Raw genomic sequence first — 51,894 nt, 5'->3', positions numbered from 1 at the left:
AGCACGCCGCCAGCGTTCGTCCTGAGCCAGGATCAAACTCTCCAACAATGTCAAATTTGATCGAGGCATGTTTAATGCTCTCAAAGGAACCTCAATACGAGGTTCAAATACATAAGCTCTACTGGCTTAGTTCACTAGCACACTGTTGAGTTCTCAAGCAACACGCTTTGTTTCAAAGCGATATTCACAAGCTTTTTGGTCGAGCATGCCGAATCCTACGGTCTTAGTCGTAGGGGGTCGGCGGCCGCTCGTGGGCCGACGCTGAACGTTACCTGGTCCGGTTCGCGGTGTCAACCCGCTCGGCCCTGGCGCCTGACCTCGGGGCTTTCGGCCCCGGCGGCCCGGTGTTCCTGGCGACGAAGAGAAGATTACATGCCCCGGAACCCCCCGAAAACAGGGGGGTCACTTAACGACATCGCCGCAGGTCAGCCCGTACAAATCCCCGTCATCCGAGGGTCTTCAGGTAGCGAGGCGGTTCGCGTGCGGGGACGACGCGTTCGAAGTCGGCCGCGTAGGCGAGCACTCGGGCGTCCGTCCACTGCCCCGCCATGAACGAAACCCCGACCGGGAGCTCGCCGACGAAACCGGCGGGCACGGTCACCGCCGGGTAGCCCGAGACCGCGGCCGGCGTCGACGACGGGATCACGTCGTTGTCGCCGGTCTTGCAGTCGGTCTTCCAGGCGGGTGGGTTCGTGGGCGCGGCGATCGAGTCGAGTCGGTACTTCGCGAGGGTCTCGTCGATCGAGCGTTTCGCCAGGTCGGTGAGTTCGCGGCGGTTGGCCTGGTAGGTGGGGTCGGACGGGCTGGGCGCGGCGAGCGCCTGTTCGAAGAGTTCCTGTCCGGCGAAGCAGGTCTGCTCCAGCGGGTCGGACCGGTTGTAGGCGATCAGCGCGGCGAGGTCGCGCGGGCCTTCGGGGCGCGTGGCCAGGTAGCGATCGATGTCGCGGTGGAACTCGGTGAGCAGGGCCGGGAACTCCAGTTCGCCGAGCCTCGCCTGGTACGGCGGAGTCACCTCGACGACCTCGGCTCCTGCCTTGACCAGCGAGTTCTTGGTCTTCGTCATCACCGCGTCGACGTCCGGGCCGAGGATCGGCAGGCGCCAGAGCCCGATCCGGGCGCCCTTGAGGACGCCGGGCCGGAGGTGCGCGGCGTAGTCGGTCGGCTGATTCGGCGGGTACGTGCCGGTGGCGGGGTCGCTCGGGTCGCGGCCTTGGAGCGCGGACAGGGTAAGCGCGACGTCGACGACGTGCCTGGCCATCGGGCCGACGGTGTCCTGTTCGGCCGAAATCGGCACCACGCCGGTGCGGCTGACCAGGCCGAGGCTCGGTTTGTGGCCCACCGTCGCGGTCATCCCCGCCGGGCAGACGATCGAGCCGTCGGTCTCACTGCCGATCGCCACCTGGGCGAGTGACGCGGCGACCCCCGCGGCGGATCCGGCGGACGACCCGCACGGGTTGCGATCGAGCACGTACGGGTTGTTCGTCTGCCCACCGACGCCCGACCACCCGGAAGTGGGTTTGGCGGCGCGGAAGTTCGCCCATTCGGACAGGTTCGCCTTGCCGAGGACGACCGCGCCCGCGTCGCGCAGGCGGCGGATCAGAGTCGCGTCCTTCGCGGGCTTGCTGCGCAGGGCGCGCGACCCTGCCGTCGTCTGCTGGGAGCGGGTGTCGACGTTGTCCTTCACCAGGATCGGGATGCCGTCCAGCGGTCCCCGCGTCTTGCCGGCACGGCGCCGGATGTCGCTCTCCGCGGCCTGCGCGAGCGCGGCCGGGTTGACCGCGATGACCGCGTTCACCTTCCGGTCGACCTTGTGGATGCGGTCGAGATAAGCCGAGGCCAGGCCGACCGCGGTCAGCCGTCCGGAGGACATCCGGGCCTGGAGCGCGGGGATGTCGGCGACGTCGAGATCGAGTGGTTTTCCCGCGGCGGAGGCCGCTGGTGCGGCACTCGCCGCGATCGTCGCGGCGACCAGCGCCGTCAGAACTCCGAACACCGGCCGCCGCACCATCAGGTCTCCTTCGTCTAGAGAACCGGAAGCAGGGTCCGCAGCTCGTACGGGGTCACCGCGCTGCGGTAGTTATCCCATTCAACACGTTTGTTGCGAAGGAAGAAGTCGTAAACGTGCTCTCCGAGCGCTTCGGGCAGAAGTTCCGATTTCTCCATCTCCGCCAGCGCCTCCCCGAGGTTCTGCGGGAGCTGGGCGTACCCGGCCGCGCGGCGCTCGGCGTCCGAGAGCTGCCAGATGTTGTCCTCGGCGGGAGGCGGGAGCTCGTAGCCCTTCTCGATGCCCTTGAGACCGGCGGCCAGGATGACCGAGTACGCCAGATAGGGGTTGCACGCGGAGTCGAGCGTGCGGATCTCCACGCGGCGTGACGACGCCTTGCCAGGCGAGTACATCGGCACCCGGACCAAGGCGGAGCGGTTGGCGCGGCCCCACGAAACGGTCGTCGGGGCCTCGCTGCCGCTGATCAGCCTCTTGTAGGAGTTCACCCATTGGTTGGTGACCGCCGAGATCTCCTTCGCGTGGTGCAGCAGCCCCGCCACGAAGGCCTTGCCCGTCGCGGACAACTCGTACGGGTCTTCCGCGTCGTAGAAGGCGTTGCGATCACCTTCGAACAGGCTCACGTGGGTGTGCATCCCGGAACCCGGCTGATCGGTGAACGGTTTCGGCATGAAGGTCGCTCGGACGCCCTGGGTGAGTGCGACCTCCTTGACCACGTAACGGAAGGTCATCACGTTGTCGGCCATGGTCAGCGCGTCGGCGTACCGGAGGTCGATCTCCTGCTGACCGGGCGCGCCCTCGTGGTGGCTGAACTCGACCGAGATCCCCATCGCCTCGAGCGTCTCGATGGCGTGACGGCGGAAGTGCGTCGCGGTCGCGTGGCTGGCCTGGTCGAAGTAGCCGCCGTTGTCCGCGGGCTCGGGCTCGCTGCCGTCGTCCGGCAGGTTGGAGAGCAGGAAGAACTCGATCTCGGGGTGGACGTAGCAGGTGAAACCCGCTTCGCCCGCCTTCGAGAGCTGCCTGCGCAGCACGTGCCGGGGGTCCGCCCAGGACGGGGAGCCGTCCGGCATCGCGATGTCGCAGAACATGCGCGCCGAGTACGGGCCGCCGTCCGGGGTCTCCCAGGGGAGGACCTGGAAGGTGGCCGGGTCGGGCTTCGCGACCATGTCCGACTCGTAGACGCGCGCGAAACCTTCGATGGCCGATCCGTCGAAGCCGATCCCCTCGCTGAAGGCGCCCTCGAGCTCGGCGGGCGCCACCGCGACGGACTTGAGGAACCCCAGCACATCCGTGAACCAGAGCCTGACGAAACGGATGTCGCGCTCTTCCAAGGTACGGAGCACGAACTCCTGCTGGCGATCCATGGCCGCACCCTAACGAGAACGTGTTAACGACATGTTTCGCGACGCGCCGATCGACCGGAAGTGGTGGATCACGCCACGAGAACCGGCTCGGGCTTGGCCGCCTTGGTGATCGACAGCGAAGCGACCGAAGCGATCACTGCGAGGCTCGCGGCGATGTACCAAGCGAGCGCGTAGCTGCCCGACGCGTCGCGGATCGCGCCTGCGCCGAAGGCCGCGAGACCCGCTCCGAGCTGGTGGCTGGCGAAGACCCAGCCGAAGACGATCGGTCCCGCGGCGCCGTATTGCCGGACACAGAGCGCGACCGTGGGCGGAACGGTCGCCACCCAGTCGAGTCCGTAGAAGACGATGAACGCCCACATGCTCGGTTCCACCGTTCCGCTCAACAGTTGCGGGAGCAGAGCGAGCGAAACGCCACGAAGGGCGTAGTAGACGCCGAGCAGGATTCGCGGATCGACGCGGTCGGTGAGCCAGCCCGAGGCGATCGTGCCGGCGACGTCGAAGATGCCGACGAGGGCGAGCAGGCCGGCGGCGGTCGTCTGCGGCATGCCGTGGTCGTGCGCCGCGGGCACGAAGTGAGTGCTGACCAGGCCGTTCGTCGTGGCGCCGCAGATCGCGAAGCCGACGGCGAGCAGCCAGAACGTCCTCGTGCGCGCCGCCGAGCCGAGGACCGAAAGCGCGCGGCGGGCGGAACCACCCGTGCGAGCGACGGGAGCGGCTTCGCCTGGCTCCGCACCGTAAGCGGTCGTTCCGACGTCGGACGGGTGATCGCGGACCACCAGGAGAACGACGGGGACGACGGCCAGTGCGGCGATGGCGATGACGAGCGACGCCGTCCGCCAGCCTTCGTCGACGGCGAGGTTCGCCACGATCGGCAGGAAGATCAGCTGGCCGGTGGCACCCGCCGCGGTGAGGACGCCGGTGACGACGCCACGGCTGCGCACGAACCAGCGGGCGGCGACCGTGGCGGCGAAACTCATCGCCATCGAGCCGGTGCCGACGCCGACCAGCACGCCCCAGCAGAGGATGAGCTGCCAGCTCGCGTTCATGAACACCGTGCCGCCCGCGCCGATCGCGACGACGAACAACGCCGTCGAGGCGACGCGTCGCATGCCGAAGCGCTCCATGAGAGCCGCCGCGAAGGGCGAGAAGAGTCCGTAGAGGACGAGGTTCACAGAGACTGCCGACGCGATCGTCGCGCGCGACCAGCCGAACTCGTTGTGAAGCGGGTCGATGAGCACGCCTGGGGCCGCGCGGAAACCGGCGGCGGCGAGCAGGGCGATGAACGCGGCGGCGGCGACGAACCACGCGCGATGGAGACGGGTCTGAGGTTGCACGGGTACAGCGTCATCGGCGACGGCTTCCGGCGGAAGCGGCTGGAAGGACACTGTGCGAAAGATTCGGGCCAAGGCCATAGGGTCTCACCATGCGCTGCCGTCACCTTGTGCCGGCGCTGCTGCTCACGATCGGGCTCATCGGCGGCTGCGCGGGTTCGCCCCCGTTGCCGCCTGCCCAGGACTACGTGAGCGCGGCGGCCGACTCCCTCGTCTCGTTGCGCAGCGTGCGGTTCACGCTCGGGGTGAACGGCGTCGTCAAGGGGCTGCCGGTGCGCGGGCTCGACGGCGAGGTCAGCCTGGAGGGTGGTGCGGTCGGTAAGGCCGACCTGCAGGACAACTCCGGACGGAGGAAGGTCGAGTACCGGCTGTCGGGCTCGGAGGTCACGCTCAGTGGGCCCGATGGGGAGCAGGTGCTGCCGGCTTCGGCGCCGTACACGCCTGAAGCGATGCTCGGGCCTGAAGGCGGGCTTCGGCGGCTGCTGACCGGGGCGACCGATTTGCGGGGCGAGCGGTGGGAGCGGGTGCAGGACACCGAGTCGTTCCGGATCGCCGCGAAGGTGCCGGCCGCGGTGATCGGCGGGATCGTGCCGGAGATCAAGTCGGACGTGTTCGTGAAGCTGTGGATTTCGCGTGACGAGCCGCGGCGGCTGGTGCGGGTGTGGCTGCAGGTGCCGCCGACGAGCCCGCAGGACTTCGCGGTGATGCTGGAACTTGCGTTGACCAGGCATAACGCGGTGGTGGTCGGGGCCGGGCGGTAGCAAAGGTCCCTTGCTCGCTTTTGGCGGGAAATGCCTGGTCAGCGGGCTGGTGGTAGCAAAGGTCCCTTGCTCCCACTTCTAGGAGCAGCGGGTGTCGGGGGCGGGTAGTTCCCCATCGATCAGGTAGGCGAGGCCCGCCCTGTCGACGCACTCGTTGCCGTCGAGGAAGACGGTGTGCTGCGCGCCCTCGAACGTGAGCAAAGCTCCCTTGAGGTCCCGCGCCAGGTTCACACCGGACGCGTACGGGGTCGCCGGGTCGTCGGTGGTCGAGATGATCAGGGGCTTCGGCAGGCCGTCGACGTCCGGCTGGTGCACCTCCGACGTGGCGGGCACCGGCCACACCGAGCAGATGTCGAGTTCGCTCATGTCCGGGGTGCCGCCGGTCAGGAACGGTGCGCCCTGGAGCATCCGCCGGTGAGCGTCGTCGATGACGCGCCTGTCGGCGATCCGCGTGCTGTCGACGCAACGGACGGCGAAGTACACGTCGAGGATGCCTGTGTACCGCCCGTCCGACTCGCGGCCGTAGTAGTTGTCGGCGAGCGCGACCAGTGTCTTGCCACTCCCCCGCTTGAGCTCGGCGAACCCGTCGTTGAGGAATTTCCACGCGTCCTGTGAGTACAGCGCGGCGCTGGTCCCGGTGATGGCGTCCTCGAACGAGAGCCGGCGGCTCCCCGCGGGCACCGGGCCGGTGATCAGCGGCTGGACCAGGTCCTGGAACGCCTTCGTCACCCCGCCCGCGTCCCGGCCGAGCGCGCAATCCGTGCGTGCCGCGCACCACTTGCCGAATTCGGCGAACGTGTTCTGGAAGCCCGCCATCTGCGTGACCAGCGATTCGGCGGTGTCGAGTTCGGGGTCGACCGCGCCGTCGAGGAGCAGCGCCCGCACATTGTCCGGGTAGGCCTCGCCATAGGCGGTCCCGATCTGTGTGCCGTATGAAAAGCCCAGGTAGGTGAGCTTCTCGTCGCCGAGAGCCGAGCGCAGGACGTCGAGATCGCGGACGACGTCCCTGGTCCCGATGTTGGCGAGCAGCTCTGTGCCGTGCTTTGTGCGCTCGGCGCACTTCGCGGCGTACGCCTTGGCGTCGGCGAGCTGCTTCGCGATCCCGGCGGGTGTCGAGTCGCTCTCCGAATCTTCCGCGCGGTCCGCGTCGCGTTCGGCGTCCGTGAGGCAGACGAGCTTCGGCTCGCTGGTCCCGACCCCACGCGGATCGAATCCGACGATGTCGAAGCGCTCGGCCAGCGCCGCCGCGGGCCGCGACTTCGCGATGCGCGCCGCGGCCGAGACGCCCGAGCCACCGGGGCCACCCGGATTGAGCACGAGGGAGCCGATCCGCCTGCCGGAGTTCTTCGTCTTGTGGCGGAGGAGCCCGATCGAGATCGTCTCGCCGTCCGGCTTCAGATAGTCGAGCGGCACGGTGAGCTTCGCGCAGTCGAACGCCTTGTCCGTGAAGGACGCGCATGCGCCCCACGCCAGCTTCTGCTCAGTGAACTTCTCGAGCGCCTTCGGATCCGGAGTCGGTGACGCCGTGGTGGTGGTCGCCGGCGGAGCGGGCTGTGGCTGCTGCGTCGTGCACGAGGCGACCAGCACGGCGACAACGAGCGCGGCCGGGACGCGGCGAAGGCTCATCTCGCGATCTTCGCAGCGTCCCGGCCGCTCAGGGCCCTTCGCGCCGAACTCGTTACTTGGCGGCGCAGCGCGTCCCCTCGTCCGGCAGGGCGCCGTTCACCAGGTAGTCGATGCCGATCTGGTCGACGCACGACACGCCCTGGAGGAACACCGTGTGCTGGTTGCCCTCGAACGTGAGCAAAGCTCCCTTGATCGCTTTCGCCAGGTTGACGCCCGCCTGATACGGGGTCGCCGGGTCGTTCGTCGTCGAAATGACCAGCGTCTTCGGCAGGCCCTCGACGTTCGGCAGGTGCGGTTCCGAGGTGTTCGGCACCGGCCAGAAGGCGCAGGAGTCACGCGCGGCTCCGTCCGGCCTGCCGTCGTCGAGGAACGGCGCCGCCTGCGCGTACCGCTTCTGCGCGTCGAGGATCTTCGCCGGGTCGGTGACCCGGGGGTCGTCGACGCAGCGGATCGCGACGAAGGCGTCCTGCGTCGTCCCGTAGCGGCCGTCGGCGCCACGCTCGTTGTAGAGGTCGGCCAGTTTTTCCAGTCCGTCACCGCGCTGGCGTTTCAGGTCGTTGAGCGCGGTATTCAGCGGTTCCCAGAGATCTTCCTGGTAGAGGGCCTGTATCACGCCCGTCGTCGCGTCCTCGTACGACAGTTTCCGGCCGTCGCTGACCGGCACCGGGAAGTCGATCAGGGGCCGCACCAGGTCCTGGAACGCCTTCGTCACGCCGGCGGCGTCGCGCCCCAGAGCGCAGTCCTCACGCGCGGCGCACCAGCTCGAGAACTCCCCGAACGCCTTGCCGAAGCCCTGCCCCTGCGCGACCAGCGACTCCACCGCGTCCTGCTCCGGGTCGACGGCCCCGTCGAGCACCAGCGCGCGGACGTTCGCCGGGAACGCCTCGGCGTAGGCGGACCCGATCCGCGTTCCGTAGGAGTAGCCGAGGTAGTTCAGCTTCGGCTCGCCGAGGACGGAACGCAGGATGTCCATGTCCTTGACGACGTCACGCGTACCCAGGTTCGCGAGCATCGCGGCGCCGTGTTCGGTCCGCTCGGCACACTTCGCCGCGAAGTCCTGGGACTCGGCCTCCTGCTTTTTCACTCCCTCGGGTGAGCCGTCGGTCTCGCCGTCGTCCGCGCGGTCCGCGTCGCGTTCGGCATCGGTCAGGCAGCGGACCTGCGGCTGGCTCGCGCCGATGCCGCGCGGGTCGAAACCGACCATGTCGAAGCGTTTGCCCAGCTCGTTCGTCGCCGTCCGGGAGGCGAGACCGGCCGCGGCCTGCATCCCGGAGGCGCCTGGCCCGCCCGGGTTGACCACGAGCGCCCCAATCCTTTCGTCGGTATCCAGCGCCTTCCGGCGCAGCAGGCCGAGCGTGATCGAGTCGCCTTCGGGCTTCGCGTAGTCGAGCGGGACGGTGAGCCGGGCGCATTGTGCGTCCTTCACTCGAAACGCCGCTTTCGCGTCATCGGATGTCGCGTAGGGTGCACAGTCGGCCCAGGTCAGGCTCTGTCCGTAGAACTTCTCGAGTCCGGCGGGCACCGGTCCGGTCGGAGCGTGCGATTCGGTGGCCGGAGGCGGCGGCTGGGTTCTACCCTCTCCCGACGAGCACGCGGCGACGGTGACCGCGAGCAGGCCGGACAGCGTGATCGCGGCGAATCGACGGGCACGGGACCTGGCGCTGACATGAGTGGACACGGTTGGATCGTGCCATCGGCCGTGGAACTCGACCGCACCACCACCGCGTTGGTGGTACGAGTGCGGACGGCAGAAGAACAGACGGGAGCACAGGGGTGGCAGCACTGATCAGCCGGGTGGGCAAGAAGCTGCGCCGGATCATCCAGCGGCCGGGCAGCGTCGAGCTGACCCGCTACGAAGCGCTGCTGCCGGCCATCGAGAAGCTCGAGCCCGAGTTGGAGAAGCTCTCCGACGAGGAGCTGACAGAGCGGGCCGGCAAGCTTCGCGACGCCGCTTCCTTCGGCAACGACCAGCTGATCGAGGTCTGCGCGCTCGGTCGCGAGGCCGCGCGGCGTGCGCTCGGCGAGCGTGCCTTCGATGTCCAGCTGCTGGGCACGATGGGCCTGCTCAGCGGACATATCGTGCAGATGGAGACCGGTGAGGGCAAGACGCTCGCCGGCGCGCTGGCCGGAGCGGGGTACGCCCTGCGTGGGAAGCACGTCCACGTCGTCACGGTGAACGACTACCTCGCCCGTCGTGACGCGGAGTGGATGGGCCCGATCTACGACCTGCTCGGCGTCTCCGTCGGCTGGGTCGAGCCCGCGCACTCCCGCGACGAGCGCCGCGAGGCGTACGCGAAGGAGGTCACGTACGGCGCCGTCAGCGAGATCGGCTTCGACGTGCTCCGCGACCGCCTGGTGACCCGCGAAGAGGACCTCGTCCAGCGCGAGCCCGAAGTGGCGATCGTCGACGAGGCGGACTCCGTGCTGGTCGACGAGGCCCGCGTGCCGCTGGTGATGGCCGGCTCGATCGACCACACCGACGCCGACGAAGAGGTCGCGAACATCGTCCGGCGCCTGCGGCTCGGGCTGCACTACGAGACCGACGCCGACGGCCGCAACGCCTGGCTGACCAAGGCCGGCGCTTCGGTGGTCGAGAAGGCCCTCGGCGACGACATCAACCTCTACGACGAGACGGGCTCGGACAGGCTGCCCGCGGTGAACGTGGCGCTGCACGCGCACGCGCTGCTCACCCGCGACGTCGACTACCTCGTGCGCGACGGCAAGGTGCAGCTGATCAACGCCGCGCGCGGCCGTGTCGCGGAACTGCAGCGCTGGCCGGACGGCCTCCAGGCCGCCGTCGAAGCGAAGGAGCAGGTCAAGGCGACCGACCGGGGCGAGATCCTCGACTCGATCACCGTGCAGGCGCTGCTCGCGCGCTACCCCGAGGTCGCGGGGATGACCGGTACCGCGGTCGCGGTCGCCGAGCAGCTGCGCGAGTTCTACAAGCTCGAGGTCGCGGTCATCCCGCCGAACACGCCGAACATCCGCGAAGACCAGGAGGACCGGATCTTCGGGTCGCCGTCGCAGAAGCTTCGCGCGATCGAGGAGGAGATCCGGCGGGTGCACGAGACCGGTCGGCCGATCCTCGTCGGCACCCAGGACGTCGCCGAGTCCGAAGAGCTGGCCGAGAAGCTGGCGAAGGTCGACCTCGAATGCGTCGTGCTCAACGCGCGCAACGACGCCGAGGAAGCCGCGATCATCGCCGACGCTGGCAAGAAGGGCGCGGTCACCGTTTCGACGCAGATGGCCGGCCGAGGCACGGACATCCGGCTGGGCGGCAAGGACGGCGACGGCCGCGACGAGGTCGTCGAACTGGGCGGCCTGCACGTGATCGGCACCGCCCGGTACCCGTCGAGCAGGCTGGACGGCCAGCTGCGCGGCCGGTCCGGACGGCAGGGTGACCCGGGCAGCGCGGTGTTCTTCGCCAGCCTGAACGACGAACTCGTGCTGTCGAACGCGCCGGACATCCCCGAGGGCATCAGCTCGGACGTGGGCAGCGGCGAGATCGTCGACCCGGCGGCGCTGCGGCAGATCAACCACGCGCAGCGCGTCGCCGAGGGTGTCGACCTGGAGATCCACCGGAACACCTGGCGCTACACGCGGCTGATCGAGCGGCAGCGCGGCGAGCTGCTGGAGCACCGGGACAAGGTGCTGCGGACGGCGCACGCGGCGGAGGTGCTGGAGAAGGCGCACCCGGAGAAGTTCAAGGAGCTTTCGGAGAAGGTCGACGACGAGGCCCGCGTCGAACAGCTGTGCCGCGAGGTGCTGCTGTTCCACATCGACCAGCTGTGGTCGGACCACCTGGCGTTCCTGACCGACGTGCGGGAGAGCATCCACCTGCGGGCGCTGGCGCGGGAGACGCCGATCGACGAGTTCCACCGCGCGGCGATCCCCGAGTTCCACAAGATCATCCCGGAGGCGGCCGAGCGGGCGGCGAAGACGCTCGAGGAGGCCGAGATCACCGAGAACGGGATCGACCTCGGTGACGCGGGCGTGCGGCGGGCGAACACGACGTGGACCTACCTGGTGCACGACAACCCGTTCGACTCCGACTTCGAGCAGACCATCAAGAAGGTGCGGAGCATGATCAAGCGCAAGTAGCGCGCTGGGTCCTGAAACCGGGAGCGGGGGACCTTTGCTACCACTCTCTTCTGGAGAGTGGTAGCAAAGGTCCCCCGCTCTCTTTTCGCGTCGGCCGGGCCCCCGGGTGGGCGATTCGGCACATCCGGTCGTCCCCGCGGACGCCGGTGAGTGAGAATGTCGGCATGCCGCAACTGCGCATCGCACTGGCCCAGGTCAACACCACCGTCGGGGATCTCGAAGGCAACGCCGAGCTCACCGTCGAGTGGACTCGCAAGGCCGCCGAAGCAGGCGCCCACATCGTCGTCTTCCCGGAGATGTCCCTCACCGGTTACCCCGTCGAGGACCTCTCCCTCCGCCCGACCTTCGCCTCCGCCTCGAAGCAGATGGTCGAAGCGCTCGCCAAGCGGCTCGAAGACGCCGGATGCGGCGAGGTGCTCACCTACATCGGGTACCTCGACCTGGACGAGACCGGCCCGCGCGACGCGGCGGCCGCGCTGTACCGCGGCGAAGTGGTCGCCCGCCAGTTCAAGCACCACCTGCCCAACTACGGCGTCTTCGACGAGCACCGCTGGTTCAAGCCGGGCCAGGAGCTCGAGGTCGTCCGCTTCCACGGCGTCGATGTCGGCATGGTGATCTGCGAGGACGTCTGGCAGGACGGCGGCCCGATCTCGGCGCTGGGCAAGGCCGGGGTGGATCTCGTGGTCGCGCCCAACGCTTCGCCCTACGAGCGCGCGAAGGACGACATCCGCCTGCCGCTGATCGCGCGCCGCGCGGCCGAGGCCGGGGCTCCGCTGGTGTACACGAACCAGATCGGCGGCCAGGACGACCTCGTCTTCGACGGCGACTCGATCGTGGTCGGCGCGGACGGGCGGCTGCTGGCGCGCGCGCCGCAGTTCGTCGAGCACCTGCTCGTCGTCGACACGGACCTCGTCGCCGGGGGGCACACCGCCGAAGGCGAGTTCGAGGGCCTGCGGGTGAAGCGCCGCGTGCTCAGCGACGACCCGGTTCCGGCGTACACCCCACGCACCGAGTCCGCGATCAGCGAGCCGCTGTCGGACGAGGCAGAGGTGTGGCACGCGCTCGTCGTCGGCCTGCGTGACTACGTGCACAAGAACGGCTTCTCGTCGGTGACGTTCGGGTTCTCGGGCGGCATCGACTCGGCGGTCGTGGCTGCGCTGGCCGCCGACGCACTCGGCGGCGACAACGTCTACGGCGTCTCGATGCCTTCGGAGTACTCCTCGGAGCACTCGAAGGGCGACGCCGAAGACCTCGCCCGCCGGATCGGCGCGCACTATCGCGTCGAACCGATCGCGGACATGGTCAAGGTCTACGTCGAGCAGCTTCAGCTGACCGGGCTCGCCGAGGAGAACATCCAGGCCCGTGTCCGCGGCATGCTGCTGATGGCGTTGTCCAACCAGGACGGTCACCTGGTGCTCGCCACCGGCAACAAGACCGAGCTCGCCGTCGGCTACTCGACGATCTACGGCGACGCCGTCGGGGCCTTCGCGCCGATCAAGGATCTGTTCAAGACGCACGTCTGGCACCTGGCCAAGTGGCGCAACGCGGAAGCCGAGAAGAACGGCGAAACCCCGCCGATCCCGGAGAACTCGATCACCAAACCGCCGTCGGCGGAGCTGCGGCCGGGTCAGCTGGACAGCGACTCGCTGCCCGACTACCTGATGCTCGACGACATCCTCGACGACTACATCGAGGGCGACCGCGGCTATGTCGACCTGGTCGACGCGGGCTTCGAGCCGGAGACCATCGATCGTGTGGTGCGGATGGTCGACAAGGCCGAATACAAGCGCCGCCAGTATCCGCCGGGCACCAAGATCACGTTCAAGGCGTTCGGGCGGGACCGGCGGCTGCCGATGACCAACGGCTGGCGGGAGGGCACCGTCGTGACCCGCTCAGCTCAGCGCGACCTGCTTCCCGGCTGAGTTCGTCAGCACGGCCACCAGGCCGGGTTTCGCGTCGCGCCGGACGAGCATGTCCATTCCGAGCGCACGGACCGCGGCTTCGACCGCGGCCGGCTCGGGGTGGACACCGGTGACCATGAGCAGCGGGATCGACGGAAGCCCCCGTGTCGTCGGATGCGGGGTGCTCCCCCAGTCGATGAGGAACGGCGCGAGCCCGTTGAGGCCGCCCGCACCGGTTAGGCGCCAGGTCAGCAGTTCGCCGTCGTCGGTGGTCCGTGACATCTCGGACGCTTCGCCCGGGTCGTAACCGCGTTCACGTGCTTTTGCGATGGCCTCGTCGATGCCGTCCACCCGCGCGGCCCAGGTGACCAGGGCGGGAGCGGTCAGCTCGTCGATGCCGAACGGGCGCGGCCCGATGTGCTCGGGTTGATCCGGGTCGGGGCCGACCACCTCGAGGTAGGCGCCGGCGCCCAGATCGGCCAGGTAGTTGGCCGTGCCGAAACCGACATGCCTTCCGCCGCGTACCGGCGTGACGCCGGTCAGCTCGGCGACGCGCGCGACGGCCTCTTCGAGGTCCGGCCCGGCGTAGACGAGGTGATCAAGCACGAGGTCGCTCATGTCCATACTCCTACCGCAGCGACGGCTCCGGCGGCACCGCGGCCCGGCGACGAATCCGAAACTGTCGGACCGCTCTCGTACCCTGGGCACATGACGGCACCGGGCTATTCCGTGTTCGGCACCGCGATCGGCGAATGCGGCATCGCGTGGAGCGAACGCGGGGTCGTCGCGGTCCAGCTCCCCGAGGGCAGTGAAGAGAAGACGAGGGCGCGACTGACCGCGCGCCTTCCCCAAGCGACCGAATCCACCCCGCCGGACGAGATCCAGCGCGCCATCGACGGGATCATCTCGTTGATGGAGGGCAAGCGCACGGACCTCACCGGCGTCGAACTCGATTACGAAGGAGTACCGGACTTCCACCACCGCGTATACGAATTCATCCGCACGATCCCCGCGGGCAAAACGCTGACCTACGGCGACATCGCGAACATCCTCGGCATGCCCGGCGGCGCACAGGCCGTGGGGCAGGCGATGGGCCGGAATCCGATCCCGATCATCGTGCCGTGCCATCGAGTCCTCGCCGCGGGCGGCAAAGACGGCGGCTTCTCCGCGCGTGGAGGGGTCGCCACCAAGCGCCGGATGCTTGTCATCGAAGGCGCTTTGGCGGACGAACCGACCTTGTTCTAGTTCTAGTCGCTCTGACCCGGCGACCAGGGCTTGAGCCAGGGCGTCTCCGGCCAACCTTCCGCTGCGGCCATCAGCGGGATCGCCGTCGCGCCGTCGATGTGCTCGCGGATGATGTCGGCGTGCCCGGCGTGCCGCGCGGTCTCCTCGATGAGGTGGAGCAGCACCCAGCGGACAGACCACGCGTCGACGTCCTTCGGGTACCAGGGCACGCCTTTCGGCACCGGGACCGGCTGGCCGAGGTCGGCGATACCCGCGATGACGTCCGAGGTGCGGCGGGCGACTTCGTCATAACGCGCGAAGACGTCTTCGAGCGTCTCGCCGTCAGCCATCACGTAGCCGGCTTCGTACTCCTTCATCGCCTCGTCCATCGGTTTCGAGGGCTTCTGGAGAAGGATGTCGATCCAGCCGTCTTCCGTGGACGCGGTGTGCTTGATCAGACCACCGACGCTCAGTGAGCTTCTGGTCGGGACGGCTCTGGCCTGTTCTTCGGTGAGGCCGTGCGCGGCGATGCGCAGGACCTGGCGCTGCTGCTCGAGGTAGGCGAGGAGTCCTTCGCGCTCGTCGGCGACCGGGGGAACGTTTCCAGCCATGGTGGCTCCTTCCGTTGGAAGGGATCATGGCACCCGGCACCGGCTTCCTGGGGCGATTCGGCCTGGAAGGGAGCAAGGGACCTTTGCTACCACTTACCCCTGCGGACGCACGAACGGGAACAGCACCGTCTGCCGGATCGACGCCCCGGTCAGCATCATCAGCAGCCGGTCGACGCCGATGCCGAGCCCGCCGGTCGGCGGCATGCCGTGTTCGAGCGCGAGCAGGAAGTCCTCGTCCAGCTCCATCGCCTCGACGTCCCCGCTCGCCGCGCGCAGCGACTGCGCCTCCAGCCGCCGCCGCTGTTCGAGCGGGTCGGTCAGCTCCGTGTAGGCCGTGCCGACCTCGGAACCGAACGCGATCAGATCCCAGCGCTCGGCCAGCCGCGGGTCGACACGATGTTGCCGGGTCAGCGGCGAGACGTCTGTCGGGTAGTCGGTATAGAACGTCGGCAGCACGGTCGCGCCCTCGACGAGGTGCTCGTGCGCCTTCAGCACGAGGTCGCCGTGCCCGGCCTCCTCGTTCACCGGCACCCCGGCCGCCCGGCACAGCCGCTGGAGTTCGGCGACGGAGGTGCTCGCGTCGATCTTCTCCCCTAGCGCCGACGACACGGCTTCGTGGACCGGGATCACCGGCCAATCACCGGAGATGTCGTACTCGACGACCTTCCCGTCCGGCCCCGGACGGCGAACCACCTGCGCGCCGTACGCGGCCTCCGCGGCGCACTGCACGAGTTCTCGCGTCAAGGTCCGCATGGTGTTGTAGTCGGCATACGCCTGATATGCCTCCAACATGGTGAATTCGGGGTTGTGTGTCGCGTCGACACCCTCGTTGCGGAAGTTCCGGTTCAGTTCGAAAACGCGCTCGACTCCAGCCACACAAAGCCGCTTCAGGTAGAGCTCGGGCGCGATCCGCAGATACATCCGCATGTCATAGGCGTTGATGTGCGTGATGAACGGACGCGCGTTGGCGCCGCCGTGCACCGTCTGCAGCATCGGCGTCTCGACTTCGAGGTAGTCGCCCTGGTGCAGCCGCTCCCGCACCGCGCGCACGACGGTCGAGCGCATCCGCAGCATGGCCGTCGAATCCGGGTTCACCGCGAGGTCCAGGTACCGCTGCCGCACCCGCGTCTCCGGGTCGGTGAGGCCCTTTCGCTTGTCCGGCAATGGATGCAGGCTTTTCGCCGTCACGGTCCATTCGTCGACGAGCACGGAAAGCTCGCCGCGACGCGATGTCACGACCTGCCCGCTCACGCCGACATGGTCACCGAGGTCGATGCCTCGCCGCCAGCCGCCGAGGTCGAGCACGGAGGCGTCGAGCATCAGCTGGATCTCGCCGCTGAAATCCTTGACCCGCGCGAAACAGAGCCCGCCGAGGTTACGCATCGCGAGCACCCGGCCCGCGACCCGGACCCGATGACCGGTATGGGTGTCCGGGCTCAGGCCGCCGAACTTCGAGACGACGTCGCCGAGCAGATCCTCCCGGGCGAAGCCGACCGGATAAGGGTCGATCCCGGCTTCCCGCAACCGATCCAGCTTCGCCATCCGTACCCGGACCTGGTCGGGGCGCCGCACCTGCTTCGGCGCGGGCGTGGCCGCGTTCGCTTCGATGCGGTGGACCTCGGCGACGAATTCGTCGGTGACCGTCTCCAGTTTCAGCGCCCGGCCCGACCGTCCTGTCGGGACGAATCCTTCGAGCGCGCCGGCGACGATGCCGACCCGCGGCAGCCGCCGAGCCGAGGAATAGCACAGGAAACGGGGTTCCCAGTCGGGCCCGTACTTGGCGTTGGACCGGTAGAGCGATTCGAGCTGGAAGAACCGCGACGCCATGCTGAGCACGCCGCGCCAGGCGCGCAGCACCGGACCCGCGCCGATCCGCTCCCCCTCGGAGAAGACCGCGCGGAACATCGCGAAATTCAGCGAGATCCGTTGCGCGCCAAGGTGTGAACTCGCCGCGACGACCTCGGCGACCATGTACTCGTTGAGCCCGTTCTCGGCGTCGCGGTCGCGCCGCATCAAGTCGAGCGACAGGCCACGACGCCCCCACGGCACGAACGACAACATGCCGCGAAGCTCGCCCTTGGCGTCGTACGCCTCCACCATCACGCTGCGGCCATCGCTCGGATCACCGAGCCTGCCGAGCGCCATCGAGAACCCGCGTTCGGTCTCCGCGCCGCGCCACTGCTGCGCGTGCAGCAACAGCCTCGCCATTTCTTCGGCCGGGATTTCGCTGTGCCGCCGGACTTTCGTGGTGTACCCGGCCCGTTCGATCCGTTTGACCGCTTGCCGGACCGAGCGGCGTTCCGGCCCGGCGAGGCTGAAGTCGCGGACGTCGAGGACGGCTTCGTCACCGATTTCCAGCGCACGCAGACCCGCGTCGGCGTAGACCTTCGCGCCACGTTCGCTCGCGCCGAGCACGCCGGGCGTCCAGCCATAAGTGCGTGCTTCGTTCAGCCAGGCGCGGACCGCGTCTGGCCAGGCGTCGGGATCGCCGATGGGATCCGCGCTCGCGACACTGGTGCCCGCGAGCACGCGGTAGGCCACGGCGGCGCGGCCGTTCGGCGAGAAGACGACGCTCTTCTCGCGCCTGGTGGCGAAATAGCCGAGAGAGTCGTCTTCGCCGTGTTCGGCCAGAAGGCGGCGTACGCGCAGTTCTTCCTCGTCTGTCCTCAAGCGACGGCTGCGCACGCCGCGGAAGAGCGTGTACAGCGCGGCCGTCGCGACGGCCGTCGCGCTGAGGTCGAGCACGAGGTCGAGCCAGGCGGGTCCTTCGCCGATACCGACCCGGCGCAGCTGGATGTTCTCCCCTGTCGTGTGGTTGACGACCCAGGCGAACCGCGCCCAGGTGTCGGCGAGGCGCCCGGGAAAGGCTTCGCTCAGGCCCCAGCCGACGAGGATGACCGCGGCCAGGCCACCGAACAGCACCGTGAAGCCATCACGCCAGGCGCCGGGCGCGAGCCGGGCGGGGAACGCGGGGCGCAGGATCCAGAGGAACGCGATCATCCCGATCGAGATCAGGTCGGCGATGGCCAGCACCCACACCTGGTGCGGAATGTGCCGGACCTGCCACGGACCCAGTTTCAGCAGTCCGGGTGACCACAGCAGGGCGGCTTGGAACGCCAGCGTCACCGCCAGGCCGCCGACCTGGAACAGCAGGAGCGTGTAGAGGGCCGCGCGTTTGCGGCGGCGGAGCGCGGCGCCGAGGACTACGAGCAGCAGGACGATCACGAGGCTCGCGTTCGTCGGGATGCTCAAGGCCGAGAAGGCGATGTCACCCGTCCTGAGCACCGGCCCCTTCACTCCGCCGGCGATCAGGAGGATCACCGAGAACACGGCCGCGAGCTGCACGAGGGTGGCGACGATCCCGCCCGCCCTCGCCTTCCACGGCGCGACTCGGCTCACTGGGTTTGCCATTCTGGTCCTTCGCGGTGCACACAGGAGATCGACAGCTGTACTTACTTGACGTCACACAACCCTGTGTGGTTGTCAACGATCATCATCCTCTGGTCTGAATTTCCTCATCCGCGGGCGTGACGCCGCGGTGTGAAGCTGGTCGCAGGGCCTTGGGAGCGCTATCCGGGCATGTCACGCTTTGTCCTGTTCAGCTCCACGACCCGGGGACCTCTTCGAGGCCTCGAGGGAAGGACGGTCGACAAGGATGTCTGCCACCGAAAAGGATTCCGGCGAGCTCACCGCTCCGTACGGGACCGGCGCGGCGCCCCAGGCCACATCTGGGAAGAAAGTCCGCGTACATCACCTTCGTGACATGAAGGAGCGCGGCGAAGCCTGGCCGATGCTCACCGCCTACGACATGTACACCGCCGCGTTGTTCGACGAAGTGGGCATTCCCGTGCTACTCGTGGGGGATTCCGCGGCGAACAACGTGTTCGGTTACGACACTTCGCTTCCGGTGACCGTGGACGAGCTGCTTCCGTTGGTCCGCGCGGTCACCCGATCGGTGAAGCGGGCGCTGGTCGTGGCCGATCTACCATTCGGTTCGTATCAGCTTTCCCCGCAGCAGGCGCTGGAGACGTCGGTGCGGTTCATGAAGGAAGGCCGCGCGCACGCGGTGAAACTCGAAGGCGGGCGGAAATTCGCTCCGCATGTCGAGGCGCTGACGTCGGCCGGCGTCCCCGTGATGGGACATATCGGATTCACGCCGCAGAGTGAACACAATCTGGGCGGCTATCGCGTTCAGGGGCGCGGCGAAGCGGCCGAAGCGCTGCTCGCCGACGCGCTCGCCCTGGAGGAGGCCGGAGCCTTCGCGGTCGTCATGGAGATGGTGCCCGCCGAAGCGGCGAAGCGGATCACGCACGAACTGAAGATCCCGACCGTCGGCATCGGCGCCGGGCCGGACTGCGACGCGCAGGTGCTCGTCTGGCAGGACATGGCCGGGCTTCGGCGCGGCAGGACCCCACGCTTCGTGAAGAAGTACGCCGACCTCGCCGGCGTGCTGGCCGGGGCCGCGACCGCGTTCGCGGAGGACGTCCGGCGAGGCGAATTCCCGGCTCCGGAGCACTCCTTCCACGACTGACCCACCCCCCTGACCTGCGAAAAGAGAGCAAGGGACCTTTGCTACCACTCCCGCCGAGGGAGCGTGGTAGCAAAGGTCCCTTGCTTCCCTTCGCGGTGACTGCATGGCCTACCGACACGGCCAGTTAGCACCGCAACGCGGAGTACAGGGTGTGTGGATATAGGGACACTCAACGTCTCTATATCCACACACCCCACCCGCGGTAGCAAAGGGCCCTTGCTCGCTCTCGGATGGCCCCGTAGCGCGGCACCCTCCTTTAGTTGTTCACGTATATGAACTTCAATCATGTCCTTGACTCTCATTCGTAAAGAGGCTTAACGTCTAGCCCGTCGCCGCCACGACCAGTTCGATCCCTCGACGAGGAGGACCACGGATGCGTGTTCGTGAGCGGGTTCTGGCCGTTGCGGCCGGTGTGGCCCTGCTGTCGACGCTGGCGGCGTACCCGGCAAAGGCCGCGACGGTCCGCGTAGGGACTTCGGAGCAGCTCACGGCGGCGCTCGCTTCGGTCACTCCAGGCACAGTCATCGAACTCGCGGCCGACACGACTTTCACGGGCAACTTCAAGGCGGCGAAGAGCGGTACGTCCAGCGGCCGGATCACGCTGAAGGGGCCGCGAAGCGCGGTCATCAAAGCCTCGGCCGGGCGCACGCTCGAACTGACCGGCAGCTACTGGAACCTGACCGGCTTCACCCTCACCGGTGGCCAGAAGGGCCTGATGGCGACCGGCGTCAAAAGCACCGTCGTCGACGGCATCAAGGTCACCGGCGTCGGTCACGAGGGCATCCACTTCCAGTACACGAGCACCGACAACGTCGTGAAGAACTCAGAGGTGACCGACACCGGCCGCGAGTACGCGGGCTACGGCGAAGGCATCTACTTCGGTTCCGCGAAGGGCAACTGGCCCGGCGGAACGCCTGACCGGAGCGACCGCAACAAGGCACTGAACAACAAGATCGGCCCGAACGTGCGAGCCGAGTCGATCGACATCAAGGAAGGCACCACCGGCGGCGAACTGCGCGGCAACGTCTTCGACGGGACCGGGCAGAGCGGCGAGCACTTCGCCGACAGCTGGGTGGACATGAAGGGCAACAACTACGTGGTCGCGGACAACCGGGGCAGCAAGGTCTTCGTGCACGACGCGACCTATGGCGGCTTCGAGGTCCATGTCCAGCTTGACGGCTGGGGCCGCGGCAACACCTTCTCCGGCAACACCGCGGACGTGCAGTCCAGCTACGCCTACGGCTTCTATCTCGTGAAGGCCGCGACGGGCAACAAGGTCTGCGCGAGCAACAAGGTGACCGGTGCCGGGAAGGGATTCGCGAACGTGGCCGCCGCGGCGGGCTGCTGACGCGACCGAAGACCGGGGGCCCGCTCAGCCCGGCGGCGGGGGCGGGCCCCCACCCTTCGGACACTCGCCGATTCGGGCAGAGTGTTCTTATGGATGACCTGTACCCGCCGATCCACGTGCGCGCCGAGGGCATGCTCGACGTCGGCGACGGGCACCGGATCTACTGCCAGGAAGCCGGGAACCCGGACGGCAAACCCGTGGTCGTGCTGCACGGAGGCCCTGGTAGCGGCATCTCCTCCATGGCCCGGCGGCACTTCGACCCCGAGGCCTACCGGATCATCCTGTTCGACCAGCGGGGCGCCGGCCGCAGCACACCGCATATCGGCACGCCGGACGTCGACCTGTCGGCCAACACCCTCTGGCACCTCGTCGCGGACATGGAAAAGCTGCGCGAACGGCTGAATCTCGACCAGTGGCAACTCTTCGGCGGCTCGTGGGGCGCGACTCTCGCCCTGGCCTACGCCGAGACCCACCCGAGCCGCGTCAGCGAGATCATCCTGCGCGGCGTCTTCACCGTCCGGCGCGGCGAACTCGACTGGATCTACAACGGCGGCGCCGCGAACCTCTTCCCCCGCGAGTGGGAAGCCTTCCTCGCGCCGATACCGGAAGACCGCCGCGACGACCCGTTGTCGGCCTACCGCGAACTCGTCTATCACCCTGATCGGGCGATCCGGGAACGTGCGGCCATCGCTTGGAGCACCTGGGAAGGCGCGATCGTCTGCCTGCGCCCGGATCCCGCCTTCCACAACCAGTACGCGTCGCCCGATTTCGCGGTCACCTTTGCGCGGCTGGCGCTGCACTACTTCTGCCATGGGGCGTGGCTGGAGGAAGGGCAGTTGATCCGGGAAGCCGGGAAGCTCGCCGGGATTCCCGGGGTGATCGTGCAGGGGCGGTACGACGCGGTGTGTCCGCCGGCGACGGCCTACGAGCTGCACCGGGCTTGGCCGGACTCGAAGCTGGAGCTCGTCGAAGCGGCCGGACACGCGGTGACGGATCCGGGGATGCTGGCGGCGCTGCGGGAGGCGACTGATTCGTTCCGGCCGATTTGACCAAGACGCCTCAGCCGAAGCTGGACCTCCTACACGCCTCCCTTCGCCCTCATTATCTAGGCAATCGAGACAACATTCGCGCGAGTTCGTCTGGGAACTCCGCCATGTGCGGTTCGGCGCAAAACCTCACAGTGCAGGCCGCTGAGACAAACTCCATCGCCGAATATTCTCCACTCGACAGCATCTTCGCAGACATTCCCAAAGGGACCACGAAGTTCGCTTGCGCCTCGCCAGTCATCGAATCAAGCAATTCGGCTTCTTCCAAAAAGACGAATTCCACGATTGAACCCAAAACCTCGGCCAGTTCGGAAATGTTCACTCGACAAGAGAGTTCACTCATGTCTTCGTACTCAGCAAAGCCGAACCGGTTTATACGAAGATGTCGCCTGCTCACATCATCCCCCTCGACAACTGATTCCCTGGCGATCCGGTCCAGAGTAACACGGACTGCCGCGCATCCTTCTCACTGAAGCGTCCACTCACCCAATAAAATTGGTCGAATCCCAGCCCTCATCATCGAGAACATTGCCTTGCAATCTTCCCCATATTGATAGACCGAAGAATCGAACCCCGCATAGAACCTTCCGTCGCTTCCCGAGTAAACGGTCAGATGGAAGCTGTCCAGGCCAATCGGGAATAGGGAGGTGTTAGCCACCTCTGCGCATCGGCGCGCCACGTCTGCATCACGGGTGGCGCAGACCGCGGACGGATCAAAATTCGTCCAACTTGAAATCCTCTCGCCCGCGATAACGAGGGCCGGGAGATGGTCGACCCTTAGGCCAAGATATTCACCCAAGAACTTCCGCGCCTCCTCATGACAGGCGAAACCGACACGCTCCAGACCCGCCACGATGGCATCCTTCTCACGGCGAAACCCAGCCCCCTCCCAGCCGCACGACCTGAGGAATTTCTCCAGCTCCGACTCGCGCATCCTTTTCACCTCGATAGGTCTTTCGCTCCACGTCGAGCAAGAACACTCTGACAGGATAAGCACGCCGCTTCTGGCGCCCCGGTCTCCAGCCGATGACCAGCCTTCAAATCAACAGCGTGAGACCACCGCTTCTCCGACTCCACCCAGAACGGATGCTCATCCGTCGCCACCACAGACCCACGACCGGCCTCACTCGCGACACCGACCTCGACCAACGTCCGCTTACTCGCATGCGAACGCGCATCCGTCACCACCCGAACCGCGGTACGCCCCGTCGTCGGATCCTTCGCCAGAACCGCCACTGCGGAGGCCGCCTACGGGCAGCGCAGCCTAGTCAACACCATGGCGAGCCACGCTGGCGACATCATGGCCACGACGACGGCTGACACCGATCACGTCGTCGGCGTGAAGGCCCGCTCGGAGACCGTTGCCGATGAAGCCGCCCGCCTTCCGCGCCCACTTCGCCGTCGTCGCGGCGTTACCGCCGACATGACGACCAAGCCTGGATGATTCCCGACCATCAACCCGCTACCATTATCGATGGGCTTCGAAACCAGACAGCGGACTATTCCCGCGGCATCAGAAGGATGCCCCGATCGCCCACACCGGCAAGCCACTCCTCTGACTCATGAAACTCCACAAGCTGACGAATTTCATTTCGCGCGCTCGAAGCAACGGCCTGAATTTCTTGATTGAAGCTATCAACTGCCACAGGGCCCGAGCGCGCCAAAATCATCAGGACATTGCCACTGTTATCTTTCGGAATAGCGGCGAGATCCGAGGCGGACAGCGCTATTCCCTTCCCGAGGTCTGAATCCGGAAATCGACCTAGCGCCGCGTGCGCCGATTGATACGCTCCGTAATCTTCCTCGGCTTTCAAGGAAGCAACTATCGCAGCTACACCAGTTGGCCCTTCACTTCCGGTCACCGAATCAGCCAGCTCGACATAGCGATTCCAGCGGCGTTCAGCCTCACTCTGAGGGGTAACGCCATCATCATCTTGCACGAGGTCACCGCACTCGACAATCTCTTGCTTCCATTCTGACAACACCTGAATCTTTTCTCTTTCCCTTTGACACCTAAGAGCCCTGTCGACCTGAAACCCATTTTCGGAGAGCGTTATTTTGACTGAGGCTCACCCACATCGCCCTGATCGCCTCGTCATATTTATCTCCGAAACGAGCCCGAACGTCATCCACGTCCATTTGCATGGCGCCCCGGAAGTCTCCGCCGTCGATGAGTTCCTTCTGCATCATGCGCCACGCTTTTGATTCGAGAGACGATCCAGTGCTGTAAAGCGCTCGATGGTCAGCGTAGTCCATGCGAATCGACGGACCGCTATACTTGCTGAGCGGACTAGATGAGTTGGCAGGAATATGGTTGATCTCTTTTCCTGCTCCAGCAGGTTGCAGATCGCCATACTTTCCACCGTTCGCGCTACCGCAGTTGTGGGTGAGGATCGGAGTGACCCCCGCCAGGACATAGTACGTGTGGTCGGTGTCGACGGTCAGGTTGTAGACCCGCCGCACCTCCGACCACGACCGCGTCCCCGTAACCGTCGCATCCCGATGATCCCCGGTCTCCAGCCGATGACCAGCCTTCAAATCAACAGCGTGAGACCACCGCTTCTCCGAAGCCACCCAAAACGGATGCTCATCCGTCGCCACCACAGACCCACGACCGGCCTCACTCGCGACACCGACCTCGACCAACGTCCGCTTGCTCGCATGCGAACGCGCATCCGTCACCACCCGAACCGCGGTACGCCCCGTCGTCGGATCCTTCGCCAGGACCTTGTCCCCGACCTTCACATCCTTGATCGGCTTACGAGACCCGTCACCCATCACCACCAGCGTGTTCGGATCAAAACTGTTCTTCTGTGTCACACAGCTCGTATCCGAACCGCCGGACGACTCGTCGTGATGCTTACCCCGACTCTTGTTCCGCCCAGCCAAACCACCCAGAGCGGACAGAAGATCATCAGGAGAAGCCCCCGACTGAGCAACCTCCGACACCGCCGTCACAGTCTCCGCGACGTTCTGGACGACGTTCCCGTCCCCCACCACCTGCTTCTTGAAGAAATCGAAAACCCGACCCGAATCCTGCACATCCGCCTTGAACGCCTGCACCACCCGCGCCGGCAACAACGGCGACGACGACACCAGATCCGTCCCCTTGAACACCGGCTTCAAAGCCGCCTTCAACGTCGGAATCGGATTGCGCTTCGCCGTCCGCTCCGCGGCACCCCGCGCGGCGGCCGCGGCCGCCTTCTTCTTCGCCAGGATGGCCGCGGCCCGCCGAGCCGCGGCCGCAGCGGCGGCGGCAGCCGCCTTACGAGCAGCCGCAACAGCAGAGGCCTTCCGAGCAGCAGCCGCAGCAGCATCGTCGACACCCCGGCGAGCGGCACCGGCGACATCATCGCCATAGCGACGGCCGAGACCGATCGCGTCGTCGGCGTGGCGGCCCGCCCGCCGGCCGTTGCCGATGAAGTCGCCAGCCTTTCGCGCCCACTTCGCGGCGGTCGCGGCGTTGCCACCGAACGGGATCGCGCCCGCCGCCGACCAGGCGGCGTTCTCCCAGTCACCCTCGGCCGCGTAGATCGCGGCGTTCGCGAGGTCGGCGATCTCGCCGATACCGGGGATCATGCCCGCCACGTCCAGGGCGGTGTGCACGATGGTGCCCGCCTTGTCCCACAGGTCACTGAACCAGCCGTGGCCATCCGGGTCGAAGTAGTTCAGCGGCGAACCCAGCACATACGAGTAGCGGTTCGCGCTGATCGACGGCGAGAACGGGAGCTCGATGCTGTCGCGTGAGGCGAAGGTGCCGGAACCCGGCTGGTACCACCGCGCCCCCATGTTGACGTTGCCGTTGTCGGGATCCGTCCAGTCACCCTGGAAGCCGACAGTCCGCGAAGCACCGGTCGACGCGATCCGCTTGCCGTACGGGTCGTACGCCGTCGAATCGACGACTCCACCCGACGCGGGCGCCAAGGCACCGACGACGTCACCGTGCCGGTCGGAAAGCGTGAGCCGGGAGTCGGTTCCCTGCGAAAGCGACAGCAATGAGCCATCAGGTCCGCGGCCGAACCGCGAGACGCCGTCGCTGACCGTATCCCTTTCCATCCCCGCGTAGGAGAACTTCTGTCCGCCTCGGGTCGCGAGCCGGTCGAAGTCGTCATACGTGTATTCGGTCGTGCCGAACTTGACCAGCCTGTCGAAGGCATCGAAGGAGTACTTCTCCTCCATGCCGGACGACGTGCGTGAACTCAGCGAACCGCGCGGCGAGTAGGCGTAGGTGTAGTCGCCGTCGGCGAGGACACGGTTCCGCTCGTCGTAGGTCGCGTTCTTGTCACCCGCCTTGACGCGGTTGCCCGCGTCGTCCCAGCCGTACTCGGTCGCCTTGCCCGCCGGGTCGGTCCAGGAGAGCATCCGCCCCTGGTAGTCGTACGAGTAGCTGTTCTGACCGGAGCCCGCCAACCCCGCGGTCGTCTTCGTCTTGACCCGGTCGTTCGGGTCGTAGGTGTAGGCGATGGACGAGAGAACCGTCCCGTTCGCTTCCTTCAGGACATCGGACTTCGGCCGTGCCAGGTTGTCGTAGTCGTAGGTACGGATACGGCCGGCGCCATAGTCGACCGTCTTGACCTTCCCTGCCTCGTTGTAGCCGTAGGTCAGCACGCCGCCGGTCGCACCGTCGGTGACGGTGTTCAGGCGCCCCTTGAGATAGCCGTATCGGGTCGTGCCGGCGGCATCCGTCCGGGTGATGACGCGTCCGGCGGTGTCGTATTCGAAGGACGACGCACCTGAAGTACCGGTCGCGGTCAGCAGACCACCGCGATCGTTGTAGGTGTACGCGTTGCTCCCCGCCACCCGCAGACGACCGTCGGCGTCGTAAGTCCGTGTCTTGTCGGCGGTTTGTGTCTCGGCGCCCGAACCGGTCTCCGTCACCATCCGGTTCGGGGCGTCGAACGTCCGATCGCGGCTCACGTTCCCCGGCGCGGTCAGACGCGTCGCGTTGCCCGCCGCGTCATAGGACTGTGTCCAGGTCCGGTCAGCCGCCGCGGGATGCGCTGCGGTGGACGGCTCGATCACCGATTCCGGCAGGTTCAGGGTGTTGTAGGTGAAGACGGTCTTGTTCGTCCGTCCGTCGGTGAACCTGGTGCGGTTCCCGGCGGCGTCGTAGCCGAACGACGTCGTGATCGTCTTTCCGTCCGCGACAGGCTCGACTTGACTGGACAGCCGGTTCGCCGCGTCATAGGAGAAAGTCGTGACGCGCTTCTCCCAGTCCTCGGCCGTCTTCACGTTGCCGGCCGGGTCGTAAGTGAACTTGCGCTCCCGCAGTACTGGCTGCGAACCCGTCCATTGCCCGTCGACGTCGAACTCGGAGATCCTGCGGCCCGCCAGGTCGTAGTTGAGCCGCTTCGTGGTACCCGCGCCATCGCTCGCCCGGACGAGACGTCCCTGCCGGTCGTAACCCCGCTGGGTCGTGACGCCTGCCGGATCGACCGCGGTGATCAGCTGGTTCAACTTGTCGTAGGTGTTCAGGATCTTCTCGCCGGCCGGGTTCTCGACCGCCACTACGTTGCCCGCGTCGTCGTTCCGGTACCGCGTGGTGTGCGAAGTCGGGTTGGGGAACCGTTCCACCGCGGTCGACGTCACCTTGCGACCCAGTTCGTCATAGGTCGCTTCGACCCGGGCGCCCGTCGGCGAAGTCGCGGACAGCGGCAGACCGGTCATCGTGTACGAGTACTTCCAGACCCCGGCGGCCGTGCCACCGTCCTGCGGGTCGTGCCGTTCCAGCAGCCTGCCCAGCTGGTCGTACCGAAGCTCGGTCGCGTGCTGGCGGGCGTCGATCTGCTTGATCACCCGCCCCATGGCGTCGTAACGGATCTCCTTGGTCGGTGTGATCGGCGCCGTGGCACCGGGTGGCGTGTACGACGGCATACTCGCCTTCACCAGTTGCCCGAGCTTGTCGTATTCCGCCGTGGTGACCCGGCCGAGCGGATCCTTCGTATGAGTGACTGCGCCGAAGGTGTCGTATCCGGTGACCATCGTCGCCCGAGTGTCTGCAGGCGCACCGCCGTTCGATTCGGTGCGGACACGCGGACCGGTGGCTTGGATGGGTCTGGCCAGTTCGTCGTACTTCATCGTCGTGGTGTAGTCGGGCAACGACGGGTTCCCGCGAGGATCCGTCACCGCCGTCGGCATGCCACGCTCGTCGTAGGCCCACTGGGTGACCAGCCGCTCCAGACCATTGTGGACGGTTTGCTTCGTCCGCTGACCGGAGGCGTTGTACTCGAATTCGGTGACCTCGGCGGTGTTCACCTGCCCGCCACCGGCGTTCGAGGGGTTGCCGGACTTCTCGGTGCGGATCACGTTGCCACTGCGGTCGTAGGTCAGCCGCGTGCTGCGGTCGAGCTTGCCGGGGTCTTCCCAGGTTTGGATGAGCCTGCTCACGACGTCGTAGTCGTAGGTCGTGGTCCGGTTGCCCGCGGTGGTCTGCTTGGTCAGGTTCCCGGCACCGTCGTAGCTGTTGTTCTCCAGCACGAGGTCACGAACGTATCCGGTGACCGGATCCTTGTAGCCCTCCGCCACGACCTGAGCGATCAGGTCATTGGCGTAGTAGTTGTTGCGTGTCTTGCGGCCCATCGCGTCGGTGTGCAGGATCTGCCGCCCGGACTCGTCGTACCGGAAGGACTCGAGCACCGTCGGCTTCGAGTTCGCCGGATCGGTATCGCCCTCACCGTCGCCAGGGCGACCGTCGCCCCCGGCCGGGTCGACCACGCCACCGTGCCAATCGTGCAGCCGTATTTCGGCGACCTCGTTCCGAGCCGTGTAGGCATAGGACCGCTTCACCCCACTGGCATCGATCTCGAACATCCGGTTGCCGAAGACGTCGAAGCCGTACCGCGTCTCCTTGCCCTCGGGGTTGACGAGGTTCACCAGCCGCCCGTGCTCGTCGTACTCGCGGGCGGTGACCCGGGCCGGATCGCCACCGAGGAGGTCGGAAGTCTCCTCGCGCTTGACGTTCCCGTCCTCGTCGTAGGCCGTGACGGTCCGGGCCTGATGCTTGACGCCGGTGACGCTGTTCGTGGTCTCGGGTCCGGTCTCCGCGATCACCCTCGAGAGCGCGTCGTACTCATAGGTGGTCTTGATGCCGTCAGGGAACGCGTCCACATAGATCGTCGATGACGTCCGCCTCCCACCGACGTCATAGGCGAAGCGCGTGCGCATCCCGGACTGTTGATGGATCTCGCCGAGATCGCCGGACTTGTAGTACCGGTAGCCCGTGTTTTCACCCGTGGCTCCGACGGTGTTCAGGAGCAGGTCCGCGGGAACGGGCGACTGCGCGTCGTCGAGCGACTGCTCGGTGCCCGTGGTGTAGGTGTGCGTGACCTTCCCACCGTCGGGCATCTCCTGGGTGAGGAGATCGCCCTTGGCGTTGTAGGTGTACGTCGTCAGGTATCGGTTGTCGCTCGCGTTCGTCGACCTGCCGTCCCGGCTCCACAAGACCTTGTCGTTGGACGGATCTAGTGGATTCGCGGAGTTGAGGTAGTAGCCGAAGTACTCGGTCTGGCACTGCCCGACCATCAAGCAGGTCTGCTTGCTGATCACGTTGCCGCGTTGGTCGAAACCGAGCGTGACCTTGTTGAGGTTCTCGGAGACGATCGTGTTCTGGTTGCCTTCGTCGTCGTAGTCGTAGGTCCGGATCCCGTAGCCGATCTCTTCACTGGGCTGGCCGGTCTGATCCTCCGGGCGCACGCCGAGCCCCAGCGGGGTGACCGTCCGCAGGATCCGGCCCCGGACCGGGTCGTAGTCGAAGGTGTGGTTACGGTTCCCAGGGTCGGCGAACTGGACGGTACGGATCAGGTTGTTGTCTTCACCGGTGATCACCGGGACGCCCAGCCGCCATTTCCCCCCGTTGCGGTCGGTGTAGGCCTTGACCCGCTCACTGACCGTGTCGTACTCCACCTCCGCGGCGATCCTGCCGCTGGGCAGGACGATCTTGCTCAACCCATCCGATGGCTGGGCGGCCTGGAAGTGCTCGCGGACCGCGTTGTCCCCAAGGGGTTTGGTGAAGATGGCGACCTCGTCGATCGCCCCGGCGAAGTAGCCGTGGTCGTTGGCCGGCTTGGCGGGCCAGTTACCCGAGATGAAGCCCGCTCCCACGTATGCCTTGGTCTGGTTGCCGTGGTCGATCACCCCCTGTTTCGATGCGACCTGGACGCCGTCCAGGTAGAGCCATTGGGTCGCGAGCGAGCCGGAAAGCACTACGTGGTGCCACTTGTTGTCGTTGACCACTCCCGGGGTGACCATCGGAGCGGTCGTACCGTCCGCGAACTGACCGTGGAGTTTGCCGTTCGTACCGACGTACAGCGCCGGCGTGTAGGCGTTCTGGACCGCGCCGGCGAGATCGTTCTGCTGATAGCCGAGCAGAACTCCGGAACCGCTGGTCTTGAACCACAGTTCGACCGCGAGGTCCCTGCTCTTCTTGACGGCGCCGTCCGGCAGCTGGACCGAAGAGGACGAACCGTTGAACGTCGCGGCGCTGTCCGCCGACCCGGGGACCGCACCCGGCGCTCCGAGCACGACGTTCTTGTACTTGCCGTTGTCCTTGCCCCGGTTGAGCGCGACCTGGCTGACCGCGACGTCCCCGGTCTGGTCACCGAGCCGCCAGTACCCGTCCGGCGTCGTGTCGTTGACCACCGTGCGGAAGCGGGACTGATCGACGTAGTCGTAACGAGTGCTGTTCCCCATCGGGTCTTCGACACGCCGCAGACGGTTTCCTTCGTAGAAGTACTTCCACTGCCGGATCTGCCCGTTGACCTCGGTCGCGAACACGTGGCTGACCTTGCGGTCCTGGATCTGGAAGACGATCTGGCGCTTGCTGGCGATGTCCAGCGCGCGGACAGGTTTCTCCCCGTCCCAGAACAGGATCACGCCACGTCCGACACCATCGGTGTATCCGGTGAGCTTGCCCGACGAGTCGAACCGGTACGTGGTCGCCGACTTGTCGGTCAGGCTCCACCCGCCCTCCGGCACGGACTTGAAAGCGGCGAACCGGCCTTGCGGCGGTGCGTAGGTGCCGTCCGGGTTGAGCCCGAACCGCATCTGCTGGCCGTCGGGATAGGTGACGAGGACGTTCCCCACGTAGTCCCGGACCACCCGCATGTCGTACTTCGTCGCCCACCCGGTGCCGAACCAGTGGTCGCGGCGAGGGTCCAGAGTGTTGTAGGTCCGGATGACACTGAGGTCGGGGCCCGCCGTGGGGATCTGGACGTCGACCGCGCTGGAGTAGTAGTTGCCGACCATCGGGTCGAAGTCGCGGTCGGAGCCGCTGTGCGGCGTCATGGCCATATGCGAGGTGATCGCGGGCTGCGGAACGGCGCTCAAGATGGCGCTGAAGGGCAACGCTTCGCTCTCGCTGTTGCCGTCGAAGGCGAACGAACGCCAGAGATAGATCTTGTTCCAGAACAGCTTCTTGTCCGGGATCGTCCAAGTAGGACTCGTCTGGTGCGCGGAGCTGAAGCAGTTGACCGGGTTGTCGTCCGCTCCCTTCTCGCAAACCTCGAACCGGTACTTCAAGGTGCTGCCCGCGGGAGGGTCGACGTCGATCCCGCTCGCCCACAACTGCGGCGTCAATGTCTGGACGGAGGCGCCATTGGGCGGGTACTGCTGTTTGATGAACGGCGGCACGTCGTACACGTCGAGCCCGATCCGCGCCGGCGCGACCTGGTGATCGGTGAAATAGTCGCCCGGTTTGCGCAACATGCTGAAGTCGAGCAGGTAGCTACCGACACCGATGGCCTTGATCTCGGCGTCGAGCGTGACGGACGCACCTCGTGCCACATCACCGGGAAGCTCCGCCGCCACGTGAGAATCGCGCAGCGTCCCGCTCCGGTCGTAAATGCGGTAGCCCAGCGCGAAGTCGTTGCGCGTCCACGCCTGCGCACTACGGTTGGTCACGGTGATCTTGACCTTGCCCGGAGTGACCCGGGTAACCGGCGGTTCCGGGGTGGCACGGTCGATGCGGTAATCGGCGTTGTAGGGCGAGTGCGTCACGTACAGCCGCGGCGGGTTGGCCGTGCCGAACCCGGTGAAGCGCTTCCAAGCCGCAGGGTCGGTCGGTGCCTGGAGCGCGAGACCGTGGTTGGGCGAGCCACTGGCCCACTGCTGCACGAGGTCACGACCTCCGACGCCCAGGTCGATCAGCTCGTGCGCCGTCGGACAGTTGGAACGGGTCGCCAAGGGCGCCATGTACCCGTGCGAGAAGACACCTCCGCCCAGTGCGGCGCCGATCGGAGGTGTCCCGGACGAACCCCAGTCCGCGGTGACGGGGTGCACCGACATCGGGCGAGGCGTACAGGAACCGGACCAGAAGTTGGTGAGCTGCAGCTGGGCGCCGAAGATCCGGTTGTCCTTCAGGTCGCCACCGATGCCGCCGAACCTCAGGAAGCTAGATGCGGTCTTGCCCCCGCTGCGGCCGATACGCAGCTCGTGGTGGTTGGTGTAGCGCGCACCGTTCTCGACCACCATGTTGCCGGTGCTGACCGACTCCTTGACCACGGTCGGGTCCACCTGCACGGGGTAGACCCGGGCCGGGTCACGCAGCCACGAGGAGTCGAGCTCTACCCGGAGGATCTGCTTGCCGTCACGGTTTCCGAGCCGATAGGTGACGCCATGGGAGGTCGCCGGTTCGCCGCTTTCCTGGCGGCTGGAGTCGATCATGTAGCCGGCCGGGACACGCAGGACGACCGCTCCCGCCTGGTCGACGAAGACGATCTGACCGTCGGCGATCTTCGCCTCGAGACCCTTCAAGTCGAGAGCGAACTCCCACGCGTGAGGAGCCTCGGGGTTCTTGAGGACGAACCACTCCTTCGCCGCACCAGCGGTGAACTCGACCCGCATGTCGGCGTTCGGCAGGACATCCGGGTAGCTGACCGCGTTGCCTTCCGCGCGTCCGGCTGTCGCCCGTGCGCCGAGCAAAGTGAAGGCGGCCTCGTGCCCCGCGGCATCACTGACCCGCATCGAGCCACTCGTCTGCCCCATGTGGACCTGGAGTTCGTCGCCCGCTTTACGCCATCCACCCGCTTGATCGGGGACCGCGGCGGTGTCGACGGGGCCATAGCCACCCCCGGGCAGTGGGAAGTTCAACGGGTCGTGGCCGTACACGGTGGTCTGCGTACCGTCGGGGTTGGCGTAGACGCTGCTGTGCGTGGTGCGCTGCTGGGGCAGTTCCTTGCTGGCTTGCGCATCGAAGCCATGGACTTGGGCGGCGGGCGGCGGGACGGCCTTCGCGCTGCTGCGCTTGTCCGCTGCGGGCTCGGGGAAGGTCAGCGGTGGATACTTCGACTGAAGTGAAGCGGCCATCGCCCGGTTGACCGCCGGCGCGGCCGCGCTGTCGGGCGTGGGCCGGTCCGGAACGCCCTCGGCGGAACCCGATTGCTGCTTCGGTGTGTCCGCCGCCGCGGCTGCCCCTGCTTCGTCCGACGACGGGAAACGCTGCGAAGCCGCCGGCCCCAGCGTCGCGACCAAGGCGACGATCAACAGCAATGCGAGCGTCACCCGGAGTCTTGCGGGCAGGACAGGTCTACGACGGATCCGCTTCATGACTTCCCCCCTTGGGATGCCCACCCAGGACAGCCCTCGGCTCCTTCACAGGTCGGCGAGTCGATATTGCTGGGGCCCGAGAAGTCCGGCAAGTCCTTTTGCCGATTTTGGGCCGAATGGCCGTGCCTGAATGGACACTCGAACTTGTCCACCAGGGAATCGAACGCTCGTTCGATGTGCAGATTTCGGCGTTAGCCGAAGATGAGGTTTATCACAGGCCGTCGTGGACAGTACGTGATCACACTTTCAGCCGAATGACGCGACCTTGACCAGGCGCTAGCGTCCGGCATGCTCATAGCCAGAAACGAGGGCGCTGGGGGCGGAACGTCGCGTCGCGTTGCAGAATGAGCAACTCGCGATTTTTGTGCGTTCGTGAGCACTTCCGCACATGGCACTCTGCGTATTCGGAGAAAGAAGGTCCAATGCGGACTCGAAGATCCCTGGTCGTCTCCGCGGCCGCCACCGCCCTGTTGGGCACCGTGGTCGTCACGGCACCCGCGGCTCACGCAGCGCCGGTGCTACCCGGAGACTTCGCACTGATCGACACGCCCACCGGCCAGCAGGCCGGAGAACTCACCGACGCAGCCTTCCTTCCGGACGGAAGTGTCCTGAGCACCGGTCGTCTGGGAACCGTCCATCTGACACCACAGGGCGGCCAGCCGACCCAGATCGCGTCACTCCCGGTGTTCACCTCCGGTTCGCTCGGCCTCACCGGAATCGCGGTGGCACCTGACTTCACCACCAGCCGAACGGTCTATACCACCAGGGCGTTGTCGACCGGTACGTCCACTCAGGTGTTCCGCCTCAGTAAATGGCAGGCCGACGGGACGGGTGCACCGACCGGTCTGGCGAACGAAACGCCGCTCATCGAGTTCCCGGTGAACTCCGACAACAAGGGCATCCAGGATGTCGTGGTCGAGCCTTCGGGTGACACGCTCTGGGTCGCGGTGGGTGACAACTCCGCCGTCCGGCCGACAGACGGAGCGACCAAGGACAACGTGGACAAGTTCGCCCTGCGCGCGTCGGATCCGGCCCAGCCGACCGGGAAAGTGCTGCGTATCGACACCAACGGCCAAGGCCTGTCCACGAATCCGTACTACGAGGCGGGATCCTCCCGCTCCTGGCGAAGCCGTAACTACGTCAGCGGGCTGCGTGATCCGCGAATCGCGCTGGACCCTCGAGGCGGGGTGATCGTCACCGACTCCGGATGGGGTGCGCGCCACGAGGTCAACCTCGCGTTCGCCGGGCAGAACCTCAAATGGCCGTGCTGGGAAGGAACCACCAGGGCACCTGGCTATCGCGATCTACCGGAATGCGCCAATGTCGCCAATGCCGGACCACTCGCCGAATCCGTGCACGGAACCGCGGATACCTTGGTCGGCGGAGTCGCTTACACCGGAACCTCCTATCCCGCCATGTACCGGGGAATTCATTTCGTAGCCAACAAGGGTGCACATTCGCTTTCGACCCTTGCCTTCGACTCGAGCGGCCGGGCGACGCAGCAGATCACCGCCCTCGCCACCGATATCGGTGACCCTGTCGCCGTATTGACGGCACCGAACGGCGACATAGTGGTGGCCGACGCCGCTTCCGCCAAGATGCGCAGGCTGAGCTACAAGCCTGCCAACAAGACCCCGGTCGCCGCCTTCACCGCGACGGTCGCTCCGGCGACGAAGACGATCTCGTTCGACGCGAGTGGGTCACATGACCCGGACCTCGAGTCCCTCGGCTACCAGTGGTCCTTCGGTGACGGTGCCACCGGCAGCGGTCGCACGACGGAACACACGTACTCGGCTGCAGAGCCGGTGACGGTCACACTGACGGTGAGCGATCCCCACGGCGCTGTGGCGAACTACAGTCAGACCTTCTTGCCCGGCGAGGCCGGTCCCACCGTCTCATTGACGACTCCCGGCGACGCGACCGTCTTCTCCGCGGGGGAATCGGTGCACCTCGCCGCGTCGGCGAACGATGACACAGATGGGCCGCTCACCGTCGCCTGGCGAGCCGACCGGCTGCACTGCCCCCGAAGCAGCACGTGTGAAGTCAACTCCCTGCGGACGGGTACCGGTCCGACCTTCTCGTTCCTCTTCCCCTCGGAGACCGACACCCAGGTCGTGGTGACGGCGACGGCGGTGAACGGCCGCAACGTGGCCGCGGGACAGCGGTACATCGTGAACCCGCGGACCGCCCGGTTCAGCGTCGCGGGCAGCCGGCCGGCGCGGATCAAGATCGGGGCGCACGAAGACACGAACCGGCTGGTGACCGTGGGCGCTGCCATCCAGGTAGCCGCCCCGACAACGTCGCTCGACCGAGCGAACTTCACCAAGTGGGCCGACAACCAGAGCACGGACCCGACACGGCAGATCGTCATGCCCGCGAGCGGTCTGGCCCTCCGCGCGGACTACCAGACCCCCATCCAGAAGCGTTACGCGGACGAGGCCCCTCTCCGGACGCTTGTGGGCGCTCCGGTAGGGCTGGAGCTCATAGAAGGCGACGGCCATTGGCAGCAGTACGCTTCCGGCCGTCTGTATTGGACGGAGCTGTACGGCGTCAAAACCGTCGCCGGGGAGATCCTGACCAAGTACGTCACGCTCGGGGCGCACGCGTTCCTGGGGTCGCCGAAGACCGACGAACTCGTGGCCAGAGCGAACAATGGCCGCTACAACGACTTCGTGGGCGGGCCGCTCACCGGTGACGCGTCGATCTACTGGACCTCGAGCATCGGGGCCATGGCGATCCACGGTGAGATCCGGGCGAAGTGGCAGGCGACCAACGGCGAGGCCGGGCCGCTCGGCTTCCCGACCACCGACCAGCTGACGACACCGGACGGGATCGGCCGCGTCAACCACTTCAACAACAACAACGCCTCGATCTACTGGACCGCGGCGACCGGCGCGCATTACGTGATGGGCCGGATCTGGCAGAAGTGGCGTTCACTGGGCTGGGAGGTGTTCTTCGGCTACCCGACAACCGACGAGGTGGCTACGCCGGACGGCGTCGGCCGGTACACCCACTTCAGCGGGAACGGTTCGATCTATTGGTCACCATCGACCGATGCCTTCGAAGTACACGGATATATCCGCGACCGCTTCGCGGCGACCGGCTGGCAAACCGGTGTCGGCTACCCGATCACCGACGAAACCTGGACGCCGGGCAGTAAGGGTAAGTACAACCACTTCCGCCACGGCGGCTTTGATCACTCGATCTACTGGCGTGCGGGAACGAACGTCGCTTGGGAGGTCAAGGGGATGATCCGGCTGCGCTGGCGGGATCTCGGCTGGGAAACGTCGTATCTCGGCTTCCCCACCAGCGGTGAATACAGGACGCCGACCGGTTACCGCAGCGACTTCCAGTACGGCTACATCACCTACAACGGATCGACGGGAGCGATCGAAGACCGTCGTTACTGAGTGAAAACGCCGGTGCGGCCCCGCGAGGAGTCGCACCGGCGTTGCCCTACAGCCGTCCGCCCGAAGTGGTGTCGCCGGAAAGCCGTTGCGCCAGATAGACCGGCACCGTCGAGGCCAGGATCAGCACCGCCGCCACGACGTTGACGATCGGGGCCTGGTTCGGCCGGAACAGGTTGTTCAGGATCCAGATCGGCAGGGTCTCCAGGCCGGTCCCGAGGGTGAACGTCGTGACGATGATTTCGTCGAACGACAGCGCGAAGGCGAGCAGGCCGCCGGCCAGCAGGGCCGAACGCAGCATCGGGAAGGTCACCAGCCGGAACGTCGTGAGCCCGTCGGCGCCGAGGTCCATCGACGCCTCTTCGAGGTTGCCGCCCATGCGCCGCAGGCGGGCGACGACGTTGTTGAACACCACCACGATGCAGAACGTCGCGTGCGCGACGATCGCGGTGAACAGGCCGAGGTCGATGCCGAGGATCGTGCGGAAGGCGTTGTTCAGCGCGATACCGGTGACGATTCCGGGCAGCGCGATCGGCAGGATGATCAGCAGCGACACCTGGTTGCGGCCGAAGAAGCGGTACTTCTGCAGTGCGAAGGCCGCCATCGTGCCGAGTACCAAGGCGATCGCGGTGGCCGCGAGTCCTGCTTGGACACTCGTGCCGAGCGCGTTCAGGGCGCCTTCGTTCTCCGCGGCCCGGCTCCACCATTCGAGGGTGAAGCTGGACGGCGGCCAGCCGAAGGTGGTGTCCGCGTTGAAGGAATTGAGCAGGACCACCAGCAGCGGGAAATAGATGACGCCGAGGCCGAGCACGAGCGCCGCGAGCAAAAGATATTTGGTCGTCCGGGAAAGCCGCATCGCGCGCTCCTACAGGTTGTCTAGCGCGCCCGTGCGGCGCACGGCGGCGAGGTAGGCGAGCATGATCACCACGGGCACGGTCGCGACGGTCGCCGCGAACGGGAGGTTGTTGGCCGCGCCGATGTTGTCGTAGACGACGTTGCCGAGCATCTGCGACGTGCCGCCGACGATCTTCACCGCGATGTAGTCGCCCAGCGACAACGAAAACGTGAAGATCGAGCCCGCGACGACGGCCGGGAACGTCACCGGCAGCACCACCGAGCGGAACGTCCGGAACGGCCGGGCGCCGAGGTCGCCCGAGGCGTCCACCAAGGAGTTCGGCAACCGTTCCAGGCCCGCGTAGATCGGCAGGATCATGTACGGCAGCCAGAGATACGACAACGTGATCACGGTCGCGAGCACGCCGTAGCCGGGTGTATCCAGGCCGAACGGGTTGAGCAGCCAGTGCAGGACCCCGTTGCCGGACAACATGGTCCGCCACGCGTAGGCCTTCACCAGGTAGCTCGCCCACAACGGCGTCATGACGGCGATCACCAGGAGCCGCCGCGCCCTCGGCGAGGCGAATTTGGCCATGTAGAACGCCATCGGGAAGGCGATGATCGCGGTGACCACCGTGACCAGCGCGGCGATCCCGACCGTCCGGAGGGTGATCGTGCGGTACACCGCGTCGCTGAACAGAGTGACGAAGTTGTTCAGCGACCACTCGGTCACGACCTGGCCGGTGAAGACGTCGGTGCTCCAGAACGCGGTCACGAACAGCGCCGCCAGCGCGCCGAGGTAGGCGAGGCCGAGCCACAGCATCGGCGCGGAGAGCAGGATCCCCAGTCGCAGCCTGGGTTTGCGGTACAGGAAGGCGGAGGTTCTCCGCCTTGGCGAATCGAGAGTGGTCGTCATCATCTTCCGCCTTGCTGGGACCGGGAGCGGCCGGCGTTGGGGGGCACCACCGGCCGCTCCCGGAGTTCGGGAGGTCAGCCCTTGATCTCGGTCCAGGCGCGGGTCCACTCGCCGTAGTCCTTGCACTTGACGTCGGTGCGGCCGTCGAGGCACTGCGCGATCGGCGTCGTCCAGTACTGGATCTTCGAGGCGTACGCGGCGTCACCGGCGTGGAAGGTCTCGCAGTGCGCCTTGTTCTTGGTTTCGGCGCACGCCTTGGGGTTCGAGGGCGATTCACCGAAGTACTCGGCCACCTGAGCGTTCGCCTTCGGGCTGACGATGTGGTTCAGCCACTTGTAGGAGCACGTCTTGTGCGGCGACTTCGCGCCCACCATCCAGGTGTCCGACCAGCCCGTCGCGCCTTCGGACGGCAGCACGGATTCGACCGGCGCGCCCTCGCTCTTGGTCAGGTTCACCGTCACCTGCCAGGCGGTGCCGACGACGGCGTCACCGCTCTTGAGCGCCTGGCTCTCCTTCAGGTAGTCCGACCAGTACTCCGCCACCATCGGGCGCTGCTGCTTGAGCAGGTCCACCGCGGCCTGGAACTGCTTGTCGTCCAAGGCGTACGGGTTCTTGATGCCGAGTTCGGGTTTGTGCGTCTGCAGGTACAGCGCGGCGTCGGCGATGTAGATCGGCGAGTCGTAGGCGGTGATCTTGCCCTTGTACGGGCTGTTCGCGTCGAACATGACCGACCACGACGTCGGCGCCGGGTTCACCTTGTCGGTGCGCCAGGTGAGCAGGTTCGCGCCCCAGCCGTGCGGAACGCCGTAGGACACGTTGTTGACGCTGTTCCACGGACGGTTCTTGAGGAAGTCGAAGACGTCGGCGTAGTTCGGCACGAGCGCGGTGTTCACCGGTTCGACGTCGCCGGACGCGATGAGCCGCAGCGAAGCGTCACCGGAGGCGGAGATGACGTCGTACTGTCCGGTCTTCATCAGGCTCACGGCCTCGTCGGAGGTGCCGAACGCCTTGACGTTGACCTTGCAGCCGGTCTCCTTCTCGAAGCCGGTGACCCAGTCGACGGCCGGGTCGTTGGAGCCGTTCTCCGCGTAGCCGGGCCAGGCCAGCACGTTGACCTGGCCTTCCGGCTGGCCGAGCTGCGCGAGCGCGTCGAGCTTCGGCGGGGTGAAGCCCTGTCCGCCGGGCGCGGCCGCGGTCGAACTGGATCCGGACGTTCCGCAGGCGGCCACGAGCAGGCCGGCGCCGAGCAGGCCGGCGAGCGCGAGTTTCCTGTTCTTCATTGAACAACCTTTCGGTACAGGGGGAGAACTAACCGGCTTCGGGGACGCGGAAGCTGTGTTCGTGCCGCCAGCTCAGGCGGACCCGGCCGCCTTCGAAGTCCGCGGGTTCGGCGGTGTTCTGCCGGACCACGGAGAGCTGGCCACCGGCGTCGAGGGTGACCTCGTAGCGCACGGTCGCGCCGGCGTAGACGGTTTCGGTGACGGTGCCGGTGGCGCTGGTCTCGCCGACCTCGGCGGATTTCGAGAGATCGGCGTCGATGCGGATCTTCTCGGGACGGATGCTGAACACGCCGGGTTTGCCGATGATGTTCTCGGCGCCGCCGCCGCTGAGCAGGTTCGAGGTGCCGACGAAACCGGCGACGAACGCCGACGCGGGCCGTTCGTAGACCTCGACCGGTGAGCCGACCTGTTCGATGCGGCCGGCGTTGAACACCGCGATGCGGTCGCTCATCGTCAACGCCTCGTCCTGGTCGTGGGTGACGAAGATGAAGGTGATCCCGACCTCGCGCTGGATCTGCTTCAGCTCGCTCTGCATGGTGTGGCGCAGTTTCAGGTCGAGCGCGCCGAGCGGTTCGTCGAGCAGGAGCACCTTGGGCCGGTTGACCAGTGCTCGCGCGAGGGCGACCCGCTGCCGCTGGCCGCCGGAGAGCTGGTCGGGTTTGCGCTCCCCGAACTCCCCGAGCCGGACGGTGTCGAGGGCTTCCTTCGCGCGTTGACGGCGCTCCGCGCGGGGCACGCGTTTCACCCGGAGGCCGTACTCGACGTTCTGCTGGACGGTCATGTGCGGGAAGAGCGCGTAGTCCTGGAAGACGGTGTTCACGTCGCGGTCGAAGGGGGCGAGGCGGCTGACGTCGCGGCCGTGCAGTTCGATCGTGCCCGCCGTCGGGAGTTCGAAGCCGGCGATCATGCGGAGCACGGTCGTCTTGCCGGAGCCGGACGGGCCGAGCATCGAGAAGAACTCGCCGGGCGGGATGTCGAGGTCGACGCCGTCGACCGCGTGCACCTGGCCGAATTCCTTGCGCAGGCCGCGCAGCCGGATGGCCGGAATGCCGCCTCCACCTGCGGAAGTGGTAGCAAAGGTCCCTTGCTCCCCCGCGGCGGCGGTGGGCGCTTGATGAGGCATGGCGTGCCTTTCGGTGGTCGTCACAGCGCACTCATCACGTGCTTGACGCGGGTGTAGTCCTCGAGGCCGTAGAGCGAGAGGTCCTTGCCGTAGCCGGACTTCTTGAAGCCGCCGTGCGGCATCTCGGCGACCAGCGGGATATGCGTGTTGATCCACACGCAGCCGAAGTCGAGCTTTCGGGCCAGCCGCATCGCCCGCTGGTGGTCGGTGGTCCACACCGACGACGCGAGCGCGTACTCGACGCCGTTGGCCGCGGCGAGCGCGTCGGCTTCGGTCTCGAAGCGCTGCACGGTGATGACCGGGCCGAAGATCTCCGTCTGGCTGATCTCGTCGTCCTGGCGGACGCCGGAGATCACCGTCGGTTCGTAGAAGTAGCCCTCGTCCCCCTGCCGCTTGCCTCCACAGTGGACTACCGCGTGTGCGGGCAGGCGGTCGACGAACCCGGCGACCCGTTCGAGTTGCGCGGCGTTGTTGAGGGGGCCGTAGGTGACCGACGTGTCGTCGGGCTTGCCGGTGGTGGTCGCCCGTGCCTGCCGAGTGAGAGCCTCGACGAAGGTGTCGTGGACTTCGTCGGCGACCAGGACACGCGTCGCCGCCGTACAGTCCTGGCCCGCGTTGAAGTACCCGGCGGCCGCGATACCTTCAGCGGCCGCTTCGATGTCCGCGTCGGCGAAGACGAGTACGGGTGCTTTACCGCCGAGCTCCAGGTGTACGCGCTTCACGTCCTTCGCGGCCGAAGCGGCCACTTCGATCCCTGCCCGTACGGAGCCGGTGATGGACACCATCGCGGGGATCTCGTGCTCGACGAGCGCCCGCCCGGTGTCGCGGTCGCCGCAGACCACGTTGAACACGCCGGGCGGCAGGAATCCGGCGCAGATCTCGGCGAGGAGCAGGGTCGACGCGGGCGTGGTGTCGGCCGGTTTGAGCACCACCGTGTTCCCCGCGGCGAGCGCGGGCGCGATCTTCCAGACCGCCATGAGGAGCGGATAGTTCCACGGCGTAACCTGCGCGCACACGCCGATCGGTTCGCGGCGGACGAAAGAGGTATGTCCTTCCATGTACTCGCCCGCCGACCGTCCTTCGAGGACACGCGCGGCCCCCGCGAAGAACCGCAACTGGTCGACGATCATCGGCAGTTCTTCGGCCGCGGTGAGCGCGACCGGCTTGCCGGTGTTCGCCGATTCGGCGAGCACGAGTTCGTCCGCGCGCGCTTCGACGGCGTCCGCGATCTTGAGCAGCGCGAGCTGGCGCTGCGCGGGCGTGGTGTCACGCCAGGTTTCGAAGGCGGCGGCCGCGACCTTGAGCGCGCGATCGACGTCTTCGGGGCCGGCGACGGCGGCGGTGCGATACGGGCGGCCGGTGACGGGATCGACGACGTCGGCGACCTGGCCCGACGCGGATCCGGTGTACTCACCGCCGATGAAGTGCTTCAACTGCTGCACGAGACCTCCAGGGGCCTGGTGGCGTGAGGTGGTAGCAAAGGTCCCTTGCTCCCTTGTGGGGCGGCGAGGTCGCTAAAACATATAAGTCCAGATGTTAAATGACAAGACGATGGGGCAAGATTGCTTCCATCGGGTAGCGGTACGGGTGAAGGGCCACCATGCGTAAGGGGATGTCGCACAGCGCGCGATCAGCGATGTTCGCTCCGCTCGACCAGATCGGCCGGGCGGAAGCGGTCACCGCGCGGCTGGTCGACGCCATCACGCTCGGGCTGCTGGCCGATTCGGAGCAGCTGCCGAGCGAAGCCGAGCTGGCCGCCCAGTTCGGCGTCTCCACGGTGACGGTTCGCGAAGCGCTTGTGGCCTTGCGACAGCAGGGCCTTGTCGAGACCCGACGCGGCCGAGGCGGCGGAAGCTTCGTGAAGACGCCTGCCAACCCTTCGGCCGCTTCGTGGCGAGAGCGCCTTCGCACGGTTTCGCTGTCCGATCTTCGCGACGTCGGCGACCACTACCTCGCCATCGCGGGCGCCGCGGCCAAACTCGCCGCCGAGCGGAGCTCGCCCGAGGACATCGAGCGGCTCGAACTCGCGACCGAGGACATCCGCACCGCCACCGGCGCGGAAGCGTCGCGCGCCGAGCGACAGTTCCATCTCGAAGTCGCCGCGGCCGCTCAATCGCCGCGGCTGACCAGGGAGGAAGTGCAGTTGCAGAGCGAACGCGGCGGATTGCTGTGGCTGCCGCTCGAGCCGCACGGCACCCGCGAGAACGCCTACGCCGAACACCGCGCGATCGCCGCCGCCATCGCACAGGGCGACGGCGAGCTGGCCAGGAAGCTCACCGAGGAGCACATCCTCGAAGCGATAGACCGGCTGGCGGACGTGCATTTAGACCTTCTGGCCCCTTAAGCTGCGACATCCGCGCATCAGAGGTGAGCATCGTGAACGACACACCGTCCGCCGGTTCCGAGGTCGTCGAACAGGTATCCGCCCTGGTCGAGGACGTCTTCGGCAGGCTGAAGCCGGTACTGGCCGGCGCCGAGGGGCTCTTGGCCGCATCCGCCGATGCCACCGCGGAAGACCTGACCCGTCTCCGGCCGCAGGTCTTCGAGGTCCTCGGCGGCCTGGTCGTCGGCGCCGGGTTCATCAGCGCGCCGAACGCGTTGGCGGATCAGGAATTCGGCTTCGAATGGTGGACCGAAACCGGGGACGCCGAGCCGGCGCAACTGGTCATCAGCCTCGATCCGGACAGCGAGAACTTCCTGGACTACACCCGGCAATCGTGGTTCACCGTCCCGCGTGACACGGGCCGCCGCCATATCAACGGCCCGTACGTCGACTACCTCTGCACCGACGAGTACACGCTGACCTTCACCGTCCCCGTCCAGCGCGACGGGGCTTTCGCGGGAGTCGTCGGCGCGGACATCTACGTGCGCGAGGTCGAGCGCCTGCTGGCACCGAAACTGCGCGCGCTCGGCGGCCGCGCGGCGCTGGTCAACGCCCAGGGCCGCGTGATCGTGTCGAACAACGCGCGGCAGGCGACGGGCTCGCTGGTCCGCGAGGTCGACGTCCCGGCGTGGTGGTCCGCCGGCGCGGAGCCGGTCACGACGGAGACCGGCACGCGGCTCCGGCGCTGCGGGGACTCGCCGATCGCGCTGGTCAGGTCCGAGCGCTGAAGGACGCCATACCCGCGTCAGATGCGGGGAAAGCGCCCTTCACCGCGTCGTACGCGGGGAAAGCGTCCTTCAGCCCCCGCTGACCTGCAGCGCGAGCCAGAATTCGGCGCGCACCCCGGGGGAATCGAGATCGCGGCCGGTCAGTTCGGCGACCTTGCGCATCCGGTTGCGCAAGGTGTGCCGGTGGACGCCGAGCCGCGCGGACGCCAGATCCCAATGACCGTGGTGTTCGAGCCAGCAGGTCAGTGACGCGACGAGTTCACCTCTGCCGGTTTCGTCATGTTGCCGCAACGGCGCCAGCAGGCTGTCCGAAAACGCCTGCGCCGCTTGGGAATCGACGATCTCCAGGAAACCACGACCGGCGTGTTCGGCGAACCGGACCAGCGGGGACCGCTCGGCTTTCGCCGCTTCCGCAGCCTGTTTCGCCTGCCGCAGCCCCACCGGGAAGTCCACAGTGGACACCGGTTCGGACAGTCCGGCGTGCAGGCCGCCGATCCGGGAAGCGTGCCGCGCGACCGCCTCCACGTCGCCGAAAGCGAGCACGAACGCCCCGGACTCGCCGAAGAACACCTTCTCCCCCGGCACTTCGGCGTCGAGCGCGTCGGCGAGCGACCGGCGCGCGCTCGCGGGACCGGCGACGGACAGCACGGACCACGGCGCTTCCGGGACACCGCCCCAAAGCGACTTCATCGTCCGCGTGGCGAGCTCGGCGTGCCCGGCGGCGAGCAGGTCACACAGTCCCGACCTCAGCCGCCGCAGCGCCCCGCTGTGCTCGCGGTTCTGTTCCAGGGCAAGGGAAAGCAGAGACACCGCGGTATTGACGATATGCTGTCCCGCGGCGTCGAGCGGCTCACGCGTGCCGACGGCGAGCACACCCCGGGCACGCGTGTCGAGCGTCTGCAGGACGACCTCGAACTCCCCCGCCACCGTCACCAGTGTGCCCGCGCGCAGCCGGGCGAAATCGTCCCGGAGTTCGTCGGCGAAGGGCCTCGCGGATGGCGAAGCCTCAGTGACCGCACCTGACGAGTCGAGCAGGAGCACCCAGCCGTCGATCAGTTTCGCCAGTTTCCGCACCACCCCGCCGGGGCCGCCTTTGCCGACGGCGGTCCTGGTCAGCTCCTGCTGCCCCTTGCCGGTGCGCACGAGCGACGCGTACTCGTCCGCGGCGACCGCACGTGAAACCGCGCGGGTGATCGCGATGAACGGCGTCTTCCTCGGCACTTCCAGCACCGGGAGCCCCACCTCTTCGGCAGTGTCCACAAGGGACTGAGGGATGCTTTCGTGACTGAGGCCGACTCCGAAACCGAGCCCGGCCACGCCCGCGTCGACCAGCCGCCGGATGTACCCGGGCGACGTGGTCTCATCGAGCGCGAGGCCGGTGGTCAGCAGCAGCTCGCCCCCTTCGAGGAAGGCCTGCGGATCGGTCAGTTCGGTGGGATGGACCCAGCCGATCGCCCGGTCGAGCGCCGCCTCCGCCGCGCGTACCCGCAGGCCGAGCGGTCGTTCGGCCACGAGGGCGGCGAGGGTCAGTGCCATGTTGTCCAACTCTACGCCTCGATATCGACAAGATGTCGAGCTGACGCCGGCCGAGCCGGCTCCCATTCTGGAGGGCGACCCCGTCCCTCGCGTCCGCAGGAGTCTGGCCGTGACCGTCACCACCGAAACCCAGCGCAGGCTGCGCACCGAGATCCCCGGCCCCGCCTCGCGCGCCCTGCAGGAGCGACGCGCCGCCGTGGTCGCCGCGGGCGTGAGTTCGGTGCTGCCGGTCTACGTCACCTCGGCCGAAGGCGGCCTGCTCACCGACGCCGACGGCAACGTCCTGATCGACTTCGGCTCCGGTATCGCGGTGACCAACGTCGGCCACGCCGCCCCCGCCGTCGTGGACCGCGTCCGCGAGCAGGCAGGCCGGTTCACGCACACGTGCTTCATGGTCACGCCGTACGAGGGCTACGTCGAGGTGTGCGAAGCACTCGACAAGCTGACGCCGGGCACCCACGAGAAGCGTTCGGTGCTGTTCAACTCCGGCGCCGAAGCCGTCGAGAACGCGGTGAAGATCGCCCGCGCCGCGACCGGCCGCCAGGCGGTCGTCGTGTTCGACCACGCGTACCACGGCCGCACCAACCTGACGATGGCGCTGACCGCGAAGTCCATCCCCTACAAGCACGGTTTCGGCCCGTTCGCGCCCGAGGTCTACCGGGTGCCGGGGTCGTACCCGTACCGCGACGGACTGTCCGGTCCCGAGGCCGCCCGGATCGCCATCGACCGGATCGAGAAGCAGATCGGCGGCGACCAGGTCGCGGCCGTCGTCCTGGAGCCGGTGCAGGGTGAAGGTGGCTTCATCGAGCCCGCCCCCGGTTTCCTGCCCGCGCTTTCCCGCTGGTGCACCGAGAACGGCGTCGTCTTCGTCGCCGACGAGGTGCAGACCGGTTTCTGTCGCACCGGCGAGTGGTTCGCGTCCACGCACGAAGACGTCGTGCCCGACCTGATCGCGACCGCGAAGGGAATCGCGGGCGGACTGCCCCTGGCAGCCGTCACCGGCCGCGCGGAACTGCTCGACGCCGTCCCGCCGGGCGGCCTCGGCGGCACCTACGGCGGTAACCCGATCGCGTGTGCCGCGGCGCTCGGCTCGATCGAGATCATGCGTCAGGAGAACCTCGCGGCGTCGGCGAAGCGCATCGAAAACACGGTCCTGCCGCGGCTGCGCGCGCTGGCCGAGGAGACCGGCGTGATCGGCGACGTCCGCGGGCGCGGGGCGATGCTGGCCGCCGAGTTCGTGAAGCCGGGCACCACCGAACCCGACGCCGACCTGACCAAACGCGTCGCGCAGGCCTGCCACCAGGCGGGCGTCGTCGTCCTCACCTGCGGCACCTACGGCAACGTCGTCCGCCTGCTGCCGCCGCTGTCCCTGTCCGCCGAACTGCTCGAAGAGGGCCTGTCGGTCCTGGAGCACGCTGTCCGTACGGAGGCTTCCAAGTGACCACCTTCCCCTTCTGGGTAGCCGGAAAGCCGATCACCAGCGACGAGACCGTCGTCGTCCGCCACTCCTTCGACGGAAGCGAGGCCGGCTCGCACCACGTTCCGTCCACTTCGGACATCGAGACCGCCGTGCAGGCGGCGCACGACGTCCAGGAAGAGTTCGCGACGCTGCCCGCGCACGTCCGGGCGGGCGCGTTGGACCACGTGTCCCGAGTTTTGGGTGAGCGGTCCGAAGAGCTGGCGCAGCTGATCACCGCGGAGTCCGGCAAACCGCTGAAGTGGGCGCGCGGCGAGGTCGGGCGCGCGGCGTCGACGTTCCGCTGGGCCGCCGAGGAGGCCCGCCGGTTCTCCGGTGACCTGCAGCGGCTCGACACCGATCCGGGTGGCACCGGGCGGCTCGCGCTCGTGCGCCGCGTGCCGAAGGGCCCGGTGCTGGGCATCACGCCGTTCAACTTCCCGTTGAACCTGGTGGCGCACAAGGTGGCGCCGGCCATCGCGGTCGGCGCGCCGATCGTGCTCAAGCCCGCGCCCGCGACACCGCTGACCGCTTTGCTGCTCGGCGAGATCCTCGCCGAGACCGAGCTTCCCGCGGGCAGCTGGTCGATCCTCCCGGTGAGCAACGAGGAGTCGGCCAAGCTGGTTTCGGACCCGCGGTTGCCGGTCGTGTCGTTCACCGGCTCCGTGCCGGTGGGCTGGGGAATCCGGGACAGCGTGCCGCGCAAGCATGTCGCCCTCGAACTCGGCGGCAACGCCGCGGTGCTCGTCTGTCCTGATTGGACGGATCTGGACTTCGCGGCGCAGCGGATCGCGACGTTCGCGATGTACCAGGCAGGCCAGTCGTGCATCTCGGTGCAGCGGGTGTACGCGCACGCCGACGTCTACGAGGAGCTTCAGGCGAAGGTGCTGGAGCAGGTGCGCGCGCTCGGGACCGGCAACCCGCGCACGGACGGCGTGGACGTCGGGCCGCTGATCAACACCGACGCCGCTTCCCGGGTGGAATCGTGGATCACGGCGGCCGTCGACGCAGGCGGCGAGCTGCTGACCGGCGGCAAGCGCGACGGGGCGACCGTCGAGCCGACGGTGCTCGCGAACGTGCCGGAGGACGCGTCGGTGATGGCCGACGAGGTCTTCGGGCCGGTCGTGTCGATCACGCGGGTGGAGTCGGTGGAAGACGGCGTGCGCCGGATCAACGACTCGCGTTTCGGCCTACAGGCTGGCGTGTTCACGCGCGACCTGCCGACGGCGTTCGACGTGTCCGCGAAGCTGCGTGTCGGCGGTGTACTCGTCGGTGATGTGCCGAGCTTCCGGGCCGACCAGATGCCCTACGGCGGCGTGAAGGACTCCGGCGTCGGCCGCGAGGGCCCGGCGTCGGCGATGGCCGACTTCACCGAAGAGCGCGTCACCGTCCTGACCGGCCTCACCCTCTGACGACCCGCATTTAGTCCTCTGGATGCGCTGGTTCGCGACGCGAACTACCGCATTCAGAGGACTAAATGCGTGAGGTGGGCGTGCGCTTCGACGAGCGAAGGGCCGTACCAGGTCAAATAGCGCCCGGAGACCAGGACGTGCTTCGCACCGGGAAACGCTTCGGGGCCGTCGTCCGCGGTGAACTCGTAGGGCTCGTCGGGCAACACGAGCAGGTTCGCGTCTCCGGCCGCGAAGCGCGCTTGGAGCTCGTCGAGCTTCGGGCGTGGGTAGCGCTCTTCGTGGTCCGCGTAGACGTTGCCGATCCCGACGCGATGCAGCACGTCGCCGCCGAAGGTGTCCCTGCCGAGCACGATCCACGGCTTCCGCCAGACCGGCACGACGGCACGGAAGCGCTCCGGCAGCGTCTCCCGCCAGATCTCCTCCGCCTCCACCAGCCACTCCGGCTCGGCGAGGTCGTAGGCCTGCGTCAGGATCCGCCGGATCGAGGCGAGCGCGCTGGGCACGGTCGCCGACGCCTCCATCACCCAGACTCCGATTCCGTTGGCGCGTAAGCGTTCCACGTCCTCTGGCCGGTTCTCCTCGGAGTTGGCCAGCACCAGATCCGGTTCGAGTTCGAGCACCTTGTCCACGTTCGGGTACTTCGAGCCGCCCACTCGCGGAACGTCCAGATCGACCGGATGGGTGCAGTAATCCGTGGCGCCCGCGAGCCGTCCCGGCGCACTCACCTCGACGGCCTCGGTCAGCGAGGGCACGAGCGAGACCACCCGCGACGCCGGTTCGCGCAGCGGGACCACTTCGCCGAGGTCGTCGATCATGCCCGCTCGAACGACAGTTTCCGCTTGTCGACGTCCACCGCGGTGAGCCGGACGCGGATCCGCTCGCCTTCCGGCAGTTTTTCGCCCGTGCACTTGGACATCACCGGCGGATCCTCGACGAGGATCTCGGCCTTGGTCTCCTCCGCGCGCAGCACGATCGCGCTGAATTCGCCGCCGATGTGCTCGGCCATCACCCACACCTCGACCTGGTCGATGGTGGCGCGTTCGACCTTGGCCGCCAGCGTGTCGGACGCCGACATCTGCTCCGGCACCTCCGAGAGCGCGGCGCGGACCCACTGGGGAACCTCGCGGCCCGCGCTCACCGCGAGACAGATCTCGGTGGCGAACCGGTCGACCAGCCGCCGGATCGGCGCGGTGACATGGGCGTACGCGCCGCCGATCCCGGCGTGCGTCGTGAGCTCCGGCAGTTCGCCGTCGAACGCGGTGTACCCGGCGCCGCGCAAAAGCCTGGTGGTGTCGGCGAAAAGCGCCATGGACGCGGGCTGGCCGGGGTCGAGCGCGGCCAGGAACTCCGACACGCTCTTGCCTTCGGGCCAGTCGATGTTCAGCGCCTGCGCGGACCGGCCCAGCCATTCGACCGCCTCGGGATCGGGCTGCGGCAGCGTGCGCAGGACACCGATCTTCGCGTCGATCATGATCTTGGCGGCGGCCATGCCGGTGAGCAGCGAGATCTCGGCGTTCCACGCGTCGACGTCGTTGCGCGGCCGCTGGATCAGCGCCCAGCCGCCGTCGGGGTCGCCGCTGATCTCCTGCTCCGGCAGCTGCAGTTCGACCGCGCCGCGCCGGATCGCGAGTTCGCGGCGCAGGCGGCCCAGCTCCGGCAGGGCGGCGACCGAAGGATGCGGGTCGCCCGCGTCGATCGAGGCCTGGACGGTCTCGTAGTCGAACTGTTCGGTGGACCGGACCAGTGCCCGGCGGACCTTGGTCGCCGTCGGCTCGCCGTTCGCGTCGACGTCGATGGTCCACAGCACGGCGGGCCGGGTCTCCCCCGGCAGCAGGCTCGCCGCGCCCTCGGACAGCACCGGCGGATGCAGCGGGACGTTCCCGTCGGGCAGGTACAGCGTCTGCCCGCGGCGGCGTGCCTCCTTGTCGAGCGCGCCACCCGGTGGGATGAAGGCGGCCAGATCGGCGATCGCGTAGTGGACCCGGAAACCGCCGCCGTCGACACGTTCGATCAGCACCGCCTGGTCCAGGTCCTTTGCGCCGGGCGGGTCGATGGTGACGAAGGGCAGACCGGTGGCGTCCTCGCGTTCCCCGGCCGACTCGAGCGGGTCGACGACCGCCGCCTCCGCCTCGGCGAGCACGTCGGGCCCGAACGACTCCGGCAGCGCGAACTCGGCGCGCAGGTGACCGAAGTCCCCTCCGGCCGCGTGTGTCCTGATCACGAGTGGAGGCACCACCCAACCCTATCCCGATCCGGCGCCGTTGATCGCCCGTTCGGGTGCGGGCCGGTCGGGTGTACGTTACGGACCGAAATGAAAACCGATACCCTTTTCAAAACGACAGGAAGGGCCGTGGCGTGAAGATCGCGTTCGTCGGGAAGGGCGGCAGCGGCAAGACCACGCTGGCGTCGCTGTTCACCGCGTACCTGGCAGGCGACGGGAAACCGGTGCTGGCGATCGACGCGGACATCAACCAGCATCTCGCCGTCGCGCTCGGCGCGAGCGAGGAAGAGGCCATCGCGTGGCCGACGCTGGGCGACAACATGGGCCTGATCAAGGAGTACCTGCGCGGCGACAACCCGCGGATCTCCGACGCGGCCTCGATGATCAAGACGACACCGCCGGGGCGCGGGTCGCGGCTGGTCCGCCCATTCGAGGACAACCCGATCTTCGAGGCGTGCTTCCGCGAGTTCGGCGGTGTGCGGCTCGGCGTCACCGGGCAGTTCGACGAGGACGACCTCGGCGTCGCCTGCTACCACTCGAAGGTCGGCGCGGCGGAACTGCTGCTGAACCACATGATCGACGACGCGGGCGAATACGTGGTCATGGACATGACCGCGGGCGCCGACGCGTTCGCGTCCGGGCTGTTCACGCGGTTCGACGTGACGTTCCTGGTGTGCGAGCCGACCGTGCGCAGCGTCGGCGTGTACCGGCAGTACGCCGACTACGCGCGGGACTTCGGGGTCCGGCTGGTCGTCGTGGGCAACAAGGTGACCGAGGACGAGGACATCGAGTTCCTGCGCGAAGAGGTCGGCGACGCCCTGCTCGGCTGGATGGAGAACTCGCGGCACGTCCGCGCCGCCGAACGCGGCCGCGCTCGCCCGATCGGCGAACTCGAGGCGCACAACCTCGCGACGCTGGGATCGATGCTCGCGACCGTCGACGGCGAGCAGCGCGACTGGGCGCGCTATCAGCGGCAGGGCGTCGAGTTCCACCTTCGCAACGCGCGGGCTTGGGGCAGCGGGCGGGCCGGGGAAGACCTCACCGCGCAGGTGGATCCGGAGTTCGTGCTGGGGCCGGCGTTGGCCGGGCAGGACGCCTGACCTGCCGGCGCGGCACGTTGCGAAAGCCACTTTCGCAACGTTGAAGGTTGCGAAAGTGGCTTTCGCAACGTGCGGACCCAGCAGACGCGGTTTGCCTTACCTCCCAATAAG

Annotated in this window: 34 protein-coding genes; 13 read left to right on the top strand and 21 right to left on the bottom strand. The window is 67.4% G+C overall.

Features of this window, described 5'->3' with window-relative positions:
* Nucleotides 1-445: 445 nt before the first annotated feature.
* The 3 genes from ACFWIW_RS35665 to ACFWIW_RS35655 form a co-directional block, all read right to left on the bottom strand.
* Complete coding sequence (locus tag ACFWIW_RS35665; protein WP_378372494.1) at nt 446-2,008, bottom strand: amidase; 1,563 nt, start codon at nt 2,006-2,008, stop codon at nt 446-448.
* Nucleotides 2,009-2,022: 14 nt separating this feature from the next.
* Nucleotides 2,023-3,366, bottom strand: a complete 1,344-nt coding sequence (gene glnA, locus ACFWIW_RS35660) for a type I glutamate--ammonia ligase (RefSeq protein WP_016331613.1) — start codon at nt 3,364-3,366, stop codon at nt 2,023-2,025.
* A gap of 68 nt (nt 3,367-3,434) precedes the next feature.
* Nucleotides 3,435-4,700, bottom strand: a complete 1,266-nt coding sequence (locus ACFWIW_RS35655) for an MFS transporter (protein WP_378372493.1) — start codon at nt 4,698-4,700, stop codon at nt 3,435-3,437.
* 89 nt (nt 4,701-4,789) lie between these two features.
* Between ACFWIW_RS35655 and ACFWIW_RS35650 the strand changes: the two genes are divergently transcribed.
* On the top strand, nt 4,790-5,458 hold the full coding sequence (locus ACFWIW_RS35650) for an LppX_LprAFG lipoprotein (RefSeq protein WP_378372492.1): 669 nt from the start codon (nt 4,790-4,792) through the stop codon (nt 5,456-5,458).
* Nucleotides 5,459-5,536: 78 nt separating this feature from the next.
* Here the strand turns inward: ACFWIW_RS35650 and ACFWIW_RS35645 are convergent, their stop codons facing one another.
* Both ACFWIW_RS35645 and ACFWIW_RS35640 read right to left on the bottom strand, forming a co-directional pair.
* Entirely contained in the window at nt 5,537-7,084 is a 1,548-nt protein-coding gene (locus ACFWIW_RS35645) for an alpha/beta hydrolase (RefSeq protein ID WP_378372491.1), read from the bottom strand.
* Between the two features lie 52 nt (nt 7,085-7,136).
* Nucleotides 7,137-8,708 carry an alpha/beta hydrolase gene (locus ACFWIW_RS35640; RefSeq protein ID WP_378372497.1) on the bottom strand — a complete coding sequence of 524 codons (1,572 nt, stop codon included), beginning with the start codon at nt 8,706-8,708 and terminating at the stop codon, nt 7,137-7,139.
* Between the two features lie 149 nt (nt 8,709-8,857).
* On the opposite strand from ACFWIW_RS35640, the gene secA2 reads away from it, so the two are divergent.
* Complete coding sequence (secA2, locus tag ACFWIW_RS35635) at nt 8,858-11,185, top strand: accessory Sec system translocase SecA2 (RefSeq protein WP_378372490.1); 2,328 nt, start codon at nt 8,858-8,860, stop codon at nt 11,183-11,185.
* 164 nt (nt 11,186-11,349) lie between these two features.
* Nucleotides 11,350-13,107, top strand: coding sequence for an NAD+ synthase (locus tag ACFWIW_RS35630; protein ID WP_378372489.1), 1,758 nt, complete (start codon nt 11,350-11,352; stop codon nt 13,105-13,107).
* Here ACFWIW_RS35630 and ACFWIW_RS35625 read toward each other — a convergent pair.
* Nucleotides 13,078-13,704, bottom strand: a complete 627-nt coding sequence (locus ACFWIW_RS35625; protein WP_378372488.1) for a VOC family protein — start codon at nt 13,702-13,704, stop codon at nt 13,078-13,080. The two genes, ACFWIW_RS35630 and ACFWIW_RS35625, sit on opposite strands and share 30 nt — an antisense overlap.
* Nucleotides 13,705-13,794: 90 nt before the next feature.
* On the opposite strand from ACFWIW_RS35625, the gene ACFWIW_RS35620 reads away from it, so the two are divergent.
* Entirely contained in the window at nt 13,795-14,331 is a 537-nt protein-coding gene (locus tag ACFWIW_RS35620) for a methylated-DNA--[protein]-cysteine S-methyltransferase (protein WP_378372487.1), read from the top strand.
* A gap of 2 nt (nt 14,332-14,333) precedes the next feature.
* On the opposite strand, the gene ACFWIW_RS35615 is transcribed toward ACFWIW_RS35620, so the two are convergent.
* Both ACFWIW_RS35615 and lysX read right to left on the bottom strand, forming a co-directional pair.
* Nucleotides 14,334-14,921, bottom strand: coding sequence for a DinB family protein (locus tag ACFWIW_RS35615; RefSeq protein ID WP_378372486.1), 588 nt, complete (start codon nt 14,919-14,921; stop codon nt 14,334-14,336).
* 93 nt (nt 14,922-15,014) lie between these two features.
* Nucleotides 15,015-18,332, bottom strand: a complete 3,318-nt coding sequence (gene lysX, locus ACFWIW_RS35610; RefSeq protein ID WP_378372485.1) for a bifunctional lysylphosphatidylglycerol synthetase/lysine--tRNA ligase LysX — start codon at nt 18,330-18,332, stop codon at nt 15,015-15,017.
* A gap of 244 nt (nt 18,333-18,576) precedes the next feature.
* On the opposite strand from lysX, the gene panB reads away from it, so the two are divergent.
* The 3 genes from panB (at nt 18,577) to pip (ending at nt 21,849) form a co-directional block, all read left to right on the top strand.
* On the top strand, nt 18,577-19,452 hold the full coding sequence (gene panB / locus ACFWIW_RS35605; RefSeq protein WP_240595411.1) for a 3-methyl-2-oxobutanoate hydroxymethyltransferase: 876 nt from the start codon (nt 18,577-18,579) through the stop codon (nt 19,450-19,452).
* A 373-nt stretch (nt 19,453-19,825) separates the two neighbouring features.
* Entirely contained in the window at nt 19,826-20,800 is a 975-nt protein-coding gene (locus ACFWIW_RS35600; protein ID WP_378372484.1) for a hypothetical protein, read from the top strand.
* Nucleotides 20,801-20,889: 89 nt separating this feature from the next.
* Complete coding sequence (gene pip / locus ACFWIW_RS35595) at nt 20,890-21,849, top strand: prolyl aminopeptidase (RefSeq protein WP_378372483.1); 960 nt, start codon at nt 20,890-20,892, stop codon at nt 21,847-21,849.
* A 52-nt stretch (nt 21,850-21,901) separates the two neighbouring features.
* Here pip and ACFWIW_RS35590 read toward each other — a convergent pair whose 3' ends face one another.
* The 5 genes from ACFWIW_RS35590 to ACFWIW_RS35570 all read right to left on the bottom strand — a co-directional run bounded on the left by ACFWIW_RS35590 (nt 21,902) and on the right by ACFWIW_RS35570 (nt 33,342).
* Entirely contained in the window at nt 21,902-22,168 is a 267-nt protein-coding gene (locus ACFWIW_RS35590) for a hypothetical protein (RefSeq protein ID WP_378372482.1), read from the bottom strand.
* 144 nt (nt 22,169-22,312) lie between these two features.
* Complete coding sequence (locus ACFWIW_RS35585; protein ID WP_378372481.1) at nt 22,313-22,780, bottom strand: SUKH-3 domain-containing protein; 468 nt, start codon at nt 22,778-22,780, stop codon at nt 22,313-22,315.
* Between the two features lie 5 nt (nt 22,781-22,785).
* Nucleotides 22,786-23,082 (bottom strand): polymorphic toxin-type HINT domain-containing protein, encoded by a 297-nt coding sequence (locus ACFWIW_RS35580; RefSeq protein ID WP_378372480.1) that lies wholly within the window; start codon nt 23,080-23,082, stop codon nt 22,786-22,788.
* A gap of 263 nt (nt 23,083-23,345) precedes the next feature.
* On the bottom strand, nt 23,346-23,828 hold the full coding sequence (locus tag ACFWIW_RS35575; protein ID WP_378372479.1) for a hypothetical protein: 483 nt from the start codon (nt 23,826-23,828) through the stop codon (nt 23,346-23,348).
* 31 nt (nt 23,829-23,859) lie between these two features.
* Nucleotides 23,860-33,342 (bottom strand): RHS repeat-associated core domain-containing protein, encoded by a 9,483-nt coding sequence (locus ACFWIW_RS35570; RefSeq protein ID WP_378372478.1) that lies wholly within the window; start codon nt 33,340-33,342, stop codon nt 23,860-23,862.
* 467 nt (nt 33,343-33,809) lie between these two features.
* On the opposite strand from ACFWIW_RS35570, the gene ACFWIW_RS35565 reads away from it, so the two are divergent.
* Nucleotides 33,810-36,797: a PQQ-dependent sugar dehydrogenase gene (locus tag ACFWIW_RS35565; protein ID WP_378372477.1), complete on the top strand. Its 2,988-nt coding sequence runs from the start codon at nt 33,810-33,812 to the stop codon at nt 36,795-36,797.
* A gap of 46 nt (nt 36,798-36,843) precedes the next feature.
* Here the strand turns inward: ACFWIW_RS35565 and ACFWIW_RS35560 are convergent, their stop codons facing one another.
* From ACFWIW_RS35560 to ACFWIW_RS35540, 5 genes are all read right to left on the bottom strand, one after another.
* On the bottom strand, nt 36,844-37,650 hold the full coding sequence (locus ACFWIW_RS35560; RefSeq protein WP_037331945.1) for an ABC transporter permease: 807 nt from the start codon (nt 37,648-37,650) through the stop codon (nt 36,844-36,846).
* 9 nt (nt 37,651-37,659) lie between these two features.
* Entirely contained in the window at nt 37,660-38,544 is an 885-nt protein-coding gene (locus ACFWIW_RS35555; RefSeq protein ID WP_257488958.1) for an ABC transporter permease, read from the bottom strand.
* Nucleotides 38,545-38,618: 74 nt separating this feature from the next.
* Nucleotides 38,619-39,824, bottom strand: coding sequence for an ABC transporter substrate-binding protein (locus ACFWIW_RS35550; protein ID WP_240595418.1), 1,206 nt, complete (start codon nt 39,822-39,824; stop codon nt 38,619-38,621).
* Between the two features lie 28 nt (nt 39,825-39,852).
* Nucleotides 39,853-40,947: an ABC transporter ATP-binding protein gene (locus tag ACFWIW_RS35545; RefSeq protein ID WP_378372496.1), complete on the bottom strand. Its 1,095-nt coding sequence runs from the start codon at nt 40,945-40,947 to the stop codon at nt 39,853-39,855.
* A gap of 20 nt (nt 40,948-40,967) precedes the next feature.
* A complete protein-coding gene (locus ACFWIW_RS35540; RefSeq protein ID WP_378372476.1) occupies nt 40,968-42,389 on the bottom strand; it encodes a gamma-aminobutyraldehyde dehydrogenase in 1,422 nt (473 codons plus the stop codon).
* Between the two features lie 158 nt (nt 42,390-42,547).
* Here ACFWIW_RS35540 and ACFWIW_RS35535 point away from each other — a divergent pair, with 158 nt between their 5' ends.
* Both ACFWIW_RS35535 and ACFWIW_RS35530 read left to right on the top strand, forming a co-directional pair.
* A complete protein-coding gene (locus ACFWIW_RS35535) occupies nt 42,548-43,291 on the top strand; it encodes a FadR/GntR family transcriptional regulator (protein ID WP_378372475.1) in 744 nt (247 codons plus the stop codon).
* A 32-nt stretch (nt 43,292-43,323) separates the two neighbouring features.
* Entirely contained in the window at nt 43,324-44,058 is a 735-nt protein-coding gene (locus ACFWIW_RS35530) for a hypothetical protein (RefSeq protein WP_378372474.1), read from the top strand.
* Between the two features lie 69 nt (nt 44,059-44,127).
* On the opposite strand, the gene ACFWIW_RS35525 is transcribed toward ACFWIW_RS35530, so the two are convergent.
* Entirely contained in the window at nt 44,128-45,594 is a 1,467-nt protein-coding gene (locus ACFWIW_RS35525; protein ID WP_378372473.1) for a PucR family transcriptional regulator, read from the bottom strand.
* Between the two features lie 109 nt (nt 45,595-45,703).
* On the opposite strand from ACFWIW_RS35525, the gene gabT reads away from it, so the two are divergent.
* A complete protein-coding gene (gene gabT, locus ACFWIW_RS35520) occupies nt 45,704-47,035 on the top strand; it encodes a 4-aminobutyrate--2-oxoglutarate transaminase (RefSeq protein WP_378372472.1) in 1,332 nt (443 codons plus the stop codon).
* Nucleotides 47,032-48,462 (top strand): aldehyde dehydrogenase family protein, encoded by a 1,431-nt coding sequence (locus ACFWIW_RS35515; protein ID WP_378372471.1) that lies wholly within the window; start codon nt 47,032-47,034, stop codon nt 48,460-48,462. The genes gabT and ACFWIW_RS35515 overlap by 4 nt, the downstream gene beginning before the upstream one ends.
* A 53-nt stretch (nt 48,463-48,515) precedes the next feature.
* Here the strand turns inward: ACFWIW_RS35515 and ACFWIW_RS35510 are convergent, their stop codons facing one another.
* Both ACFWIW_RS35510 and ACFWIW_RS35505 read right to left on the bottom strand, forming a co-directional pair.
* Nucleotides 48,516-49,277, bottom strand: a complete 762-nt coding sequence (locus tag ACFWIW_RS35510; protein ID WP_378372470.1) for a helical backbone metal receptor — start codon at nt 49,275-49,277, stop codon at nt 48,516-48,518.
* The gene (locus tag ACFWIW_RS35505; protein WP_378372495.1) at nt 49,274-50,683 is read right to left on the bottom strand and encodes an RNB domain-containing ribonuclease; all 1,410 of its coding nucleotides are present in this window, start codon (nt 50,681-50,683) and stop codon (nt 49,274-49,276) included. The genes ACFWIW_RS35510 and ACFWIW_RS35505 overlap by 4 nt, the downstream gene beginning before the upstream one ends.
* Before the next feature lie 134 nt (nt 50,684-50,817).
* Here ACFWIW_RS35505 and ACFWIW_RS35500 point away from each other — a divergent pair, with 134 nt between their 5' ends.
* Nucleotides 50,818-51,783: an AAA family ATPase gene (locus ACFWIW_RS35500; protein ID WP_378372469.1), complete on the top strand. Its 966-nt coding sequence runs from the start codon at nt 50,818-50,820 to the stop codon at nt 51,781-51,783.
* Nucleotides 51,784-51,894: the final 111 nt, after the last annotated feature.

Origin of the sequence: Amycolatopsis sp. NPDC058340 (assembly GCF_042723975.1) — a bacterium.
Lineage (GTDB): Bacteria > Actinomycetota > Actinomycetes > Mycobacteriales > Pseudonocardiaceae > Amycolatopsis.
The sequence above is the reverse complement of the archived record's forward strand: the minus strand, read 5'-3'. Positions and strand labels throughout refer to the sequence as shown.

What these genes read in the sequence shown, in the direction of transcription:
- ACFWIW_RS35665 (WP_378372494.1), bottom strand. Translation starts at nt 2,008, where the DNA reads ATGGTGCGGCGGCCGGTGTTCGGAGTTCTGACGGCGCTGGTCGCCGCG.
- glnA (WP_016331613.1), bottom strand. Translation starts at nt 3,366, where the DNA reads ATGGATCGCCAGCAGGAGTTCGTGCTCCGTACCTTGGAAGAGCGCGAC.
- ACFWIW_RS35650 (WP_378372492.1), top strand. Translation starts at nt 4,790, where the DNA reads ATGCGCTGCCGTCACCTTGTGCCGGCGCTGCTGCTCACGATCGGGCTC.
- ACFWIW_RS35645 (WP_378372491.1), bottom strand. Translation starts at nt 7,084, where the DNA reads ATGAGCCTTCGCCGCGTCCCGGCCGCGCTCGTTGTCGCCGTGCTGGTC.
- ACFWIW_RS35630 (WP_378372489.1), top strand. Translation starts at nt 11,350, where the DNA reads ATGCCGCAACTGCGCATCGCACTGGCCCAGGTCAACACCACCGTCGGG.
- ACFWIW_RS35625 (WP_378372488.1), bottom strand. Translation starts at nt 13,704, where the DNA reads ATGAGCGACCTCGTGCTTGATCACCTCGTCTACGCCGGGCCGGACCTC.
- ACFWIW_RS35620 (WP_378372487.1), top strand. Translation starts at nt 13,795, where the DNA reads ATGACGGCACCGGGCTATTCCGTGTTCGGCACCGCGATCGGCGAATGC.
- ACFWIW_RS35615 (WP_378372486.1), bottom strand. Translation starts at nt 14,921, where the DNA reads ATGGCTGGAAACGTTCCCCCGGTCGCCGACGAGCGCGAAGGACTCCTC.
- lysX (WP_378372485.1), bottom strand. Translation starts at nt 18,332, where the DNA reads ATGGCAAACCCAGTGAGCCGAGTCGCGCCGTGGAAGGCGAGGGCGGGC.
- panB (WP_240595411.1), top strand. Translation starts at nt 18,577, where the DNA reads ATGTCTGCCACCGAAAAGGATTCCGGCGAGCTCACCGCTCCGTACGGG.
- ACFWIW_RS35600 (WP_378372484.1), top strand. Translation starts at nt 19,826, where the DNA reads ATGCGTGTTCGTGAGCGGGTTCTGGCCGTTGCGGCCGGTGTGGCCCTG.
- pip (WP_378372483.1), top strand. Translation starts at nt 20,890, where the DNA reads ATGGATGACCTGTACCCGCCGATCCACGTGCGCGCCGAGGGCATGCTC.
- ACFWIW_RS35585 (WP_378372481.1), bottom strand. Translation starts at nt 22,780, where the DNA reads ATGCGCGAGTCGGAGCTGGAGAAATTCCTCAGGTCGTGCGGCTGGGAG.
- ACFWIW_RS35565 (WP_378372477.1), top strand. Translation starts at nt 33,810, where the DNA reads ATGCGGACTCGAAGATCCCTGGTCGTCTCCGCGGCCGCCACCGCCCTG.
- ACFWIW_RS35560 (WP_037331945.1), bottom strand. Translation starts at nt 37,650, where the DNA reads ATGCGGCTTTCCCGGACGACCAAATATCTTTTGCTCGCGGCGCTCGTG.
- ACFWIW_RS35555 (WP_257488958.1), bottom strand. Translation starts at nt 38,544, where the DNA reads ATGACGACCACTCTCGATTCGCCAAGGCGGAGAACCTCCGCCTTCCTG.
- ACFWIW_RS35550 (WP_240595418.1), bottom strand. Translation starts at nt 39,824, where the DNA reads ATGAAGAACAGGAAACTCGCGCTCGCCGGCCTGCTCGGCGCCGGCCTG.
- ACFWIW_RS35545 (WP_378372496.1), bottom strand. Translation starts at nt 40,947, where the DNA reads ATGCCTCATCAAGCGCCCACCGCCGCCGCGGGGGAGCAAGGGACCTTT.
- ACFWIW_RS35535 (WP_378372475.1), top strand. Translation starts at nt 42,548, where the DNA reads ATGCGTAAGGGGATGTCGCACAGCGCGCGATCAGCGATGTTCGCTCCG.
- ACFWIW_RS35525 (WP_378372473.1), bottom strand. Translation starts at nt 45,594, where the DNA reads ATGGCACTGACCCTCGCCGCCCTCGTGGCCGAACGACCGCTCGGCCTG.
- ACFWIW_RS35510 (WP_378372470.1), bottom strand. Translation starts at nt 49,277, where the DNA reads ATGATCGACGACCTCGGCGAAGTGGTCCCGCTGCGCGAACCGGCGTCG.